The organism is Enterobacter cloacae complex sp. 2024EL-00227, from assembly GCF_043945315.1.
Lineage (GTDB): Bacteria > Pseudomonadota > Gammaproteobacteria > Enterobacterales > Enterobacteriaceae > Enterobacter > Enterobacter roggenkampii.
On record NZ_JBIMQP010000012.1, the window covers coordinates 1 to 56,281 of the forward strand.

The window sequence follows — 56,281 nt, forward strand, 5'->3', positions numbered from 1 at the left end:
GCCTGGCGGCTTTAGCGCGGTGGTCCCACCTGACCCCATGCCGAACTCAGAAGTGAAACGCCGTAGCGCCGATGGTAGTGTGGGGTCTCCCCATGTGAGAGTAGGGAACTGCCAGGCATCAAACAAGAAGAACCCCGTACCGAAAGGTGCGGGGTTTTTTGCTTTGTGCGCCAGAAAACATGCCGGATGACGGCTTCGCCTTATCCGGCCTACAAAACCTGTAGGCCCGGTAAGCGCAGCGCCACCGGGCATGGCAGACCGCACGATCCCACGGTAAAAAGAAGCAAGAATACTAAAGAAGGGATTTATAAACGCAGAAAAGCAAAAACCCAGCCATAGGCTGGGTTCTTTAAATAGTGGTGCCCGGACTCGGAATCGAACCAAGGACACGGGGATTTTCAATCCCCTGCTCTACCGACTGAGCTATCCGGGCAACGGAGCGCATTAAACCGCAATCGCGCCTTATCGTCAACATTATTTCGGGAAAAGCTGTTCAATTGCTTAACTTTGCGGCAATCTGATGGTTTACGCGTCGAATACGTCAAATTTAACAGGTTCGCTTACGTTAACGCCCCGCCCATACGGCACTGAGCAAAGCGCAGAATATCTTCCGCCAGCCGGTGCGCCGTATCCACATCGGCCTGGCTACGGTTCACCAGCATGCGGCTCAGGCAGCCCTCCAGCACCAGCTCCATCTGTTTCGCCACCATTGCCGGGTCATCCACTTCAAGACGGGTCAGCAGCTCGTGAGTGAAGTCATGCGCAGCCCGTTTTTGCTGATCCGCCAACTGATGGACAGGATGGTCGGGATCGGGATAGAACGTACAGGCCGCAATAAACAGGCAGCCCGGATAGCGATTGTTGCTGACACATTCCGTCAGGGCGGTATAGCGCGCCAGAAGCTTTTGTTCCGCAGTCAGTTCTTCATTCAGCATCAGCTGCCTGCGCCAGATATCAACCTGCTGGCTGAGATAGCGTAGAGCATCATAAACGAGCGCCTCTTTATCCGGCCAGAAGCGCTTAAGATCATCCAGGGGGTAATCGATACGGTCGGCTACCATCTCAAGCGTGGTGCTGGCGATCCCATAAATCTCAAGTAATTGCAGGGCTTGTCCCAGTACGTCTTCGCGTTGCACGGTTATCTCCTCCGCTATTCCCAACGGTGTGTTACGTTTACAGTGTTGTTTACGGTTGGCGATTGCGCAAATGCGCGCTGAATGCCGCGGCATCCATAAAGCCGGTTACACGCTGTTCTGGCTGCTCCTGGCCCTGTTGATTGAAGAACAGGATGGTTGGCAGCCCGAGCACGTTAAGCTGCTTCAGCAGAGCCTTATCCTGCGCATTATTGGCGGTTACGTTCGCCTGGAGCAGAACCGTCTCTTTCAGGGGGTTTTGTACCTGAGGATCGCTAAAGGTGTATTTTTCAAACTCTTTGCAGGCGACGCACCAGTCGGCATAGAGATCGAGCATCACCGGCTTGCCTTTCGCCTGTGCGAGCGCGCTGTTGAGCTCATCGACGTTCTTAATCTGGATGAAGTTCAAATGCGCCTGCGTCTGGCTGACCGGCGAGCCGAACGCCCAATCCTGCAGAGGACGCACGCTCACCAGCGCGGCGGCGAGCAGGAGGATTTGCACCAGGCGCATCCACGCTTTTTTGGCCCCCAGACTGACGATAAATGCCCAGGAGAAGAACGCTACGCCGAGCATCGCCCACAGGCGAGTGCCCCAGACGTCACCCGTAATGCGTTCCAGCAGAAACACCGGCAGCGCCAGAATCACAAAACCAAATGCGGTTTTCACCGTCTCCATCCACGGGCCGCTCTTCGGCAGCAGGCGGTTGCCAAAAACCGTGACCAGAATGAGCGGCAGGCCCATGCCCAGCGCATAAAGGTACAGCGTACCGCCGCCGAGCCACAGATTGCCGCTCTGGGCAATATAGAGCAGGATGGCGCTCAGCGGGGCAGTGGTGCAAGGGGAGCAAATCAGTCCGGCGATGGCCCCCATCATAAACACGCCGCCTGCCGAGCCTCCCTGCTGACGATTACTCATCAGCGTTAAGCGGGTTTGTAGAGCAGACGGTAACTGCAGCGTGAACAGGCCAAACATCGACAGTGCCAGCAGGATAAATATCGCCGACAGGCCAATCAGCACGTACGGGTGCTGAAGTGCGGCCTGGAACTGCAACCCGGCAGCGGCGACCACAAGGCCGAGTGCCGTGTAGGTCAGCGCCATACCCTGCACGTAAATAAAGGCCAGCAGCAGCGCGCGGGCGGTGGAAAGGCGCTGTTTGCCGCCCAGCACAATGCCAGAGATGAGCGGATACATCGGCAGCACGCAAGGGGTAAAGGCAATGCCGATACCGATCAGCAAGGCCCACAGCGCGGAGAACGGAAGGTCAGCGGGAGCTTCACGCTTCTCGCCCGAAGGAAGAGGGGGAACCGTGGCAGAGGCTTTCACCTCACTAAGCGGAACCATTTTTGTTTCAGGCGGATAGCAGAATCCGGCATCCGCGCACCCCTGATAGGTCACCGTCAGGGTCGCACCTTTATCCGCCTGATTCACCGTAACAGGCACGCTCAGGTGCTGGCGATAGATTTCGCTTTTGCCGTAAAACTCATCTTCATGCCACTCGCCAGAGGGCATCTGTAAAGCGCCCACGCTGGCCTGAGCAGGCGTAATGCTTACCTGCTTGCGATAGAGGTAATAGCCCTCTTTCACCTGCCAGTTAAGCGTAAGGTCATGCTGGTTTTGCTGAAAATCGAAAACAAACGCCTGGTCGGCAGGGATGAAGTTCGAACGGCCGGGCGCGTCAAACAACCCGGCAAATACTGATGTGCTGCACAGCAGCAGGATCAGCGTAAGGAAGCGTTGAGCCATGAGAGATAGTCGTTATCGCCATGAACCACTGGCAGGACCAGCAGCTCCGAGGTTTGGTAAGGATGATGAGATTTGAGGCAGTCCAGGAGTGCCTGCTGATTCGCCAGATTGGTTTTGAGCAACATCTGGACTTCGTACTCTTGCTCCAGCTTACCTTCCCAGTAGTAAAGAGAGGTCGCGCCGGGGAGGAGCGTGACGCAGGCTGCCAGTTTTTCGGCCAGCACTTTGGCGGCGAGATCCTGGGCAGAGGCTTCATCAGGGGCGGTACACAGTACGACAACGGCATCAGGCGTGTTCACAAGTCGACCTCCTCATCACGAAAGGTTTCACTATATCACGCAAGGCGGTTGGTCATTAATGAAACGGGCCGCAGAGCGGCCCGATTTTAACTATTTTTACAACCGGGAACGGTTTACAGCACCACGCCACCGATGATAAAGCCGAGGATCACGCAGAGTGAAATGGCGACCACGCCCGGGATCAGGAACGCATGGTTAAACACATACTTACCGATACGGGTTGAGCCTGTGTCGTCCATCTCAACGGCCGCCAGCAAGGTTGGGTAGGTAGGCAGCACAAACAGGGCAGAAACAGCAGCAAACGAGGCGATAGCGGTTAACGGGGTGACGCCCAGCATCAGAGCCGCAGGCATCAGCGCTTTGGTGGTCGCTGCCTGAGAGTAAAGCAGGGTAGCCGCAAAGAACAGCACGACCGCCAGCAGCCATGGGTAGTTATGCAGCAGGTCGCCTGCTACGGTCTGAATGTCGCTAATGTGCGCTTTCACGAAGGTATCACCGAGCCACGCCACACCCAGCACGCACACGCAGGCGCTCATACCGGATTTGAAAGTGCTGGCGTTCAGCACTTCGCTGGTGTCAATTTTACAGGTGATGCTAATCAGCGTTGCGATGGTCAGCATGAACACCACAATCGCTTCGTTACGCGACAGGACCGGGTTCTGGATCAGCCCCACGGTATCGCTGATGGCGGTCGCATAGAACATGACGGCAACAATACCAATCAGGAACAGCAGCACGGAGCGTTTCGCATGTGGCTTCAGTTCGAAGATCTGGCTGCCGCGCAGGCTCACTTCACCTTTTGCCAGACGCTCCTGATAAACCGGATCGTCTTTCAGTTCAGCACCGAGGAAGTTACACAGCACGGCGGTAATCATCACCGCAATCAGCGTCACCGGAATGCAGATCGCCAGCAGCGTCAGGTAGCTCACGCCCATCGGCTCCAGGATACCGGCGAAGAAGACCACCGCCGCGGAAATCGGCGAGGCGGTAATCGCGATCTGGGACGCGACGACGGCAATAGAGAGCGGACGCGACGGACGGATGCCCTGTTCTTTCGCCACTTCGGTGATCACCGGCAGCGTGGAGAAAGCGGTGTGGCCAGTACCGGCGAGAATGGTCATAAACCAGGTCACCAGCGGAGCAAGGAAGGTTATGTATTTCGGGTGGCGGCGTAGCATGCGCTCCGCCAGGCTCACCAGGTAGTCCATACCGCCTGCCACCTGCATGGCGGCAATAGCGGCAATGACTGCCATGATGATTTCGATAACGTCGAACGGGATTGCGCCGGGTTTAATCTGAAAGATAAGGGTAAGAACGAGCACTCCAAGACCGCCGGCAAAACCGATGCCGATACCCCCGAGTCGTGCTCCCAAATAAATCGCCAACAAGACGATGACGAGTTCTGCTCCAAACATAAGGACCTGCCTTGCTTATTAACAAGTTGATATTGAATTGTTGTATTTTGGTAACGCCTAAAAAGAAAAAAGGCACGTCACAAGTGACGTGCCTTAAGAAGCCTAGCCTGAACGGTTACTGTTCGCTTTCATCGGTATATCGTTTCGCTTTATAGGCCGGGTGCATCAGGTTCTGGGCTGAGAAAATATCGTCCAGCTCGGCTTCGGTCAACAGCCCGCGCTCCAGCACCACTTCACGCACGCTCTTACCGGTTTCGGCGCAAATCTTACCGACGATGTCGCCGTTATGGTGCCCGATGAACGGGTTGAGGTAGGTGACGATCCCGATGGAGTTATAGACATAACCCTCGCAGACTTCTTTATTCGCCGTGATGCCGTTGATGCATTTTTCCAGCAGGTTGTAGCAGGCGTTGGTCAGAATGTGGATAGATTCAAACATCGCCTGGCCAATGACTGGCTCCATCACGTTCAGCTGCAGCTGACCCGCTTCAGAGGCCATGGTCACGGTCGTATCGTTACCGATGACTTTGAAGCAAACCTGATTCACTACTTCTGGCACGACCGGGTTCACCTTGGCTGGCATGATGGACGAACCTGCCTGCAGTTCTGGCAGGTTGATTTCGTTCAGGCCAGCGCGCGGGCCGGAAGAGAGCAGGCGCAGGTCGTTACAAATTTTGGACAGCTTAACCGCCAGACGTTTCAGCGCGCTGTGTACCATGACGTAGGCGCCGCAGTCGGAGGTCGCTTCAATCAGGTCTTCTGCAGGCACAACCGGCAGGTTGGACACTTCAGCCAGCTTCTGTACCGCCAGCTGCTGATAGCCATCCGGGGTGTTCAGACGCGTACCGATGGCGGTAGCGCCCAGGTTCACTTCCAGCAGCAGCTCGGAGGTGCGCAGCAGATTTTTAGTCTCTTCGTTCAGCAGGACGTTAAACGCGTGGAATTCCTGGCCGAGGGTCATCGGTACCGCATCCTGCAGCTGGGTACGACCCATTTTCAGAATGTCCTGGAACTCAACCGCTTTACGCTGGAAGCCATCACCCAGTTGGTTGATCGCATCCACCAGTTTCACCACGGAGGCATACACCGCGATACGGAAGCCGGTAGGGTACGCGTCGTTGGTAGACTGGCATTTGTTGACGTGGTCGTTCGGGTTCAGGTACTGGTATTCACCTTTCTGGTGACCCATCAGCTCCAGGCCAATGTTTGCCAGTACTTCGTTGGTATTCATGTTGACGGAGGTGCCCGCGCCGCCCTGATAGACGTCAACCGGGAACTGATCCATGCATTTGCCGTTGTTCAGCACTTCATCGCAGGCTGCGATAATCGCATTTGCCGCGCTTTTAGGAATGGTTTGCAGCTCTTTGTTGGCCAGGGCTGCGGCTTTCTTCACCATCACCATGCCACGAACAAACTCAGGGATGTCGCTGATTTTGCTGTTGCTGATGTAGAAGTTTTCAATCGCTCTCAGAGTGTGGACACCGTAGTAGGCATCCGCTGGAACTTCCCTGGTACCCAACAAGTCTTCTTCGATACGAATGTTGTTTAACATGTGAACCTTCTTTTCAAGCTGCCGATGGATTGTACTAAACACACAGTATTTATGTGGTTTTGAATATTTTCTGACCGACGATTATTCCCTCAATCAGCCAGATGCTCGAGATCATATGCTGATGATAGCGAATTGCCGTAAGCTGGATCACTTATTATCGAGCCGATTCCATGATAATTATTAATCTGTGAAATGGGTCACCGCTTTAATATTTCCAAAAAAAATATCCGTGCAAACTGATTGAATTTTCGCTAACCGTCACCATCTCATACAAACGCGCGTCGCGAACACATTCAGACAGGGGCCGATGGCCTCTGCCACACAGGAGATGCCAGTGCGCTGGATACCGTTTATTGCTTTCTTTCTCTATGTTTACATTGAGATTTCCATTTTCATCCAGGTTGCCCATGTGCTGGGCGTCCTGCTGACGCTGATTCTGGTGATTTTCACCTCCATCATCGGCATGTCGCTGGTGCGTAATCAGGGTTTCAAAAATTTCCTGATAATGCAGCAAAAGATGGCCGCAGGCGAAAGCCCGGCGGAAGAGATGATCAAAAGCGTGTCGTTGATTATTGCGGGGCTGCTGCTGATTCTGCCCGGGTTCTTCACCGACTTCCTCGGCCTTCTGCTGCTTCTGCCGCCGGTGCAAAAGCACCTGACCATGAAGCTGCTGCCGCATCTGCGCTTTAGCCGTATGCCGGGCGGTGGGTTCAGCACCGGGCCAGGCGACACGTTTGAAGGGGAATATCAGCGTAAGGATGAACAGCACGACCGTCTGGATCACAAAGACGAACGGTGATTTTGTTGCCCGGTGGCGCTTCGCTTACCGGGCCTACTAAAGCGCCAGCCACAACACCGCCAGCATGACGATGGCGTACATACTTTTCCACCCCACCATTGCCAGCAACAGCAGGCACAGTAGCCCCCCGACAAGCGCCAGTGCTTTATAACGGCCTTTCAGCAGACGACAACCTGCCAGCATGCACAGCAGGTAGATCATGATGAAAATGCCATTGGCGTAGACGAGCAGCGTATCCAGATTGACCTTCAGGGCGTAAATGCACAGCGTACTCACCACGCAGCAGCCCAGTACGGCATTCAGGGCATTCAGCGGCAGCTGGCGTTTAGACAGCCGTGCGAGGTGGTTATCAGGTCTGTAAAGCGCCTGCGACCACACCAGACGGGCAAAGCTCTGGATATAAATGTTGAGGCTGGCAAAACAGGCCAGATAGCCGATAACGCAGGCGATCCACAGCGCCTTCACACCAAACAGTTCAACCACGATACCCGGCAGCGATGCCGCGGCGGCGAGATCGGCTCCGAAAGCCTTGAAGTGCAACACGAGCACGGTACACGCCCAGTACACCGTGCCTGCCAGCAGCAGGCCGATCATCAGTGCGCGGGGGAAATCACGTTCAGGCTGCTTAAATTCTGACGTCAGATGAGCAAAGGCCTCCAGACCGACAAAACACCAGAACATGACGGAGAGCGCGGCAAAAAGCTGTGAGTGGTCGACGTCTGTCACGGCCGGGAAGGGAATCTCTTTTACGGTGATATCGCCCGCCCACCAGATAGCGGCAACGAGCGCGACAATCAGCACCGCAACCAGTGTCTGCAGGTTGGCGCTGGAGCGGGCTCCGCGTGAACCCACCCACCAGACGATAGCCAGCGTACCCAGTTCGGCCAACAGCAACTGCTCGTCATGCCAGCCAAACAGCGCCTGGCCAAAGCCGGTTGCAATGTGCAGCGCCGCAGGAAGCCCAACCGGAATAACGGAGAGAAACAGCCAGCCGGTCACACGCTCCAGTCGCGGGCCAAATGCCAGCCCGACAAAATGCGCCACGCCGCCCGCGCTGGGGAAATGCCGCCCCAGGATGGCAAACACAATGGCAATCGGGAAAACCAATACAATCAGAACGGGCCACGCCCACAGACTGTTATTTCCGGCTACCAGTGCCGCCAGTGCAGGTACGGCGAACACGCCCGTCCCTAATAAGGAGGTTGAGAGCAGGCCGACGCCCTGCGCCAGCCCCAACTCCTGCTTGAGTCCACTCATTGACATCGTCCTGCCAATTCCAAAAGAGAGGCGATGGTAACACTTTCGCAAAATTTTTTTTCAACTCCCCCTTGAAGGGGTAAAAAGCTATCCCCATCTCTCAGGGCACTAGTCGGAAAACCGCATGCGGGCCGGCGTCATCCATAACTGATAATGACTTTCTCAAAGGAGAGCTATCAATGAGTATTCGTCCGTTACATGATCGTGTGATCGTCAAACGTAAAGAAGTTGAAACCAAGTCTGCTGGCGGCATCGTTCTGACCGGTTCTGCAGCAGCCAAATCAACGCGTGGCGAAATCATCGCTGTCGGTAAGGGCCGCATCCTGGAAAACGGAACTGTGCAGCCACTGGACGTTAAAGTTGGTGACATCGTAATTTTCAACGATGGCTACGGCGTGAAATCCGAGAAGATCGACAATGAAGAAGTGTTGATCATGTCCGAGAGCGACATTCTGGCAATTGTTGAAGCGTAATTTACGCACGAGAATTTGAGGAAATAAGAACATGGCAGCTAAAGACGTAAAATTCGGTAACGACGCTCGTGTAAAAATGCTCCGCGGCGTAAACGTACTGGCAGATGCAGTTAAAGTGACCCTGGGCCCGAAAGGCCGTAACGTAGTGCTGGATAAATCCTTCGGCGCGCCAACCATCACCAAAGACGGTGTTTCCGTAGCACGTGAAATCGAGCTGGAAGACAAGTTCGAAAACATGGGTGCGCAGATGGTGAAAGAAGTGGCCTCTAAAGCGAACGACGCTGCAGGCGACGGTACCACCACCGCGACCGTTCTGGCGCAGGCCATCATCACCGAAGGTCTGAAAGCCGTTGCGGCGGGCATGAACCCAATGGATCTGAAACGTGGTATCGACAAAGCTGTCGCCTCCGCTGTGGAAGAACTGAAAGCGCTGTCCGTACCGTGCTCTGACTCTAAAGCGATTGCTCAGGTTGGTACCATCTCCGCTAACTCCGACGAAACCGTGGGTAAACTGATCGCGGAAGCGATGGACAAAGTCGGTAAAGAAGGCGTAATCACCGTTGAAGACGGTACCGGTCTGGAAGACGAACTGGACGTGGTTGAAGGTATGCAGTTCGACCGCGGTTACCTGTCCCCATACTTCATCAACAAGCCAGAGACTGGCGCTGTTGAGCTGGAAAGCCCGTTCATCCTGCTGGCTGACAAAAAAATCTCCAACATCCGCGAAATGCTGCCAGTGCTGGAAGCCGTTGCGAAAGCAGGCAAACCGCTGGTTATCATCGCTGAAGATGTTGAAGGCGAAGCGCTGGCGACCCTGGTGGTTAACACCATGCGCGGCATCGTGAAAGTGGCTGCGGTTAAAGCACCTGGCTTCGGCGATCGTCGTAAAGCGATGCTGCAGGATATCGCTACCCTGACCGGCGGTACCGTCATCTCTGAAGAGATCGGTATGGAGCTGGAAAAAGCGACCCTGGAAGACCTGGGCCAGGCAAAACGCGTTGTGATCAACAAAGACACCACCACCATCATCGATGGCGTGGGTGAAGAAGCCGCTATTCAGGGCCGCGTTGGTCAGATCCGTAAGCAGATCGAAGAAGCGACTTCCGATTACGACCGTGAAAAACTGCAGGAGCGCGTAGCGAAACTGGCAGGCGGCGTTGCGGTAATCAAAGTCGGTGCTGCGACCGAAGTTGAAATGAAAGAGAAAAAAGCGCGCGTTGACGATGCCCTGCACGCGACCCGTGCTGCGGTAGAAGAAGGCGTGGTTGCGGGTGGTGGCGTTGCGCTGGTGCGCGTTGCCGCTAAACTGGCTGGCCTGACCGCTCAGAACGAAGACCAGAACGTGGGTATCAAAGTTGCGCTGCGCGCAATGGAAGCGCCTCTGCGTCAGATCGTGTCTAACGCCGGTGAAGAGCCATCTGTGGTGGCGAACAAGGTGAAAGCGGGCGAAGGTAACTACGGTTACAACGCGGCAACTGAAGAATACGGCAACATGATCGACTTCGGTATCCTGGACCCAACTAAAGTGACCCGTTCTGCTCTGCAGTACGCGGCCTCTGTTGCTGGTCTGATGATCACCACCGAGTGCATGGTGACCGACCTGCCTAAAGGCGATGCGCCTGACTTAGGTGCTGCTGGCATGGGCGGCATGGGTGGAATGGGCGGCATGATGTAATCATGTTGTTCTGAACCTCTCAGAACGAACCCCGGGCAGAAATGCCCGGGGTTTTTTATTGGGTGCTATTCGAAAGTGCCTTTGACGCACACGGCACCTTCACGCACCATCTGGCGGCCTTTGGCCCAGACCTCGCGAATCTTCAGATCGTCCGTCAGTACCAGGAAATCCGCATCGCATCCGGGCGCGAGCCGTCCCTTATGCTCCAGCCCGAGAAACGCCGCCACGTTTCGCGTAAAGGGAAGAAGCGCCTCTTCCAGCGGCAGCTGATGCCGGCTGACCAGCTGCTGCAGCGTTTCGAGCAGGGATTCGAACCCCGCCACGCCCATACCCACCAGATTGCCGCTCTCATCAAATTTCGGCTGGCTGCCGTTGCCGTCCGAACTGAGCGTAAGCCGGTTAAACGGCACCTGCGCCTCGCGGGCCATCACGATGGCGCTGGCGGCGTCAATCGGTTCACTGATGCTGGTCGTGATGTCGATAAAGCCGCCTTCGCGGGCATAGCTCAGCGCGGCAAGGAACAGCGCCCGGGCGCGGTTAACGTGGGTTGGCAGCAGTTTTACGCGGGGAACGTCGGCGTTATTCAGGATGCTAAATAGCGGCTCCAGCAGCTTTGGGCTGTTGCCGAGGTGAAACACGGAAATACCCGCTTTGGCACCCAACAGCCCGCCTACGCGTGACTGGGCAGCCATACTGGCGAGCTGGTCCTCGGCTGGCGCGGAAGAACGATGGTCAGAGATCGCGCATTTCACGCCAATGATTTTATCAATCAGCGCCACGTCTTTTTCGACACTGCCGGTGATGGTCGGCGAAGGCAGCCCGTACGCCCCCGTCAGCATCCATGCGCTGATCCCTTCATGCTCAAGCGCCCGCGTTTTTGCCAGCAGCGATTCAGGATGCCGGGTCACGCCGTCGGTGCCCAGCAGGCCAACAACCGAGGTGATGCCTGCGGCAACGAGTGCAGACAGGCGAACCTCTGGCGTGCGGGTGTGAGGGCCCGCCTCACCGCCGCCACCGATCAAATGCACATGCTGGTCAATAAACCCCGGGCAAACCACCGCCCCAGCCAGATCGCTTTCCGGGCAGTCTGGCCTCGTTGTTCCGTGGTTCGCTTTTTCGATCGCCACGATTTTTCCCGCAGCGATCAGCAGATCGCAATGTCCCTTATCCTCCGGGGCGTAGAGATGTGCGTTGCGGAAAAGGTGAGGGTTCAGCACTGAAAAATTCATTTTTATCTCCTCAGAAGAGTAGCTGCATCACCCACATTGAGAGCAGGGCATTAATGACACAAAGAGTAATAATATGCGGATAATATTTCGGGTTTACGCCGGCGGTACCCAGGCAGCGGCCGGTGTTTTGCACCGGATTGCCCATCAGATAGATGGCGGGCAGCAGGATGGTGGCATCGTGGCCGTTGAGCGTGCCGGCGGCGACCAGGCTGGCGCAGACGCCCACGCCGCCGCCCATACTCATCACCGAGGCCAAAAGAACCGTTGCCGCCGCACCCGGAAGGCCCCACAGCGCCATAATTGGCTCGCATATCTTGCCGACAATATCCAGCAGGCCGGTGACCTTGAGCGCCTGAATGATGACAAACGCCATGACGACGTTTGGCAAGAGGCTGGTGGTGGCGATGGTAAAGCCGCGCCGGGCGCCATCAATAAACATATCCATGATATTTTTACGCGGCTGGGCGATCATGTTCTTCCTCCTGAAGACGACGATTTTCCATGTGGGCGATCCACAGGCGCAGGACGTTCGCACCAACGAATTTAAACACCAGAATAACGGCCAGCGGCGTAATCACCGGGATGGTGATAACGGTGAAGAGCGCGGCACCGGAAGAAAAATAGTTGGTAATGATGGCGCTACCGCTGGTCTGGAAGGTGGCGAAAATAGCGCGCTCCTGATCCGTAATCGCGCCTTCATCGGTTAACTCTTTGGTCATCCCTGCCGCCGCATCGGTGTTTTGCAGGTTGGCTATCAGCGCCAGGGAGCAAACGCCCGGCACACCCAGCAGCGGACGTAAAATGGGGGTCATAAGCTGCTGTGCGGCACGTAACCCGCCCAGACCTTCGGTGACGGCAATGATACCGAGCGATAAAATGACCGAGGGAGCCAGCTCAAGGGCAAAGAGGAAACCGTCTTTCGCCCCCGTTCCGCCCGTTCCGCGAAACGTCAGAACGCCGTTGACCGGGCCAAAGCTGCCGTTTAAGACGGTAAAATCCAGCACGCGCCACCATTCGGTGCTTTTGGCGAAAAAGCCCGAGAAAAAAACGATGGTAAGTACAAACGCCACATAACCCACCCATGTCACTTTTTCCTCTCCTGAGGATGATGCACTCATAAAACCTCCTTTTTTAGTCGCGTACAAAAGTTGTACGTTGCATCACTAAAAACGATCGGGGGCTAAAACACGATATCCCAAAGGTTATTATCAGAATTCATTTAAGATGTCGGAGGAGTGCCTCGCGGAATCTGGCTCGCAGAAATGCGCGGGGGTTTTTCTTTTAGTCATCTTTTAGGTATAAGATTTACACACGGACAATTACTGTCCAGCTTATTGAAAACGAGGAATAACATGCGCGTAAAAGTCTGTGCAGGGATTGTAGGGGCAGCACTGCTGCTGGCGGGTTGTAGCTCCAGCAATGAGCTGTCGGCAGCGGGCCAGGGCGTTCGCTTTGTGGAAGATAAGCCTGGCAGTGAATGCCAGCTGTTAGGCACGGCAACCGGTGAACAAAGTAACTGGATGTCGGGTCAGCACGGTGAGGAAGGCGGTTCTATGCGCGGAGCGGCGAATGCCCTGCGTAATCAGGCTGCGGCAATGGGCGGCAACGTGATTTACGGCGTAAGTAGCCCAACGCAGAGTATGCTGTCCAGCTTCGTGCCGACCGCCAGCCAGATGACGGGCCAGGTCTATAAGTGCCCGAACTGATGTAATGTGCTAATGGCGCTGCGCCCAGCCCTGTAGGGCGGGTAAGCGTAGCGCCACCTGCCTTTTTAGTGCTGCCGCAGCTGCAAATCGAGCGGCGTCTTGCTCGGCTCTCCGCCAATCTCACGTGCCAGCTTCGGCACCATATAGCCTGAAACCAGCGTTAACAGTTCGCGCATAATCTGCCGGGCTTCTTCATCCGTCACCATGAAATGCGCCGCGCCCTGAACGCGATCCAGCACGTGCAGGTAATACGGCATCACGCCCGCATCAAACAGAGCATTGCTCAGATCGGCCAGCACGCGGGCGCTATCATTCACGCCACGCAGCAGCACGCTCTGGTTCAGCAGCGTCACGCCCGCTTTACGCAGTCGCGCCATCGCCGCGCGAAACGCATCGTCAATTTCGTTCGCGTGATTAATATGATTCACCAGCAGCACCTGCAGGCGGGATTGCTCCAGGCGTGCCACAAGGCCGTCGGTGATACGTGCCGGAATAACAATCGGTAAGCGGCTATGAATGCGCAGGCGCTTAATGTGCGGGATGGCTTCAAGCTGAGTCAGCAGCCAGTCCAGCTCATGATCTTTCGCCATCAACGGGTCACCGCCGGAAAATATAATCTCATCCAGCTCCGGATGGGCGGCGATATAGTCCAGCGCGACCTGCCAGTTGCGTTTATTGCCCTGGTTTTCGGCATAGGGGAAGTGCCGACGGAAGCAATAACGACAATTTACCGCACACCCGCCTTTTACCAGCAGCAGGGCGCGGTTGAGATATTTGTGCAGTAAACCCGGCACCACGCTGTTCTGCTCTTCCAGCGGATCGGTGCTGTATCCCGGCGCAGTAATAAATTCATCCTGCGAAGTAAGCGTTTGTTTTAATAGCGGATCGTCGGGATTACCTTTCTCCATCCGCGCCACAAACGCACGGGGAACGCGCAGGGCGAAAAGGCGCTTTGCCTCGCGGCCTGCAAGCAACTCTGGGTGCTGATCGAGGTCTACAAGACGCAGCAATTCATCAGGACTGGTGATTACATCGGCAAGTTGCGATAACCAATCTTCTCTGGACGGGGTGTTTAGGGTTACAATATGCGCCATTTTGTGGCTTAGCTACCAGTTAACAAATTTAGAGGGCCTTATGGCAACGTACTATAGCAACGATTTTCGTGCTGGTCTTAAAATCATGATGGACGGCGAACCGTACGCGGTTGAAGCCAGCGAATTCGTTAAACCAGGTAAAGGCCAGGCATTCGCACGCGTTAAGCTGCGCCGTCTGCTGACCGGTACCCGTGTTGAGAAAACCTTCAAGTCTACTGACTCTGCTGAAGGCGCTGATGTTGTTGATATGAACCTGACCTATCTGTACAACGATGGCGAGTTCTGGCATTTCATGAACAACTCCACTTTCGAACAGCTGTCTGCTGATGAGAAAGCGGTAGGTGACAGCGCTAAATGGCTGCTGGATCAGGCTGAGTGCATCGTGACCCTGTGGAACGGCCAGCCTATCGCAGTGACCCCACCAAACTTCGTAGAACTGGAAATCGTTGAAACCGATCCAGGTCTGAAGGGTGATACCGCAGGTACCGGCGGTAAGCCAGCCAAACTGTCTACCGGCGCAGTGGTGAAAGTGCCACTGTTCGTACAGACTGGCGAAGTGATCAAAGTGGATACCCGCTCCGGCGAATACGTATCCCGCGTGAAGTAATTTACGTATGATTGAAGGCGCAGCGCCCGCTGCGCCCGATTTTTTTGCAGGCAGGGATGATGAAACGTACCGTTAAAATTCTGCTTCTGTTAGCGCTCTCCAGTGCATTGCTTTCTGGCTGTAACACCACGCGTGGAATGGGACAAGATATCCAGGATCTGGGTCATATCATTTCTCACGCCGCCAGCTAAGTTCGTCTAATTTTCCTAAAAATGCTTCCTCTTCCGTCAACCGGCGGGATTTTGTCTATTCTTAAGTTGCTATACACAAAACAACTTTGGCTATAAAAGGAAGATATTATGGTTAAGAAGACAATTGCAGCGATCTTTTCAGTCTTGGTACTTTCTTCAGTGTTAACGGCCTGTAATACCACGCGTGGCGTCGGTCAGGATATTTCTGAAGGTGGTAGCGCAATCTCTGGTGCGGCAACAAAAGCTCAGCAGTAATGAATAAACGGTACGGGACCAGCCGGGTTTCGTACCGTCAGCTTTCTGATTCCTGCAGGGATAAGAACGGAGAAAAACGCGTATCCATATGTAATTTCATGCGGATATTGCGTTTATAGGTATAAACCGTTTTTCCGTTGATGCTCAGGTGAGCGGCAATTTTTTGATTGCTCGCGCCGTCCATCCATAACGTCAGCACCTTCTCTTCCTGTCGGGTCAGCAAAGGGGCTGCCGCCGTTGGCCTGTCAGCGCTGGCGCGCGAAATTAACGCGTCGTTGATAACCGTTGCCACCTCTTCGAGACTGGCGTTTTTCAACAGCGACGACCAGACCGGAAACTTCCCAAGCCAGTCGGTCATGCCGCTGTCCTCTCCCGACTGCAGCAAAATAAACGGTAATCGTTCACTGGCGTTAAGCAGGGAAGAGAGCTGCTGAAAATGGTGAATATCCTGCCTGAAGCCGTACAGGTCAGCGATAACCAGCGTCGGTTTCCATTGCAGAATGTGTTCTCTGGCAAGAAACAGATTATTCAGCCCGGTCACAACGTAGTGTCCCGGGAACAAACCGGAATGATTGAGCCATGCTTCAAACCCCGCGCGGGTGAAGTGACAACGGTCAATCAAAAGAATTTTGAACATATTTTATTCGCAGTCGGCTAGTGGTTTGGCTTCCTGCCATCAGAAAGCACATCATCATAGAGAAGTCGGATGAGTGCTAAAAGCCGGAACTCCGCGCCATACTGCGGCTATTTCTTGCCTTAACGTGTTCAGCAAAAAAGGATTGAAAAAAAATAGCACGCTAACCACAATAGGTGGCGTAATCTCTGCCTTACGGGACGACCCGTAAGCGTTTCTTTCACCGGGGACGGCCCCAACTTGCATTAAGTTAAGGAGCCTGACATGTCCTGGATCATTCTTTTTATTGCTGGCCTGCTCGAAGTGGTATGGGCGATTGGTCTCAAGTACACCCACGGATTTACCCGCCTGACGCCCAGCGTCATTACCGTTACCGCCATGATAGTCAGTATTGTTCTGCTATCCTGGGCGATGCGCTCTTTGCCTGTGGGAACGGCTTATGCCGTCTGGACGGGTATTGGCGCGGTGGGGGCCGCCATCACCGGCATTCTGCTGCTCGGCGAGTCAGCGAGTCTGGCGCGTATCGCCAGCCTCGCTCTGATTGTGGCCGGGATCGTTGGGCTTAAGCTCAGCACCCACTAATGGGGCTGTTTTACCCAGATAAGTTTTGATACATCAAACCCTTGCCGGGTCGCGACGTCCAGCATCTGCTGCTTCATTTCTGGTGAAATAGTTGGCGTGCGGGAGAGTATCCACAGGTAGTCGCGATCCGGCCCACAGACCAGCGCATGGCGATACGCTTTGTCGAGCGCTATCACGTTATAACCGCCATAAAACGGACCAAAGAAAGAGACCTTAAGCGCGGCCCGTCGCGGGTCGCCAGTGAAGTACGCTTTTCCCACCGACTGCTGCCACATCTCCCGATCGGGATTATAGCCCCGGTTGATCACCTGAATACCGCCATCATCCATCGGACTGTAATTCGCCGTGACCTTCTCTAGACCCTGCTCAAACCGATGGTCGAGGCGCGCGATTTCATACCATGTTCCAAGGAAGCGTTGTGCATCAAAAGGCGTGACGACGGTGACGCCAGGAGGCGGGGTAGGGGAACTGCAGGCAACCACTAAAAACGCGGCTGTCACCGCGGCGATAACAGGCAGAATGCGCATAGGAGTTTCCTTACTGTTTTTTGTTAAGTGTAGATGACAGCAGGAAAAATGCGGAAGATTGTGCGGCGAATTTCGCCGCACACCGTGGTTTTGTAGGCCGGGTAAGGCGAAGCCGCCACCCGGCAATGTTTTACTGCAGCGCGTCGAGGATACGGTATGCCGCCTCAACGCGTGCCGGGTTCGGATAGCTTTTATTCGCCAGCATCACAATGCCGAGCTGCTTTTCAGGAATAAATGCCACGTAGCTGCCAAACCCGCCCGTCGAGCCTGTTTTATGGACCCAGGAGGCTTTGACCGGCGGCGCGGGTGGATTCACTTCTGCCACGGGCAATGGTGCCAGCGCCACCTTGTTATCACTGCCTCCGACGACGGTTTTGGCATCGACCGGCCAGTTGAGCATCTCCCAGCCCAGCCCCTGATACATAGCCCCCACGCGCCAGTAGCGAGACTGCGCCAGAGCAATGCCTTGCTTGAGTGAGGGAGCCTGAAGAGAATCCGGCTTCATGTTGGCTATCAGCCAGCTCGCCATATCCTTCACGTTAGTTTTTACGCCATAGGCTTCCGCGTCCAGCATCCCTGGCGAAACGTGGACCGCTTTACCCTCACGGTATCCCCAGGCGTAATGCGCCTCTTCCGCTTTCGGGACGTTAATCCAGGTATGGTCCAGCTTGAGGGGTTTAAAGACCCGCGTCGTCATGGCCTGCTCATAGCTCATGCCGGAAGGTTTAACCGCCAGCGCACCAAAAAGACCGATGCTGGCGTTAGCGTAAAGACGCGTGGTACCCGGCTTCCACTGCGGCTGCCAGTTTTGATAAAAGCGCAGCAGAGAGGCGGTATCCGTGACCTCATCCGGCACCTGTAACGGCAGACCGCCTGCGGTATAGGTTGCCAGATCCAGCATGCGAATGCCCTGCCACTGCTTGCCCGTGAGCTCAGGCCAGTATTTTGCTACCGGATCGCCCAGCGCTATTTCACCCCGGGCAATGGCATCGCCGCCCAGTACGCCGGTGAAGGTTTTACTTATAGAGCCCAGCTCAAACAGGGTTTGCGGGGTGACGGGTTTGTTCGCCGCAACATCGGCTTTACCGAAGGTAAAGTAGTGTGGCTGACCCTGATAAATTACCGCCACCGCCATACCCGGAATGGCCTGCGCGTTCATCAGCGGCGTAACGGTACGTTCCACCACCTCAGCCAGCTGTTTTTCGGACATCGGTGCGGCGAATGCAGCGCTGGCGACGCTGAGCAGCAGGGCACAGCTTAGGGATTTTGTCATCATCGGTTATCTTCCGTAATAGCAGTTCAAGGGAGTGTCCGGGCCCGTCAGACCGCTGTAGTCTGTTGGATTTGACTGTGGCTGACAAACGGTTAAATTTAGCATTAGCTGTTAATTTTTCTAACGGATGGGACCATGACCCGCAGCTATCTTCCGCTTAATTCGCTTCGCGCCTTCGAAGCTGCCGCAAGGCACCTCAGTTTTACGCATGCCGCTATTGAACTGAATGTCACCCATTCCGCGATTAGCCAGCACGTAAAGGCGCTGGAGCAGCATCTTAACTGCCAGCTGTTCGTCCGCGTTTCGCGTGGGCTGATGTTGACCACGGAAGGCGAGAATTTGCTGCCGGTGCTGAATGACTCGTTCGACCGAATTGCCGGAATGCTGGATCGCTTTGCCAGCCAGCGCGCCCAGGAGAAGCTGAAAATTGGCGTGGTGGGTACCTTTGCTACGGGGGTGTTATTCTCGCAGCTCGCTGACTTTCGTCGCTGCTATCCGCATATCGATCTTCAGCTGTCGACGCACAACAATCGCGTCGATCCGGCGGCCGAGGGGCTTGATTACGCCATTCGTTATGGCGGCGGGGCGTGGCACGGCACGGAAGCGACGTTTCTTTGCCCTGCACCGCTTGCGCCGCTTTGCACGCCTGACATTGCAGCCGCGTTGCACACCCCTGCCGATATCCTGAAGTTTACCCTCCTGCGTTCTTACCGGCGCGACGAGTGGACCGCCTGGATGCAGGCCGCGGGAGAAAACCCGCCTTCACCGACGCACCGGGTAATGGTATTTGATTCGTCCGTGACCATGCTGGAAGCCGCGCAGGCAGGTACGGGCATCGCGATTGCCCCTGTCGATATGTTCACCCATCTGCTGAACAGTGAGCGCATTGTACAACCCTTTGCGACGCAGATTGACCTTGGCAGCTACTGGCTCACGAGGCTGCAGTCACGCGCAGAAACGCCCGCAATGCGCGAGTTTGCTCAATGGCTGGTGGGGAAGATGCAGAAATAAAAGGCCCGCCGGATGGCGGGCCAGAGGCGTCAGATAGTGATCACGGCAATCAGCGTGACCACGGTCAGGATGGTCGCCAGACCGTAGAATACCCATTTCCCGCTCGGTACATGGATTTTCAGGTCATGCATCGCATGGTGAATACGGTGCAGGCCACACCACAGCGGCAGGACGATCATCAGGAAGATGAACACGCGACCAATAAAGCTGCTCGCGAATGCCAGTACGCGTTCGTAGCTCAGCGCATCGCCCGGGAACAGCCCCAGCGGCAGCATAATGCCCACCAGCAAAATGATGACGGGGGCAATGATGGCACTCCACATGCCGCCTGCGCCAAAGAGGCCCCAGAAGACCGGCTCGTCAGAACGTTTTGGATTTGGATTGATCACAGTAGTCTCCTTACCAGAACAGTGCGACAAACAGAATGACCACAGTGACCAGAATCGTCACCGCCCAGAGCCCCTTAATCACCGGTTCTGGCCCCATTTTCTCGCCTTTTACGATGATGTTCGCCGCTTTTGGCGCCAGTTCGAACCAGGTTTTGGTATGCAGCAGCGCGGCCGCAAGCACGATCAGGTTCAGAATGACAATGATCGGGTTTTGCAGGAAACCGACAAAGCTGGCCCAGGTTTCCGGGCCATGCTTGAGGGCAAAAACGCCGTACATCAGCTCAAGGCTGAACCAGACCGCCGGTACCGCTGTGCCTTCACGCAGCATGTAGAAGCGATGAAACGGCAGGTTTTTCCACCAGGTGGACGGCACAGGCCGCACATAGGCTTTGCGTTTAGTCGTCATCATGCACTCCTTAGCGTGGTTTCAGGGTAGCGATAAGAAAGTCTTTCGAGCTTTCCACTTTACCCTGCTGAATGGCGGCGGCCGGGTCGACGTGCTTCGGACAGACTTCGGAGCAATAACCCACAAAGGTACAGGTCCAGACGCCGTTCTGGCTGTTAAGCTGCGCCATACGTTCTTTTTTACCGTGGTCGCGGCTGTCTTCGTTATAGCGGTGCGCCAGCGTAATGGCGGCCGGGCCGATGAACTCGGGGTTCAGGCCAAACTGCGGACAGGCGGCGTAGCAAAGACCGCAGTTGATGCAGCCGGAGAACTGATGGTATTTCGCCATCTGAGCTGGAGTCTGGTTGTTTGGCCCCTGATCCGGCGTGCGCGGGTTGCCAATAATGTAAGGCTTAATGGCTTCCAGGCTTTCGATAAAGTGGGTCATATCGACCACCAGATCGCGCTCGATAGGGAAGTTGCCCAGGGCTTCGACCTTGATGCCTTTGGTGTAGTCACGCAGGAAGGTCTTACAGGCCAGCTTCGGCACCTTGTTGACCATCATGCCACAGGAGCCGCAGATCGCCATGCGGCAGGACCAGCGGTAGCTCAGGTCTGGCGCCAGGTTGTCTTTGATATACCCGAGCGCGTCCAGCAGGGAGGTTTGCTCGTCGTAAGGAACTTCATAGAAAGCGCTGTGCGGTGCGGCATCCACTTCCGGGTTGTAGCGCACCACTTCAACTTTCAGTTTTTGCATCTCAGCCATTCGCCTTCTCCTTCTTCTCGGCGGCTTCTGCTTCAGCACCGTACACGCGTTTAGCCGGCGGCAGCGTGGTGATTTTCACGTCGCTGTAGTCCAGACGTGTGGTGCCATCCGCATCGCGCCAGGCGAGAGTGTGTTTCAGGAAGTTGACGTCGTCACGTTCGGTACAGCCTTCATCAAGACGCTGATGCGCCCCACGCGACTCTTTACGCGCCAGCGCAGAGTGCGCCATACATTCCGCCACGTTCAGGCCGTGGCCCAGCTCGATGGTGTAGAGCAGGTCGGTGTTGAAGACGCTGGAGGTGTCGGTGATGCGCACGCGCTTGAAGCGCTCCTGCAGTTCCGCCAGCTTATCGACGGTTTTTTGCATCAGCTCAGGGGTACGGTAGATACCGCAACCTTCTTCCATCGACAGGCCCATCTCGTCGCGGATCTTAGACCAGTTCTCGTTACCTTCCTGGTTCACCAGATCTTTCAGGCGTTTTTCAACGTCTGCGACCTGCGCATCCAGCGCGGCACCGTTAGCTTCGCCAGCGGTTGCCGCTCGTTCCATCGCGCGCTCGCCCGCCATGCGGCCAAAGACCACCAGCTCGGCCAGCGAGTTTGAGCCGAGACGGTTGGCGCCGTGCAGGCCCACGGAGGAACATTCACCGACGGCGAACAGACCCTTAATACGGGTTTCACACTGCTGGTCGGTTTCGATCCCGCCCATGGTGTAGTGCGCCGTTGGGCGGACTGGAATCGGCTCTTTCACCGGATCGACGCCGACGTAGGCTTTCGCCAGCTCGCAGATGAACGGCAGACGTTCCAGCAGCTTTTTCTCGCCCAGGTGACGCAGGTCGAGGTGAACCACGTCGCCACGCGGTGTGGAGATGGTGTTGCCTTTGCGCCACTCGTGCCAGAAGGCCTGAGAGACTTTGTCGCGCGGGCCGAGCTCCATGTACTTGTTCTTCGGCTCGCCGAGCGGGGTTTCCGGGCCCATGCCGTAATCCTGCAGGTAGCGGTAGCCGTTTTTGTTGACCAGGATACCGCCTTCACCGCGGCAGCCTTCCGTCATCAGAATGCCGGAGCCCGGCAGACCGGTTGGGTGATACTGCACGAACTCCATATCGCGCAGCGGCACGCCGTGGCTGAGCGCCATACCCATACCGTCGCCGGTGACGATGCCGCCGTTGGTGTTATAACGATAAACACGGCCCGCACCGCCCGTCGCCATCACCACCGCATTGGCGCGGATCTGGACGAGCGTGCCTTCCATCATGTTCATCGCCACCAGGCCGCGCGCGTGTCCATCATCCACCAGAATGTCGAGGACGAAATGCTCATCAAAGCGCTGGATTTGTGGGAACTGAAGGGAGGTCTGGAACAGGGTGTGCAGCATGTGGAAGCCGGTCTTATCGGCGGCGAACCAGGTACGTTCGATCTTCATGCCGCCGAAGCGACGAACGTTGACGCTGCCGTCCGGACGGCGGCTCCACGGACATCCCCACTGTTCAAGCTGGGTCATCTCCGTTGGACAATGGTGCACAAAGTAGTCAACGACATCCTGTTCGCAAAGCCAGTCGCCCCCTGCAACCGTGTCGTGGAAATGGTATTCAAAGCTGTCATGATCCTGCGCAACGGCGGCGGATCCTCCTTCTGCGGCCACCGTGTGGCTGCGCATTGGATAGACTTTTGAAATCAATGCGATTTTAGCGTTGGGATTAGCTTGCGCTGCAGCAATCGCAGCACGTAATCCAGCCCCGCCAGCGCCTATTACGGCAAGATCGGCCTGAAAAGTTTGCACGACATTCCTCCAGATTTTTGTTATTTCGCAACGCGACAAACTAAAGGTAGTTCACCCGTCCAAAAGGACGATTGCGAAAGCGTTTCCACTGCTCCTTTATGGGTAAAACAGTATAACCGTGTAGATGTCAGGGAAATTTGACGTGTTCGATTTTTTTGCTGTTCTGTCCGGCGATTTATCATTGAGATTGATGAATTGCATCACGCAATTGTTCACCTAAATGAAATGCGCTTTTTTACTGCGCAAAATTTGTCTCTGTCCCTGCTAACGAGTAGACTTCGTGCCCTTGTCTGAAATCGGAGAACAACTCATGAGCGAAACGGCCACCTGGGAGCCGAGCGCATCCATCCCTAATCTGTTAAAACGCGCTGCAATTATGACGGAGATCCGCCGTTTCTTTGCCGACCGCGGCGTCCTGGAGGTGGAAACCCCGTGCATGAGTCAGGCAACGGTAACGGATATTCATCTGGTCCCGTTTGAAACCCGTTTTGTTGGCCCCGGCCACTCTCAGGGCATGAATTTGTATCTGATGACCAGCCCGGAATACCACATGAAACGCCTGCTGGCGGCGGGATGTGGTCCGGTCTATCAGCTGTGCCGTAGCTTCCGCAACGAAGAGATGGGTCGTCACCACAACCCGGAATTCACCATGCTGGAGTGGTACCGCCCGCATTATGATATGTACCGCCTGATGAATGAGGTGGACGATCTGCTTCAGCAGGTTCTGGATTGCTCAGAAGCGGAAACGCTCTCTTATCAGCAGGCCTTCCAGCGCCATCTGGAAATCGATCCGCTGTCGGCGGACAAAACCCTGCTGCGCGAAGTGGCGGCAAAACTGGATCTGAGCAACGTGGCAGATACCGAAGAGGACCGCGACACGCTGCTGCAGCTGCTGTTCACCTTCGGCGTGGAACCGCAGATTGGCAAAGACCGTCCGACGTTTGTCTATCACTTCCCGGCAAGCCAGGCGTCACTGGCGCAGATCAGCACCGAAGACCACCGTGTGGCAGAGCGTTTTGAGGTCTATTACAAAGGCATTGAGCTGGCGAACGGCTTCCACGAATTGACCGACGCGCGCGAGCAGGCGCAACGTTTCGAGCAGGATAACCGCAAGCGCGCCGCGCGCGGCCTGCCGCAGCAGCCTATTGATGTTAATCTGCTTGAAGCATTAAAAGCAGGTCTGCCGGATTGCTCCGGCGTGGCGCTGGGTGTTGACCGTCTGGTCATGCTGGCCCTGGGCGCAGAGCAGCTTGGCGATGTGATTGCCTTTACGGTCGATCGCGCTTAAAGAATTGCCGGGTGGCGCTGTCGCTTACCCGGCCTACTCGGTCATTTGGCCCTGCCACATTAAAAACTGTCATATTATCAATATACGGGTCTTTTTCTTAATTTGCCCCTTATAGCCACAATATTAGTCTGGTCATCTGCTACCATCCGCGCAGTTTAATTCCTTTTCGGATGGTTCTATGTCCCAGTCACTCAAAAAGATGACCCTTACCGGGCTCATCCTGATGATATTTACCTCAGTCTTTGGCTTTGCCAACAGCCCATCAGCGTTCTATCTGATGGGTTACAGCGCGACGCCGTTTTATATCGTTTCGGCTCTGTTCTTCTTTATCCCGTTTGCGCTGATGATGGCGGAGATGGGCTCGGCTTACCGGAAAGAAGAGGGCGGGATCTACTCCTGGATGAACAACAGCGTCGGCCCGCGTTATGCCTTTATCGGCACGTTTATGTGGTTCTCCTCTTATGTCGTCTGGATGGTCAGCACGGCGGCCAAAGTCTGGGTGCCATTCTCCACGTTTCTTTTCGGTGCCGATAAAACGCAGGTCTGGTCTCTGGCGGGGCTGAGCTCCACGCAGGTCGTCGGGATTCTGGCGGTATGCTGGATGGTGGTGGTCACGCTGGTGGCGTCAAAAGGCATCAACAAAATTGCCCGTATCACTGCCGTTGGCGGTATTTCCGTGATGTGCCTGAACCTGGTGCTGCTGTTGGTGAGTATTGCCATTCTGTGTCTGAACGGTGGTCATTTTGCGCAGGAGGTGAACTTCGTTTCCTCGCCTAATCCAGGTTACCAGTCCGGGCTGGCCATGCTTTCCTTCGTGGTGTTTGCCATCTTCGCCTACGGCGGTATTGAAGCGGTGGGCGGGCTGGTCGACAAGACCGAGAACCCGGAAAAGAACTTTGCCAAAGGGATTATTTTTGCCGCTATCGTGATTTCCATCGGCTATTCACTGGCGATTTTCCTCTGGGGCGTCAGCACCAACTGGCAGCAGGTATTGAGTAACAACACCACCAACCTCGGGAACATTACCTACGTGCTGATGAAAAGCCTGGGGATGACGCTGGGTAACGCCATGCACCTGACGCCGGAAGCATCGGCCACCATGGGGATCTGGTTTGCGCGCATTACCGGCCTGTCGATGTTCCTTGCCTATACCGGCGCATTCTTCACGCTGATCTACTCGCCGCTGAAAGCGATCATCCAGGGTACGCCAAAAGCGCTGTGGCCGGGACGCATGACCCAGCTCAATACCGCAGGCATGCCTGCCAACGCCATGTGGATGCAGTGTCTGCTGGTGTGCGTGTTTATTCTGCTGGTGTCATTTGGCGGTGATACCGCATCGGCGTTCTATAACAAGCTGACCCTGATGGCGAACGTGTCGATGACGCTGCCGTACCTGTTTCTGACCCTGGCATTCCCGTTCTTTAAGGCAAAGCAGGATCTTGAGCGTCCGTTTGTGATCTTCAAAACCCGCGCGGCAACGCTGTTGGCCACCACGGTGGTGCTGCTGGTGGTGGCGTTTGCCAATATTTTCACCATCATTCAGCCGGTGATTGAGGCGAACGACTGGAACAGCGCGCTGTGGATGGTGGGCGGTCCGATCTTCTTCTCGCTGCTGGCGATGGGGATTTATGAGAATTACCGTCGACGCGCGACGGCGTACATCGCAGAAGTGGCGTAGCGGGAATATTCCCCTCCCGAAAGGGAGGGGAGACGCGTTATAAGCTGCCCGCCGGGCGCGTACGCGCCGCTGACGTCAGCGTTCTTCCCGTTTTACGCCCGTCCAGAGTTTCCAGACGCATCTGGAACGGTGGGAACGGCATATCAATACCGTGCTCGCGGAAGCCCGCCAGAATCAGCTGGTGGATCTCATGGCGCAGCGGCATACGGTGGCCCATTTCGGCGGCGTAGATACGCAGCTCGAAAATCTGAATCCCCTGCTGTAAATCCACAAGGAAGACTTCCGGCGCCGGGTTGTCGATGACCAGCGAGCAGCGCTCCGCGGCAGTGTAGAGGATCTGGGTGACCTCTTCGCTGTTCGCGTCCGACGGTGCCGGGACCGTCAGCACCACACGGGTAACGGAGTCTGACAGCGACCAGTTGATGAACTGCTCGGTAATAAACGCCTTGTTTGGCACGATGATCTCTTTCCGATCCCAGTCGCTGATCGTCGTCGCACGGGTGTTGATCTTCGTGATGCTGCCGGTCAGATCGCGGATCGTGACGGTATCGCCAATACGGATCGGTTTCTCGAACAGAATGATCAGGCCCGAGATGAAGTTGGCGAAGATCTCCTGTAAACCAAAACCTAATCCAACGCCGAGCGCTGCGACGAGCCACTGGAGCTTCGACCACTCAATGCCGATCATCGAGAAGCCAACCAGACCGCCAAACAGCATGATCAGATACTTGGTAATGGTCGTGATTGCATAGCCCGTACCCGGCGTTAAATCCAGATGCTGCAGCAGCGCCAGCTCCAGCAGCGCCGGGAAGTTGCGCACCAGCTGGGTGGTGATGATCAGCACCAGAATGGCAATCAGCACCGCCCCTAAGGTGATCGGCTCCAGGCTTTCAACGCCCTGCACCGTAGAGGTCACGTCCCACAGCGAGATGTTCTCCAGGAAGCCAAATGCCGAGTGGATCTCCGACCACAGGAAGATGACCGAAAGGAGGGCAATCAGCATCAGGATGGAGCGAACCAGACGCAGGGACTGGGTACTGATGGCATCCAGATCCAGCTCGACCTCATCCGCCTCCGTCGTACCTTCCGTACTGTTAACGTGGTTTGGCTCTTCCTCACCCCGCGCGCGCTGGGCGAGGATCTCCGCCCGGCGATGTTTGGCACGGTCAAACGCCAGACGGCGGCGCTGGATCAGCATCCAGCGGCGGATAACGTGATACACCACCAGCAGCAGGAACCAGATGGCCACCGAGGTTTCGAGACGTGCCAACAGCGCCTGCGACGTCGCCAGGTAACCCACCGCGGCTGCCAGCATCGCAATCAACGGTGCGCTGAGCAGCAGGTTCCAGAGCAGCCGGTTGAACATATTGTCGCCGCTGCCGGTTTTGTCCAGATAGAGCGGAATACCCGCGCGTTTCAGGCTGAGCGTGACGATGGCCAGCGCTCCGCATATCAGCATAAAGCAGAGGCGGCCCAGCGAGCCTGAAAACTCCCGGTCGTTGAGATTATCGAACATGATCAGCGCCATAATCAGCGGCACAATCAGCCCGATGCTCATCAGATAGTAACGCATGGCGCGCGCCACGCGATGACGCGGCCAGCCAAAGTGGGCGATAAACAGGCCATTGGGTCGCGCAAAGGTGGCGCAAATCATCACCACCCACAGCAGCGGCACCGTGGCGGTGACGCCATCGCCAATCGCTACCGCGAGCGGATAGGGCCAGGCTTCCCGCAGGCCATAGCCCAGCGTCATCCACAGCACCGGCAGCGGGGAGGCGACGAGAATCGACCAGAATACGGTGCGCAACGTCAGCCAGAAGTGATCCTGGGTAACCTTCCCCACTCGGGAGCTGGAACGCTCGAGGAAGCGGGTGAAATGTCTGCGCGAGTAAATGCTGAAGCCCACCAGAATTAACGCCCCCAGCAGCGGGAAAATGGTCTCTTTGCTGGTGAGCATCATCACGCTGGCCTGTCCCAGCTGGCTGAAGGTATCCAGCGAAATCAGACGGCGCAGATCCTGGACAATCTCAATTGGCCACGAGAAGGTCATCGGACGCACGTCGGACGTCCAGAAGAGATAACGGTGCGTCGCCTCGTTCACCTCTTTCAACGCATCTTCCAGCTGGCTGTTGGACACTTTTAGCTTGGTCAGCTCAAGAATCAGCGTATCCCCGCCCTGGAGCAGAGAGTTCAGCAGTTCACGCTGGGTACGCAGCTGGGCTTCCAGAATGCGGCTTTGCTCGCTGGTCAGAGGCTGTCCGTCAGCCTGACGGATCTGGCGGATTTGCGGCTGCTTATTGAGAAGATCTTCAAAATGCAGTCGCTGAACGCGCAACTGGGCCATTTCGGTATCCAGCTGCTGCGGCTTTGGCATCTCCGGCAGGCGCGCGACCTGGGCGCGTAGCGCTTCGCCCAGCAGGTTTGACGATCCGAGCCACTGGGACTGTTCGCGCAGGGTGTTGAGCGCCTGGCGAACCTGAAGGGTTTGATTAGTGGCCTGACGCTGCTGCGAGGCCACCAGATCCATACGCTGCGCCTGTTGATTCAGCGCGGCCGAAAGCTCACGGTTGACCTTAAACTGCTCGACGATGCCAGCAGGCAGGTTATCGCTATTTTCTGCCAGCAGCTCGGTACTTTCCAGCGCGCGCTCCGCTTCACGCTGGCGCTGGCTATTGAGCTGGTTGCGCAAGGCCTGAAGATAGGCGTCCAGCTGCTCGCTCTGCTTTTGAGCGAGTTCTGAGCGCATCCGCGACAGCTCCTGGCGGTTATTGGCGGAAAGCTGCGCCAGCTCGAGCTCATCGACAAGGGCCTTCAGGCGAGCTGATTCTGCCTGCAGGCCCAGATTTTGGGCCTGCGCCTGTGGCGTGTTGCCGTTTTGTGTCCCCACGCGGCGCTCAACTTCATTAAGCTGGCGGCGGGCGTCGGTTTGCTGCTGCGGAAGCTGGCTGAGGGAGTCGGCAATTTCGCGCGCTCGCTCCTGCTCCTGCTGAGCAAGGCGGCTCTTTTCCAGAAGCTGGCTGCTGACCTGCAGGATCTCCTGGTTCAACGCGTCGGAGGTCATCCCTGCCGGCACATCGCGCGGTTCGTCGCGCAAGTTATTGAGCTGCGCGCGCAGCGTCTGCGAGAGTTTGGGGAAGTTGTCGATAACCTGCTGATACTGCTGAGCGCGCTCAAGCGAGCCTTTCCGCTCCTCAAGCGCGTTCAGTGCGGACTGGAGCGACTCGACTGTCTCTGGCTGAGCGGGTTTGGCCGCTTTTGCCTGCTCCAGTTCCTGGGTTATCTGTTTGGCGTCGGGGGCTGTCGCTGCGTACGCCCCCATGCTGAGGCACCAGGCCATCAGTAGAACGATAATCGGGCGCACGTCAGCGATCCTTCTGTTGTTAGCCTTCGTCTTTTTTGTCGTCAACCAGCGGGCTGGCGTCGTGCTCGGCGTGAATCTCTTCTTGTGACAGCGGAGCAGGCTCTGCATCCGGCGTCACGAAGGTTTCGGTAGAGACCGCCAGCGGCTGGCCCAGCTTTGTCACCGACAGGCTTTCAAGCTGTTCAGCCAGCTTCACTTTGCCCGGCGCAAACAGGTTGATCACGGTGGAGCCCAGCTTAAAGCGGCCCATCTCCTGACCTTTGAGCAGGGCCACGGAACCTTCCGCTTCACCGGCAGGCCAGGTCCAGCGTTTGATCACGCCTTCGCGCGGCGGGGTGATGGTGCCTGCCCAGACGGTTTCGATGCTGCCAACGATGGTCGCACCGACCAGAATCTGGGCCATAGGGCCAAATTCAGTATCGAACAGGCAGATGACGCGCTCGTTACGGGCAAACAGGTTTGGCACGTTCTGCGCGGTCAGGTGGTTCACGGAGAACAGATCGCCCGGGACGTAAATCATTTCACGCAGGATGCCGTTACACGGCATGTGCACGCGGTGGTAGTCGCGCGGTGACAGATAGGTGGTGGCAAAGGTACCGTTGCGGAACAGATCCGCCATCAGGTAGTTACCCGCCAGCAGCGCTTCCAGGCTGTAGTTATGGCCCTTCGCCTGCAGAATTTTGTCGTCTTCGATGTTACCCAACTGGCTGATCACGCCGTCTGCCGGCATCACCAGGACGTTAGGGTCGGTGTTCACCGGGCGCACGTCGTCACGCAGCGGGCGCACGAAGAATTCGTTGAAGGTGCGGTAGCTGGCGGTATCCGGCTTCTGCGCCTCTTTCATGTCGACCTTGTAATATTTTACGAAAAGGTCGATGACCAGTTTGGTCAGCCAGCCTGCGCGTTTGCTCGCGCCCCAGCCCGCCAGGCGAGTGAGCCACAGTTTTGGCAGAATGTATTGAAGCGAAAGTTTAAATGCGTTTAACAAGGTAGCCTCCAGGCCATTGTTTTGTCGTTCCTGATCCGGCGTTAAGCCGCCGGAACCTGAAAAAAGGGGACGATTTTAGCGATGCTTAGCTTAGTTGTCAGTTATCAGAATCAGAAAAGTTTTTACGCGTTTTTACCTGATCCATGCTCTCAAGAATGCGGTGATAATTCTCGAAGCGGGTCTCCGCGATTTCGCCTTTCTCAACCGCTTCACGGATAGCGCAGCCTGGATCGTTATCGTGTTTACAGTCGCGGTACTTGCAAGCGCCTAAATAATCATGGAATTCGACAAATCCGTTAAAGATTTGTTCCGGCTCAAGGTGCCATAAACCGAACTCTCGCACGCCCGGGGAGTCGATCACGTCGCCGCCATGTGGGAAGTGATACAGGCGTGACGCGGTGGTGGTGTGCTGGCCCAGGCCCGAGACGTCAGACACATCGTTGGTGAGGATCTCTTGCTGAAGGCCAAGCAGGTTGTTCAGCAGGCTCGATTTACCTACGCCGGACTGGCCCGCAAAGATGCTGATGCGGTCGGTCAGTGCCTCTTCAAGCGGTTTCAGGCCATCTTTGGTGTAGCTGGAGACCATCAGGACGCGGTAGCCAATTTTGCGATAGATATCCATCTGCTCATTGACGAAGGCCATTCCGTCGTCGTCCAGCAGATCGATTTTGTTCAGCACGATGATCGGTTCAACCTGCAGCGTTTCGCAGGCGACGAGGTATCGGTCGATAATATTGAGCGACAGTTCGGGCAAAATCGCCGATACGATAACGATTTGGTTAATGTTGGCGGCAATCGGTTTGACCCCGTCGTAGAAATCGGGACGGGTTAACACGGACGTGCGCTCATGGACCGCTTCAACAATACCTTTTACCGTTACGCCTTCCGCCGCCTCTTTACCCGGTCGCCAGACGACGCGGTCGCCGGTCACCAGAGAACGAATGGTCCGGCGGATGTTGCAGCGGTGAATGGCACCATCGGCGGATTCCACGTCAGCGTGCATACCGAAACGGCTGATGACTACGCCTTCCGTTGGGTCGCCAAACAGGTTGTCGTCGTAATCGACCTTCTCCGCAGTGGTTTTAAGACGGCGCTGGTGATTGGCATTCACGCGGCGCTGCTGCCCTTTGGAGAGTTTATTTTTACTCAATCGCACTGGCTCCTGGTCGCCCGTAGGGGGCAAAACCTCTATGATACACTCTAATTAATACTAGTTAACCTGCTACTGCCGGTTATGCGAGAAGGGTGGAAAATAACATGAGCGCGGATGAAAACAACCTGATTTGGATCGATCTCGAAATGACCGGGCTGGATCCCGAGCGCGATCGCATTATTGAAATTGCGACCCTGGTGACGGACGCCAACCTGAATATCCTGGCGGAAGGGCCTACGATTGCGGTGCATCAGTCTGATGACCAGCTGGCGTTGATGGACGAGTGGAACGTGCGTACCCACACCGGCAGTGGCCTGGTGGAGCGCGTGAAGGCGAGCACCATGGGTGACCGTGAGGCGGAGCTGGCGACGCTTGAGTTCCTGAAACAGTGGGTTCCGGCGGGCAAATCACCTATTTGTGGGAATAGCATCGGCCAGGATCGTCGTTTCCTGTTTAAGTACATGCCGGAGCTGGAGTCTTACTTCCACTACCGCTATCTGGATGTCAGCACGCTGAAAGAGCTGGCGCGTCGCTGGAAGCCTGAAATCCTCGACGGCTTTAAAAAGCAGGGGACGCACCAGGCGATGGACGATATCCGAGAGTCCGTGGCGGAGCTTTCTTACTACCGCGAAAACTTTATTAAGCTGTGATTTTGAGATCCGGCGCCTTGCGTGGCCGGGTTTTTGTCGTTAAATTGTGCAGCTTGCCGATTAAATAAGCATTTGAACTGGATTTCGAAAAAATCGCTTTAAGGGGGGTTGCAGCTAAAAGGATTTCTCGTATAATGCGCCTCCCGTAACGACAGAGAATTACACGTTACGACAGCAACAAAAGCAGTGCAGATTTGCGGGAATAGCTCAGTTGGTAGAGCACGACCTTGCCAAGGTCGGGGTCGCGAGTTCGAGTCTCGTTTCCCGCTCCAAAATTTGAAAGTGCTTTCACAGCACAGACTGCCCAAGCGGGAATAGCTCAGTTGGTAGAGCACGACCTTGCCAAGGTCGGGGTCGCGAGTTCGAGTCTCGTTTCCCGCTCCAAAATTTGAAAGTGCTTCCACAGCACGCACCACCCAAGCGGGAATAGCTCAGTTGGTAGAGCACGACCTTGCCAAGGTCGGGGTCGCGAGTTCGAGTCTCGTTTCCCGCTCCAAATTCTTCTTCATCTCTAAAATATCCACAGCGAAAAGAATCGCTGGGGACGTTTTCTGTTTTCTCTGAAATACTCTTGTGAACAGAGTTATCCACAGAAACTGCGCTTAACCGAAACAGGGCTAAAACTTAGCAGGGTGAATAATATCTTCATAAGATACTGTATTTACTTCATAAAATTTGATTTCAAAATGTTATTGAGATCACTTGAACTCTTCTCCAGCCCTGATGGCGCTTGAGTTTGTAATTTTATTCACAGGCTGTGAATAGTTCAGGCATCCCGCGGAAGCCCTTTTTCAATCACCCTCACCAGACGCTGTTTCTTCGGTAGCTGCACCTCGACCACACAGGCATTACGTTTCTCAACTTGCTGCGCAATCGCCCATTCTATGTGTTCATCAAGAAGTGGGTGCTCACCTCTACGGCTTTCAAGCGCCCGAATATTCGCTTCATCCCACGGGGCATTCCCCAGCGCGACGGCCACATTTCGCAGCCAGCGCAGATGGCCGATACGGCGAATGGCCGAACCCTCCGTCACTTTCAGGAACCAGGCTTCGGTCCAGGCGAACAGTTCAGCGAGCGGCGGGGCATGGAGCGCCTTGCGCGGGCTGAAATCCTCTTCGTCGGTGAGCTGTGAATAGCGGTTCCACGGGCAGATGAGCTGGCAATCGTCGCAGCCGTAGATGCGGTTGCCGATAAGCGGTCGGAACTCCTCCGGAATGGCGCCTTCCAGTTCGATCGTGAGGTAGGAGATACAGCGGCGCGCATCAACGGTGTAAGGCTCAACGATGGCGCCGGTGGGGCAGATGGTCATACAGGCCACGCAGCGGCCACAGCCTTCCTCTACCGGGCCGTCTACCGGCAGCGGTAAATCAATCAGCAGTTCACCGAGGAAGAAGAACGATCCGGCGTCGCGGCTAAGAATAAGTGAGTGCTTACCTGTCCAGCCAAGCCCGGCTTTTTCGGCGATCGGACGCTCAAGAATAGGCGCGGAATCGACAAAGGGTCTAAAATTCAGCGAAACACAGTGCTGCTGAATAGTTTCCCCGAGTTTTTTTAAACGGTTACGCAGAAGCTTATGGTAATCACGACCGAGGGCGTACCGGCTAACGTAACCCAGCGAGGGGTCTTTGAGCGTGCGCGCAAAGGCCGCGTTGGCGGGCAGGTAGTTCATGCGCACGCTGATGACGCGTAATGTGCCCGGCAAAAGCTCGTGTGGACGGGCGCGCATCATGCCATGACGTGCCATCCACTCCATTTCGCCGTGGTATTGTTTGTCCAGCCAGGCCTGCAGTTTGGGCTCGCTGGCGGAGAGGTCGGTATCGGTAATGCCTACCTTCTGGAAGCCAAGCTCAGCACCCCACTGTTTGATTTTTTGCGCTAATTCATTGAGATCGAGGGGCTGTGACATGACGGACCATACGGTGAAGAAAAACCCCGCAAGTATACCACATTCCATCTGGCATGCGGATGACCTCCGGCGCGCCGAAAAAGAGGCTGCAGACAGCCTCGGGATTACCCTGTATGAACTGATGCTCCGCGCGGGTGAGGCAGCGTTTGACGTTGCCCGTAGCGCCTGGCCGCAGGCCGCCCACTGGCTGATTCTGTGCGGGCACGGCAACAATGGCGGTGACGGCTACGTCGTCGCCCGTCTCGCGGTCGCTGCGGGTATCCGCGTGACCTTGCTGGCTCTCGAAAGTGATAAACCGCTGCCGGAAGAGGCCAGCGCGGCGCGGGAGGCATGGCTGAACGCCGGCGGTGTGATTCATGCGCCTGATATCGTCTGGCCAGAGGATGTTGATCTGATTGTTGACGGGCTGCTGGGCACCGGGCTGCGCAGCGCGCCGCGCGAAAACGTTGCCGCGCTTATTGAACGCGCTAACAGACATTCCGCGCCGGTAGTCGCCCTGGATATTCCCTCTGGCCTGATTGCACAAACCGGTGCGACGCCGGGGGCGGTGATTCAGGCGGCACATACGGTGACCTTTATTGCCCTCAAGCCGGGGCTACTGACCGGCAAAGCGCGGGATGTCGTTGGCGTGTTGCACCACAGTGCGCTGGGGCTGGAGAGCTGGCTGGCCGGGCAGGAAACGCACCTCATGCGTTATGATGCGTCGCAGCTTGCAGCGTGGCTCCCGCCGCGACGACCAGCGTCACATAAGGGCGATCACGGCAGGCTGGTGATTGTGGGCGGTGACCACGGTACGGCGGGTGCGATTCGCATGACCGGTGAAGCGGCTCTGCGCAGCGGCGCCGGATTAGTGCGAGTGCTCACTCGCATTGAGAATATTGCGCCGATCGTCACGGCCCGACCGGAGCTGATGGTCCATGAGCTTACGCTCCAGACGCTGGAGGAAAGCCTCGAATGGGCGGATGTGGTGGTGATCGGTCCCGGGCTTGGGCAGCAGGCGTGGGGTAAACAGGCCCTGCAAAAGGTCGAGAATTTTCGCAAACCGATGCTGTGGGATGCCGACGCGCTTAACCTTCTGGCAATAAACCCGGATAAGCGTCACAATCGCATTCTGACGCCACACCCCGGCGAAGCCGCGCGGCTGCTTAACTGCAGCGTGGCAGAAATTGAAAGCGATCGCTTACTTTCTGCTCAGCGTCTGGTAAAACGTTACGGAGGTGTTGCCGTTTTAAAAGGGGCGGGAACCGTTGTCGCCTGTGACGAGACGCAGGGCATTATTGATGCCGGAAATGCGGGCATGGCGAGCGGCGGCATGGGCGATGTGCTTTCCGGTATTATTGGCGCATTGCTTGGACAGAAACTTCCCCTTTATGATGCAGCCTGTGCGGGCTGCGTGGCCCACGGCGTTGCGGCAGATAAACTGGCTGCGCGTTACGGTACGCGCGGTATGCTGGCCACCGATCTCTTTTGCACGCTGCGGCGTGTAGTTAACCCGGATGTGATTGACGTAGAAAATGACTAATCGAGCGATTCCTTTACCTGATGAACAAGCCACTTTAGAACTCGGCAAGCGCGTGGCGCAGGCCTGTCAGGGGGCAACCGTCATTTATCTGTATGGTGATTTAGGGGCGGGTAAAACCACCTTCAGCCGGGGTTTTTTGCAGGCGTTAGGGCATAACGGGAATGTGAAAAGCCCAACCTACACGCTGGTAGAACCGTACACCCTTGAAAATCTCATGGTGTACCACTTCGATTTATACCGCCTTGCGGATCCTGAGGAGCTGGAATTTATGGGGATCCGTGATTATTTTGCCAACGACGCCATTTGCCTGGTGGAGTGGCCGCAACAAGGTGCGGGTGTGCTGCCTGACCCGGATGTCGAAATTCACTTAGATTACCAGGCTCAAGGGCGTGAGGCACGCATCAGTGCTGTTTCCTCATCAGGCAGTTCCTTACTGGCGCGTCTGGCCGGTTAAGCGTAGGGATGACGGGATGATAAATCGCGTTAAAGGTTGGTTGTTGGCTGCCACCGTGCTGCTGTGCGCGCAGGCCGGGGCGGCAAATCTTTCAGATATTCAGGTATCGAACGGCGAAAGCCAGGCCCGGATCACGTTCAGCTTTATGGGCGATCCTGAGTATGCGTTTTCACAGCCAGACAGCCACAGCGTGGCGCTGGATATCAAACAGACAGGCGTGATCCAGGGATTACCGCTGCAGTTCAGCGGCAACAACCTGGTGAAAAGTATCCGTTCGGGTACGCCGCAGGATAGCCAGTCGTTACGCCTGGTGGTCGATCTGACCGAAAAGGGCAAAACGAAGGCGGTGAAGCAGCAAAACGGGGCGAACTATACGGTGGTCTTTACCATCAGTGCCGATGTCCCGCCGCCGCCTCCACCGCCGCCTGTCGTTGCCAAACGCGTGGAAGAACCGGTGTATACGCCGCGTCCTGCTGAACCTGCGCGTAATCCGTTTAAATCGCAGAACGATCGCATCACTGCGGCAACCAGCAGCAATACAGTGACCCGTCCGGCGGTGAGTACGCGCCGTGCTGCGACCAGCGGTGACAAAGTGATTATCGCCATTGATGCAGGTCATGGTGGACAGGACCCGGGGGCGATTGGCCCGGGTGGGACGCAAGAGAAAAATGTCACCATCGCCATTGCCCGCAAATTGCGTGCACTGCTCAACGACGACCCTACGTTCAAAGGCGTGTTGACCCGCGACGGGGATTACTTCATTTCGGTAATGGGGCGTTCGGACGTCGCGCGCAAGCAGAATGCGAACTTCCTGGTCTCCATCCACGCGGATGCTGCGCCAAACCGTAACGCGACCGGCGCCTCGGTATGGGTACTCTCGAACCGTCGCGCCAACAGCGAAATGGCCAACTGGCTGGAAGAGCATGAGAAGCAGTCTGAACTGCTAGGCGGCGCGGGCGATGTGCTGGCAAACAGCCAGTCAGACCCGTATCTCAGCCAGGCGGTGCTGGATTTACAATTCGGTCATTCTCAGCGCGTCGGGTATGATGTGGCCACTAACGTATTGAACCAGCTGCAAAGCATTGGTGTGCTGCATAAGCGTCGTCCTGAACATGCCAGCCTCGGCGTTCTGCGCTCGCCGGATATCCCGTCCATCCTTGTAGAGACGGGCTTTATCAGTAACAACGGTGAAGAGCGTCTGCTGGGAAGCGACAGCTATCAGCAGCAAATTGCTGAAGCGATTTATAACGGTCTGCGTAAATACTTTGATGCCCATCCGCTGCAGTCTGCGCCACAGAGCGGCGCTGCCCAGACGGCCAGCGCAGCGCTACCGGGTGAGATGACCGCGACCAACTAAGGAGAATTCATGCCGATTCAGGTTCTGCCGCCGCAGCTTGCGAACCAAATCGCCGCCGGTGAGGTGGTGGAACGCCCTGCGTCGGTTGTGAAGGAGCTGGTGGAAAACAGCCTCGATGCGGGCGCGACCCGCATCGATATTGATATCGAGCGCGGTGGCGCGAAGCTTATCCGCATTCGCGACAACGGCTGCGGTATTAAAAAAGAGGAGCTGGCGCTGGCGCTGGCCCGTCACGCCACCAGTAAAATTGCTTCTCTGGATGACCTGGAAGCGATTATTAGCCTCGGCTTTCGCGGTGAAGCGCTGGCCAGTATCAGCTCGGTTTCGCGCTTAACGCTGACCTCCCGTACCGCCGAACAGCAGGAAGCCTGGCAGGCTTACGCCGAAGGGCGCGATATGGATGTGACGGTCAAACCCGCGGCGCACCCTGTCGGCACGACGCTTGAAGTATTAGATCTCTTCTACAACACCCCCGCCCGACGCAAGTTCATGCGTACCGAGAAGACCGAATTCGGACACATCGACGAGATCATCCGCCGTATCGCGCTGGCGCGTTTCGATGTCACCATCAACCTCAGCCACAACGGCAAGGTGATGCGCCAGTATCGCGCAGTGGCGGAAGGTGGACAGAAAGAGCGTCGGCTGGGCGCCATTTGCGGGACCCCGTTTCTGGAACAGGCGCTGGCCATTGAGTGGCAGCACGGCGATCTGGCGCTGCGCGGCTGGGTAGCCGATCCGAACGCGAGCAGCGCTGCGTTTGCGGAGATCCAGTATTGCTACGTCAACGGCCGCATGATGCGCGACCGTCTCATCAATCACGCCATTCGCCAGGCCTGCGAAGACAAGCTCGGGGCCGATCAGCAGCCTGCTTTCGTGCTTTATCTGGACATCGACCCGCATCAGGTGGATGTGAACGTCCATCCTGCCAAGCATGAAGTGCGGTTCCACCAGTCGCGACTGGTGCATGATTTTATCTATCAGGGCGTGCTGAGCGTGCTGCAGCAGCAGGGTGAAACGCCGTTGCCGCTGGAGCACGCAGAACCTGCGCCACGCCCAATTCCTGAAAACCGTGTCGCTGCAGGCCGCAACCATTTTGCGGAGCCCGCCGTTGCGCGTGAACCGGAAGCGCCGCGCTTTTCCTCCGCAGGGGCCGCACCGCGTCCAACGGGTGCCAACTACCCGAATGCCCAGCCTGGCTATCAAAAGCAGCAGGGCGCGTTGTACCGCAAACTGCTGGAGACGCCAGTCGTAGAGCGTAAAGAACCTATTCCGGCACCTCAGCCTTCTCTGGACGGCCATAGCCAGAGTTTTGGCCGGGTGCTGACGATTATCGCGCCGGATATGGCACTGCTGGAACGTGACGGCAAATTGATGCTTCTGGCACTGCCGGTTGCCGAACGCTGGCTTAAACAGGTGCAGCTCACGCCGGGCGAAAATGCCGCCTGTGCGCAGCCGCTGTTAATTCCGGTTCGCCTGAAAATATCCCCTGATGAAACAAGGATATTGCAGCGTGCCGAAGCACAGCTGGCGCAAATGGGTATTGAAATTGTGCTCGAACCACAACATGTGACAATTCGTGCAGTGCCTTTACCCTTACGCCAACAAAATTTACAAAACTTGATTCCTGAACTGATAGGCTACCTGGCGCAGCAAACATCGTTTGATGCCGCTAACACCGCGCAGTGGATCGCCCGCCATCTGGCCAGCGAACACGCGCCGTGGAGCATGGCACAGGCCATCAGCGTGCTGGCGGAGGTTGAACGCCTCTGTCCGCATCTGGTGAAAGCGCCGCCGGGTGGGTTATTACAACCTGTTGATTTAAAAACGGCGATGAACGCCCTGAAACATGATTGACGTAAGTAAGGCGAGCCTGCCTAAGGCAATTTTTTTAATGGGCCCAACGGCCTCCGGCAAAACGGCGCTCGCCATTGAGTTGCGTAAAGTTTTGCCGGTAGAGTTGATTAGCGTCGACTCCGCCCTCATCTACCGAGGGATGGACATCGGCACGGCGAAGCCTGACGCAGAAGAACTGCGCGCGGCACCGCACCGTTTGCTGGATATCCTCGACCCGGCTCAGGTTTACTCCGCAGCGGATTTTCGCCGGGATGCCTTAGCCGAGATGGCCGAGATAACGGCGGCGGGGCGTATACCGCTGTTGGTTGGCGGAACCATGCTCTACTTCAAGGCGCTGCTGGAGGGGTTATCACCTCTGCCATCCGCAGACCCGGAAGTAAGAGCGAAAATTGAGCAGCAGGCGGCAGAGCAGGGGTGGGACGTTTTGCATCAGCAACTGGCGGAGATTGACCCGGTTGCCGCAGCGCGGATCCATCCAAATGATCCGCAAAGGCTTTCCCGGGCACTGGAAGTTTTTTTCATTTCGGGTAAAACTTTAACGGAACTGACGCAAACGTCAGGAGACGCTCTGCCGTATCAGGTGCATCAGTTCGCCATCGCCCCGGCGAGCCGTGAACTGCTCCATCAGCGAATTGAGCAGCGTTTTCATCAGATGTTAGCTTCAGATTTTGAAGCAGAAGTGCGGGCGCTATTTGCCCGTGGAGATTTGCATACGGACATGCCTTCCATTCGTTGTGTGGGATACCGCCAGATGTGGTCGTACCTTGAAGGTGAGATTTCATACGATGAAATGGTTTATCGAGGTGTTTGCGCCACGAGACAGTTAGCGAAGCGCCAGATCACCTGGTTGCGCGGTTGGGAAGGGGTTCACTGGTTAGACAGTGAAAAACCACAACAGGCGTTAAGCGACGTGATTGAGGTTGTTGGTGATATCGCTCACTGAATGTGTACAATTGAGGCGTATCGTGCGCAATTTTTCAGAATCGCAAGGTTCTAAGTACAAAACAAGCATATAAGGAAAAGATAGAATGGCTAAGGGGCAATCTTTACAAGATCCGTTCCTGAACGCATTGCGTCGGGAACGTGTTCCAGTTTCTATTTATTTGGTGAATGGTATTAAGCTGCAAGGTCAGATTGAGTCTTTCGATCAGTTCGTGATTCTGTTGAAAAACACGGTCAGTCAGATGGTCTATAAGCACGCTATTTCTACTGTTGTTCCGTCCCGTCCGGTATCTCATCACAGCAATAACGCTGGCGGCGGCACAGGTAGTAACTACCATCATGGCAGCAACGCGCAGGGTTCTTCAACGCCAGCGCAGGACAGCGACGAGACCGAATAAGGTTTCGCACTGTTATCCACACGGGGAGCCAGGGATCCTGCGTTCCCCGCTGATCTTTTTAGAGAGGTTTACGCTTGTTTGACCGTTATGATGCCGGTGAGCAGGCGGTGCTGGTACACATCTATTTTTCGCAAGACAAAGATATGGAAGACCTCCAGGAGTTTGAATCTCTGGTCTCTTCCGCCGGTGTCGAAGCAATGCAGGTGATTACCGGTAGCCGTAAAGCGCCGCACCCAAAGTATTTTGTTGGTGAAGGTAAAGCAGTCGAAATTGCGGATGCCGTAAAAGCAACCGGCGCGTCAGTCGTGTTGTTTGATCATGCGCTGTCTCCAGCCCAGGAGCGCAACCTGGAAGCTCTCTGCGAATGCCGTGTTATCGATCGCACGGGATTGATTTTAGACATTTTTGCTCAGCGTGCACGTACCCACGAAGGGAAACTGCAGGTTGAGCTGGCGCAGCTGCGTCATCTGGCAACGCGTCTGGTGCGTGGCTGGACCCACCTTGAAAGACAAAAAGGCGGGATTGGTTTGCGCGGCCCGGGTGAAACCCAGCTCGAAACCGACCGTCGTTTGCTGCGTGGCCGAATTACCCAGATCCTCTCACGTCTGGAAAGGGTCGAGAAACAGCGTGAGCAGGGGCGTCGGGCACGAACCAAAGCCGACATCCCGACGGTGTCGCTGGTGGGGTATACCAACGCCGGTAAATCCACCCTGTTTAACCAGATAACCGAGGCCCAGGTTTACGCCGCAGACCAGCTGTTTGCGACCCTGGACCCGACGCTGCGCCGTATTGACGTTGCAGACGTCGGTGAAACGGTGCTGGCGGATACCGTAGGGTTTATCCGTCACCTGCCGCATGACCTGGTGGCGGCGTTCAAGGCCACCTTGCAGGAGACGCGACAGGCGACCCTGCTGCTGCACGTGATTGATGCGGCAGACGTGCGCGTGCAGGAGAACATCGACGCGGTGAACGTGGTGCTCGAAGAGATCGACGCCCACGAAATCCCAACGCTGTTGGTGATGAACAAGATCGATATGCTGGACGATTTCGAACCGCGTATCGACAGAGATGAAGAGAACAAACCGATTCGGGTCTGGCTTTCTGCCCAGACCGGTCTTGGTGTGCCACTGCTTTTCCAGGCTTTGACAGAACGTCTTTCCGGTGAGGTAGCTCAGCACACGCTGCGACTGCCGCCACAGGAAGGCAGGCTGCGCAGCCGGTTTTATCAGCTTCAGGCGATAGAAAAAGAGTGGATGGAGGATGACGGCAGCGTGGGGATGCAGGTGCGTATGCCGATCGTTGACTGGCGTCGCCTCTGTAAACAAGAACCTGCGCTGGTCGACTATATCGTCTGATCAGAAAGGGGATGCCTGAATAATTCGCCCTTGCATAACAAATATGGAGCATATACATGGCGTGGAATCAGCCCGGTAATAACGGACAGGACCGCGACCCGTGGGGAAGCAGCAATAATCAAGGCGGCAACTCTGGGGGAAATGGCAACAAAGGTGGTCGCGAGCAGGGGCCACCGGATCTGGATGATATCTTCCGCAAGCTGAGCAAGAAGCTTGGTGGTCTTGGCGGAGGTAAAGGTTCTGGCTCAGGTGGAAATTCCACCCAGGGGCCGCGCCCGCAAATGGGTGGCCGCGTAGTCGGTATTGTTGCCGCTGCAGTGGTAATCATCTGGGCTGCTACCGGGTTCTACACCATTAAAGAAGCGGAACGCGGTGTCGTTACGCGTTTTGGCAAGTTCAGCCATCTGGTTGAGCCGGGCCTGAACTGGAAACCGACCTTCATTGACGACGTGACCGCGGTCAACGTGGAATCGGTCCGTGAACTGGCAGCGTCTGGTGTGATGCTGACGTCTGATGAAAACGTGGTGCGCGTTGAGATGAACGTGCAGTACCGCGTGACCGATCCTGAGCGTTATCTGTTTAGCGTGACCAGCGCTGATGACAGTCTGCGCCAGGCGACCGACAGCGCCCTGCGCGGGGTGATCGGTAAATACACCATGGACCGTATCCTGACCGAAGGTCGTACCGTTATCCGTAGCGATACCCAGCGTGAGCTGGAAGAGACCATTCGTCCATACAACATGGGGATTACCCTGCTGGACGTCAACTTCCAGGCCGCTCGTCCGCCGGAAGAGGTGAAAGCGGCCTTTGACGATGCGATTGCTGCACGTGAAAACGAACAGCAGTACATCCGTGAAGCAGAAGCCTACACCAACGAAGTTCAGCCACGTGCTAACGGTCAGGCGCAGCGTATTCTGGAAGAAGCGCGTGCGTATAAGACGCAGACCATCCTGGAAGCACAGGGTGAGGTCGCTCGCTTCGCGAAGATCCTGCCGGAATATAAAGCGGCGCCGGAAATTACCCGTGAGCGTCTCTATATCGAGACCATGGAAAAAGTGCTGAGCCACACCCGCAAAGTGTTGGTTAACGACAGTAAAGGCGGAAACCTGATGGTGCTGCCGCTGGATCAGATGCTGAAAGGCAGTTCTGCATCGGCAGCAAAAGACAACAGCGGTGCGAACAACCTGCTGCGTCTGCCACCTGCGTCATCCGGTAGCACAAGCGCAACAACCACGTCTTCTTCGAGCGATGGTGACATTATGGACCAACGCCGTGCTAACGCGCAGCGTAACGACTACCAGCGTCAGGGGGAATAAGGATGCGTAAGTCAGTTATTGCGATCATCGTCATCGTACTGGTCGTGCTTTATACCTCGATCTTTGTGGTGAAAGAGGGCGAGCGTGGGATCAAGTTCCAGTTCAGCAGCGTCGTGCGTGATGGCGACAAACGCCCGGTGATCTACGAGCCGGGTCTGCACTTCAAGGTGCCGTTCATTCAGTCAGTGAAAACGCTTGATGCGCGTATCCAGACCATGGATAACCAGGCCGACCGTTTCGTGACTAAAGAGAAGAAAGACCTGATCGTTGATTCCTATATCAAATGGCGCATCAGCGATTTCAGCCGTTACTTCCTGGCAACGGGCGGCGGTGACGTTTCTCAGGCAGAAGTGCTGCTGAAACGTAAGTTCTCTGACCGTCTGCGTTCTGAGATTGGTCGTCTGGATGTGAAAGACATCGTGACCGACTCCCGTGGCCGTCTGACCCTGGAAGTTCGCGATGCGCTGAACTCCGGCACAGCGGGCACGGAAGATGAAGTTTCAACGCCGGCAGCAGATGATGCGATTGCCAAAGCGGCTGAACGCGTTCAGGCTGAAACCAACGGTAAAGTGCCGGTGATCAACCCGAACAGTATGGCTGCGCTGGGTATTGAAGTGGTGGACGTGCGTATCAAGCAGATCAACCTGCCGGTGGAAGTGTCCGAGGCGATTTACAACCGTATGCGCGCCGAGCGTGAAGCGGTCGCCCGTCGTCACCGTTCACAGGGCCAGGAAGAGGCGGAGAAGCTGCGCGCTGCTGCGGACTACGAAGTGGCCAAAACGCTGGCGGAATCTGAGCGTCAGGGCCGCATTCTGCGCGGTGAAGGTGATGCCGAAGCGGCGAAGCTGTTTGCCGATGCCTTCAGTCAGGATCCTGACTTCTATGCCTTTATCCGTAGCCTGCGTGCTTACGAGAATAGCTTCCAGAGCAACCAGGATGTGATGGTGCTCAGCCCGGACAGCGATTTCTTCCGTTATATGAAGACGCCGACTAACGCAACGCGATAAACTCAGGCTCGTTTGAGTATTCAAACCACCGCTCCCCACGGAGCGGTGGTTTTCTTTTATAAGGAACAAAAATGAATTCAACGATCTGGCTCGCGCTAGCCCTGGTCCTGGTGCTGGAAGGTCTGGGACCGATGCTCTATCCACGCGCCTGGCGTCGAATGATCGTCACCATGAGCCAACTGCCGGATAATATTTTACGTCGTTTTGGCGGCGGTCTTGTGGTTGCGGGCATCGTGATCTACTACATGTTGAGGAAAACGATTGGCTGATCAAAAAGTGGTCGGATTTGGGATATTCTGAGGTCAAAAAGTGCTGTATATCTGAAAAAGCGATGGTAGAATCCATTTTTAAGCAAACGGTGATTTTGAAAAAAATGGGTAACAACGTCGTCGTACTGGGCACCCAATGGGGTGACGAAGGTAAAGGGAAGATTGTTGATCTTCTGACTGAACGGGCTAAATATGTTGTGCGCTACCAGGGCGGTCACAACGCAGGCCATACTCTCGTAATCAACGGTGAAAAAACCGTCCTCCATCTTATTCCATCAGGCATTCTTCGCGAAAACGTCACCAGCATCATCGGTAACGGCGTTGTGCTGTCTCCAGCTGCGCTGATGAAAGAGATGAAAGGTCTGGAAGACCGTGGTATCCCTGTTCGTGAGCGTCTGCTGCTCTCCGAAGCCTGCCCGCTGATCCTGGATTATCACGTGGCGCTGGACGTTGCGCGTGAAAAAGCGCGTGGTGCGAAAGCGATCGGCACCACCGGTCGTGGTATCGGCCCGGCTTACGAAGATAAAGTTGCACGTCGCGGTCTGCGCGTGGGTGACCTCTTCGACAAAGCAACCTTCGCTGAAAAACTGAAAGAAGTGATGGAATATCACAACTTCCAGCTGGTGAACTTCTACAAAGCTGACGCTGTTGACTACCAGAAAGTGCTGGATGACGTCATGGCGATTGCAGACATTCTGACCGGTATGGTTGTTGATGTGTCCGATCTGCTGGACCAGGCGCGCAAGCGTGGCGATTTCGTCATGTTCGAAGGTGCGCAGGGTACGCTGCTGGACATCGACCACGGTACCTATCCGTACGTAACCTCTTCCAACACCACCGCGGGTGGCGTGGCGACCGGCTCTGGCCTGGGTCCACGTTATGTGGATTACGTTCTGGGCATCATCAAAGCGTACTCCACTCGCGTGGGTGCAGGTCCATTCCCGACCGAACTGTTTGATGAAACCGGCGAGTTCCTGTGCAAGCAGGGTAACGAGTTTGGCGCGACCACCGGTCGTCGTCGTCGTACCGGCTGGCTGGATGCGGTTGCCGTGCGTCGTGCAGTGCAGATCAACTCCCTGTCTGGCTTCTGCCTGACCAAGCTGGACGTACTGGACGGCCTGAAAGAAGTGAAAATCTGCGTAGGCTACCGTATGCCTGATGGCCGCGAAGTGACCACCACGCCGCTGGCTGCTGACGACTGGGAAGGCATTGAGCCAATCTACGAAACCATGCCGGGCTGGTCTGAGACCACTTTCGGTGTGAAAGAGCGTAGCGGCCTGCCGCAGGCGGCGCTGGATTACATCAAGCGTATTGAAGAACTGACCGAAGTGCCGATCGATATTATTTCTACCGGCCCGGATCGTACTGAAACGATGATCCTGCGCGACCCGTTCGACGCATAATCTTCGTGACTGCTGGCCTGCGGGGAGACCCGTAGGCCGGATAAGCGTAGCGCCATCCGGCGACCGCTCCTGGATCTCCGCTTTTTCGCCCCGTCTGTCAAATAAATTAGCCGCTAACTATCTGGCTGGTTTATCATCATTAATGAATATCTCTGCGGTTTGTCCGCGATTTCCCTTTTTCCTGAGGTTGATGTGCAGTTAACAAGTTTCACCGATTACGGCTTACGCGCGCTGATCTACATGGCGTCGTTACCCGATGGGAAAATGACCAGTATCTCTGAAGTCACTGAGGTCTACGGCGTATCCCGTAATCATATGGTCAAAATAATCAATCAACTTAGTCGTGCCGGATACGTTGCTGCCATCCGCGGGAAGAATGGTGGGATCCGTCTCGGTAAACCGGCACAGAGTATTCGTGTTGGCGATGTGGTACGTGAACTGGAGCCGCTGTCTCTGGTGAACTGCAGCAGCGAGTTCTGCCACATCACGCCCGCTTGCCGCCTGAAAAAGGCGCTTTCTAAGGCCGTGCAAAGTTTTCTCAAGGAGCTGGATAACTACACGCTGGCCGATTTGGTTGAAGAGAATCAACCGCTTTATAAATTATTGCTGGTGGAATGAAGAAAATTTCCACCGGAGCTGACAACGGAGGAACCGACATGTCACACGATCCTTTCCAGGAACGCGAAGCCGAAAAATACGCGAATCCTATCCCCAGCCGCGAGTTCATCATTGAACACTTAACAAAACGCGAAAAACCCGCCAATCGTGAAGAACTTGCTGTTGAATTAAACATTGAAGGTGAAGAGCAAATTGAAGCCCTTCGCCGCCGCCTGCGCGCGATGGAGCGTGACGGGCAGCTGGTCTTTACCCGCCGCCAGTGCTACGCGCTGCCAGAACGCCTCGATCTGCTGAAAGGGACCGTCATTGGTCACCGCGATGGCTTCGGCTTCCTGCGCGTGGAAGGCCGTAAAGACGATCTGTATCTCTCATCTGAACAGATGAAAATGTGCATCCACGGTGACCAAATTCTGGCGCAGCCGCTGGGCGCTGACCGTAAAGGTCGCCGAGAAGCGCGCGTCGTGCGCGTCCTGGTGCCAAAAACCAGCCAGATTGTTGGCCGCTACTTTACCGACGCGGGCGTGGGCTTCGTGGTGCCGGACGACAGCCGTCTGAGCTTCGACATTCTGATCCCACCTGAAGAGGTGATGGGCGCCCGCATGGGCTTTGTGGTGGTGGTGGAACTCACCCAGCGCCCAACCCGTCGCACCAAAGCGGTAGGTAAAATCGTCGAAGTGCTTGGCGATAATATGGGCACCGGCATGGCCGTTGATATGGCGCTGCGCACCCACGAAATTCCATACATCTGGCCGAAAGCGGTTGAAGAGCAGATCGAAAGCCTGCGTGAAGAAGTGCCGGAAGAATCCAAAGTGGGCCGCGTGGATCTCCGCTCCCTGCCGCTGGTTACGATCGACGGTGAAGACGCCCGTGACTTCGATGACGCCGTCTACTGCGAGAAAAAACGCGGCGGCGGCTGGCGTCTGTGGGTAGCGATTGCAGACGTAAGCTACTATGTTCGTCCGCATACCCCGCTGGATAACGAAGCGCGCAGCCGTGGTACTTCGGTCTACTTCCCGTCGCAGGTTGTACCGATGCTGCCGGAAGTGCTGTCTAACGGCCTGTGTTCCCTGAACCCGCAGGTTGACCGCCTCTGTATGGTTTGCGAGATGACCATCTCCAACAAAGGGCGCTTAACCGGCTACAAGTTCTACGAAGCGGTGATGAGCTCGCATGCGCGTCTGACCTACACCAAGGTCTGGCATATGCTGCAGGGTGACCAGGATCTGCGCGAACAGTACGCGCCGCTGGTCAAACACATCGAAGAGCTGCATAACCTCTACAAAACGCTGGATCAGGCGCGCGAAGAGCGCGGCGGGATCTCCTTTGAGAGCGAAGAGGCGAAATTTATCTTCAACGCCGAGCGCCGCATTGAGCGCATCGAGCAGACTCAGCGTAACGATGCGCACAAGCTGATTGAAGAGTGTATGATCCTGGCGAACATCTCGGCGGCACGCTTCGTTGAGAAAGCCAAAGAGCCTGCGCTGTTTCGTATTCACGATAAACCGTCGACGGAAGCCATCACCGCGTTCCGCTCCGTACTGGCCGAGCTCGGTCTGGAGCTGCCGGGCGGCAATAAGCCAGAGCCGCGCGATTACGCCGAGCTGCTGGAATCCATTAGCGATCGTCCTGATGCAGAAATGCTGCAGACAATGCTGCTGCGCTCGATGAAGCAGGCGATTTACGATCCGGAAAACCGCGGTCACTTTGGCCTGGCGCTGCAGTCTTACGCCCACTTTACGTCGCCGATCCGTCGTTACCCTGACCTTTCGCTGCACCGTGCGATCAAGTATCTGCTGGCGCAGGAGCAGGGCCATAAAGGGAACACCACCGAAACCGGTGGCTACCACTATTCGATGGAAGAGATGCTGCAGCTGGGTCAGCACTGCTCCATGACCGAACGCCGTGCCGATGAGGCCACCCGCGACGTGGCGGACTGGCTGAAGTGTGACTTTATGCTGGACCAGGTGGGTAACGTCTTCAAAGGCGTGATTGCCAGCGTGACCGGCTTTGGCTTCTTCGTACGTCTGGACGAGCTGTTTATCGACGGTCTGGTGCATGTCTCCAGCCTGGATAACGACTACTATCGCTTCGACCAGGTCGGCCAGCGTCTGATCGGCGAATCTGGCGGCCAGACCTATCGTCTGGGCGACCGTGTGGAAGTGAAGGTTGAGGCCGTGAATATGGACGACCGTAAAATCGACTTCAGCCTGATCTCCAGCGAGCGCGCGCCGCGTAACGTCGGTAAAACCGAGCGCGAAAGAGCGAAAAAAGGCGGAAACGGCAAAACGAGCGGCAAGCGCCGTCAGGCCGGTAAGAAGGTGAACTTCGAGCCGGACAGCGCGTTCCGCGGTGAGAAGAAGCAGAAGCCGAAGGCGGCAAAGAAAGAAGCCCGTGCCGCGAAGAAACCTTCCGCGAAGACACAGAAAATAGCGGCCGCCACCAAAGCGAAGCGCGCGGCTAAGAAAAAGCAGGCGGAGTAAATTCTCCCCTCACCCTGACCCTCTCCCCAACCGGGAGAGGGGAAATACTTATTACGAGAACCATCAATGAGTGAAATGATTTACGGCATCCACGCGGTGCAGGCCCTTCTCGAGCGCGCACCGGAGCGTTTTCAGGAAGTGTTTATTCTGAAAGGGCGTGAAGACAAACGTCTGATGCCGCTTATCCACGCCCTGGAAGCGCAGGGCGTGGTGATCCAGCTGGCTAACCGCCAGTTCCTGGATGAAAAAAGTGACGGGGCGGTGCACCAGGGCATTATTGCCCGCGTGAAGCCGGGCCGTCAGTATCAGGAAAACGATCTGCCGGATCTGATCGCCGAGCTCGAGAATCCGTTCTTCCTGATCCTCGATGGCGTTACCGATCCGCACAACCTCGGCGCGTGTCTGCGCAGCGCGGATGCGGCGGGCGTGCATGCGGTGATCGTGCCGAAAGATCGCTCCGCGCAGCTGAACGCGACGGCGAAGAAAGTGGCCTGCGGCGCGGCGGAAAACGTTCCGCTGATCCGCGTGACCAACCTGGCGCGCACCATGCGTATGCTGCAGGAAGAGAACATCTGGATCGTCGGTACTGCCGGTGAAGCGGATCATACCCTGTATCAGAGCAAAATGACCGGCCGTCTGGCGCTGGTGATGGGGGCGGAAGGTGAAGGTATGCGTCGCCTGACGCGCGAGCACTGCGACGAGCTGATCAGCATCCCGATGGCGGGCAGCGTGTCCTCCCTGAACGTGTCTGTTGCGACGGGCATCTGCCTGTTTGAAGCGGTGCGTCAGCGCGGGTAGCCTGTTATGCCGGGTGGCGGCTTCGCCTTACCCGGCCTACAAAGGCACGGTACCGTAGGCCCGGTAAGCGTAGCGCCACCGGGCATTAACCTCATTCCTCCAGTGACCGCAGATGGTCATCCTTCCTCAGCGTCATCAGCGCGAAAATACTCATTACTGCCGTCGCCATCACGTAGTACGCCGGAATATCCAGATTGCCCGTCTGCTTAATCAGCCCGGTTATGATTAACCCTGCGCATCCCGAGAAAATCGCGTTCGATAACGAATAGGCCAGCCCCAGCCCCGTATAGCGCACGCGGGTCGGGAACATCTCAGAGAGCATCGCCGGGCCCGGCCCCGCCAGCATGCCCACCAGACCGCCCGCAATCAATACTACTATCGCTTTCACCGCCAGCGTGCTGGACTCCGCCTGCAGAAGTTTCAGCAGCGGCAGGGCGAGGATCAGCAGCAGCGCGGTGGCGATAATCATCACCGTGCGACGCCCGATCCGATCGCTCAGGATCCCCGACGGAATGATCGTCAGCGCAAACCCAACGTTCGAAATCACTGCGATCAACAGCGCCTGATTAAACCCGGTGTGCAGCGCCGACTGCAGATAGGTCGGCATAATGACCAGGTAGGTGTACCCCGCCGCAGACCAGACCATCACGCGGCCAATCCCCATCACGATGGCCCGGAGCGTGGCGGCAATGTCCGCCTGAGCGACGGCCGGTTTGTCCTGCTGCTGCACAAAGCTGGGTGTCTCCTCCATGCTGACGCGAAGCCACAGCGCAACAGCGCCCATGGGCAGCGCCAGGAAGAAAGGAATGCGCCAGCCCCAGTCGTGCAGGGCTTCAGGCGTGAGGAGTGCGGAGAGCAGCGCCACGATGCCGGCGCCCGCTAACAGCCCCAGCGCCACGGTAAAGGACTGCCAGGCACCATAGAGCCCGCGCTTGCCTCGCGGGGCGAACTCCGTCATCAGCGAGACTGCACCGCCGTACTCGCCGCCCGCGAACAGCCCCTGCAGGATCCGAAGCAGCGTAACGATCAGCGGTGCGGCAATCCCGATGCTGGCGTAGACCGGCACAATGCCGATGGCGGCGGTGGCCAGCGTCATCAGCACCAGCACAATAATAAGCGTCGGCTTACGGCCAATTCGGTCACCGATGCGGCCAAACACCACCGCGCCCAGCGGACGGAAGAAGAAGGCGATGGCAAATGAGGCGTAGGTGAGGATCAGGCTGGTAAGCCCCGCTTCCCCTTCAAGCTGAAAGAAGTTCTTCGCAATGACGGTCGCCAGAAAACCGTAGACCGCAAACTCATACCACTCGATAAAGTTACCAATGGAGCCGGCAATTAATGCTCGCTTGTGCGCATCCGGTTGCATAACTTTCCTCACTGAAAGGGGGAGAGAATAAATTATTCAACAAAAGCGAAGTCATGAAATAGTTTATTCTTATGTTCTGTGAGCTATTTCACGAATGATATCAGCGGGATCGTGAACGTGTGACTCCCCTCCCATGCAGCGTGTGCGCGGTCTGTCCATACTTATCGTCATTGCCACTGAAGGAGGGAGACAGTATGCACTGGCAGACTCATACCGTTTTCAATCAACCTGCACCACTCTCTAACAGCAACCTTTTCCTCTCGGACTGCGCGCTGCGTGACGCAGTCTCGCGTGAGGGTGCCGAGTGGGATATCGAACTGCTCGCCAGCATCGGGCAGCAGTTAGGCACCGCAGAGTCGCTGGAGCTGGGCAGGCTGGCGAACGTGAATCCGCCGGAGTTGCTTCGCTATGACGCCACCGGAGAGCGACTGGATGACGTTCGCTTTCACCCGGCATGGCACCTGCTGATGCAGGGGCTGTGTGCCAATCGGGTACATAACCTGGCATGGGAAGAGGAGGCGCGTAAGGGGGCGTTTGTCGCCCGGGCCGCACGCTTTGTGCTTCATGCTCAGGTTGAGGCAGGCACGCTTTGTCCCGTCACCATGACGTTTGCCGCGACACCGCTCCTGCAGCAGGCGCTCCCTAAACTATTTCACGACTGGCTGACGCCGCTGCTCAGCGATCGCTACGATCCTCATCTGGCGCCTGGCGCGCAAAAACGTGGCCTGCTGATCGGTATGGGGATGACGGAAAAACAGGGCGGCTCGGACGTGCTGAGCAACACCACCAAAGCGGAAAAATGCAGCGACGGCAGCTACCGGCTGGTGGGCCATAAATGGTTTTTCTCCGTCCCGCAAAGCGATGCGCATCTGGTGCTGGCACAGGCGAAGGGCGGGTTGTCCTGCTTTTTTGTGCCGCGCTTTTTACCTGACGGACAGCGCAACGCCGTCCGGCTGGAGCGCCTTAAGGACAAGCTCGGGAACCGCTCCAACGCCAGCAGCGAGGTAGAGTTTCTTGATGCCTCCGGCTGGCTGCTGGGGGAAGAGGGCGAAGGGGTACGGCAGATCCTCAAAATGGGCGGCCTGACGCGCTTTGACTGCGCGCTGGGCAGCCACGGACTGATGCGTCGTGCGCTGTCCGTGGCGCTATACCACGCGCATCAGCGTCAGACCTTCGGCAAAAATCTTATCGATCAGCCGCTCATGCGTGAGGTGTTAAGTCGGATGGCGCTGGTGCTGGAGGGGCAAACGGCGCTGCTGTTTCGCCTGGCCCGGGCGTGGGATAAACGCGCGGATCCCCAGGAAGCGGCATGGGCGCGGCTGTTTACCCCGGCCGCGAAATTTAGCGTGTGCAAAGCGGGCATCCCGTTTGTGGCGGAAGCGATGGAGGTGCTGGGCGGAGTCGGGTACTGCGAGGAGAGCGAACTTCCCCGCCTGTATCGCGAGATGCCGGTGAACAGCATCTGGGAAGGGTCCGGCAATATCATGTGCCTGGACGTGCTGCGCGTGCTGGCGAAGCAGCCGGGTATTCACGATCTGCTTGCCGATGAGTTTGCACAGGTAAAAGGGCAGGACAGACACTTCGACCGCAGCTGGCGACAGCTTCAGCAAAAACTGCGTAAACCGCAGGAGGCGCAGGGGCGGGAAATTGCGCAGCAGCTTTTCCTGCTGGGGGCCGGAAGCGAAATGCTGCGGCACGCATCGCCCCCGGTGGCGCAGGCGTGGTGCCGCATGATGCTGGATACCCGTGGCGGTACGCTGATGAGCGAGCAGGTGCAAAATGACCTGCTGCTGCGTGCGACGGGCAGAGTCGGTTAGTCTTTTAGCTGGAACAGACTCACCAGTTGAGCCAGATGTGACCCCTTCTCGCGCAGCGTTTGAGCGGTTTGTTCGCTGCGTGAGATACGATCCGCATTAATATGCGACGCTTCGCCAATGTGGGTCATGGCGAGATTCACCTGGCCAATCCCTGCGGACTGCTCGCGTGAGGCATGGTTAATCTCGGTGACCAGCTGGCTGATGTTATCGATATGAATGATGATGTCATCCATCGCCAGGCGCGTCTGTTCAGACAGCGCATGGCCTTCGCTCACTTTCCTGAGCGTATCGCCAATCAGCTGTTCAATCTCCTTCACCGCGTTGGCGCTGCGTCCGGCCAGGGCGCGAACTTCCTGCGCAACCACCGCAAACCCTTTCCCATGCTCACCCGCGCGGGCCGCTTCCACTGCCGCATTCAGCGCCAGGATATTGGTCTGGAAAGCGATGGACTCAATCACACGCGTGATGTCTTCGATGCGTTTTGACGCCTCGCGAATGTCGTCCATGGTCGACACGGCGTGGGTGACCGTCTCACCGCCCTGATGGACCGCGAGGGAGGTTTCACCCACCAGCTGCTGCGTTTGCTCCATGTTGGCGGCATTTTGCTGTACGGTGGCGGCCAACTGCTCCATGCTGGCGGAGGTCTCTTCCACGCTGCTGGCCTGCTTGTTGATCTGCTCAGAAATCTCGCCGGTATCGGAAGCCAGCGCGTTAGTGCCCAAATGGATCTCGCCTGCGGCCTCGCGAACCTGCAGAACAATTTTTTGCAGGCCGCCGCCGATGCCGTTAATGGCGTCGATCAGCTGGCCGACCTCGTCCTGACGCGTCACGGGCAGGCTGGAACGGAGATCCCCTGCAGCATATTGCCGGGCAAGATGGATCACATTGCTCAGCGGTCGGGTCAGCACACGGCGAATAAGGACCACGAACAGACCAGCAAACAGGATAGATAAGACCACGCCGGCCAGCAGGAAGCGATCGCGCATGGCGTTAACGCTTGAGAGCAGCACCGATTTATCCACTTCGCCCACGATAGTCCAGTTCCAGCCTGGCAGCGGGGTATACGCCATTTTAAGCGTACGGCCGTCGTCGCTTACGCGTTCCAGGGTGCCGGGCTTGTCACCCAGAAGCTGCTGCTGCGTCGCGTCGTCCCACTTCGGCAACTGCCCCTCTTCACCGGCATGGAACAGATATTGCCCGCGCGTTTTGCCGTTGCTGCGATCCAGCACAAAGAAGTGACCGCTCTCGCCCAGGCGGCGGGTGAGGATTTTCTCGCGCATGACGTTCCAGGAGTGCGTAATGTCCACGCCAACAAAGACGATCGCAATGACCTGTCCTTCGGCGTTTTTAACCGGCTGATACTGGGTGATATAGCGTTTGCCAAACAGCAGCGCCAGTCCGCGGTAGACTTCCCCTCTGTTGACGGCGGCAAAGGCCGGGCTGGCGGTATCCAGCACGGTGCCCATCGCCCGCTCGCCATTCTCTTTGCGCAGGGAGGTGGCTACGCGAACAAAGTCATTACCGCTGCGTACAAACAGCGTCGAAATGGCTCCCGTACGGTTCAGGAACTCGTCAGACAGGGTGTTGTTTTGATGCAGTCCGGTGTCACCGCCTTTCAGAAGCGGGACGCTGAGTCCGTTAATCGTCTGAGCCTGGGAAGTATCAATATTCAGTGGCTGCGGTAAAAAGGTGGTAAACAGCCGGGTATAACTCTCAACCTCTTCACTCAGGCTGGTGTTAAACATCTGCACCATGTCGACCATGCCGGTGGACTGATTGTGCAGGTCTTCTACCGCAAGGGCTTCAAGCTGCTGGCTGGCTTTTTGACTGAGCAGAAAAGTGAAAAGCAGAAACAGCGTGGCGACACTGACGCCCGTCAGCAGCGACAGCTTCGCCCCCAGGCCTGCACGGCGAAAAACGTTGATCATAAATTGCTCATCATTGAATAGGTATGGTTCTTCAACGGCAGAGCGGAGATTACGTTTACTGAATTGATGTAACAAAATGTTATTTTGTTGTTATTGATTGGTTTTTAATAAGATAAAAAATTTGCAAAAGCGAAAAGCCACTAAAAATAAGTGGCTTTTATCAGGAGGGAGTTTACACGTAGAGAATGGCCTGTACCCGCCAGTGGTCGATATGGTTATCTTCCTGCATCTGGATGATGCGATACCAGGAAGCACCCTGCTCATCGGCCTTTAATGCCACGACGCGTTCAACGTCTTGCGGGCTCCCCGAGATATTATTCACGGAGATCTGGCCAATTTCATTCAGGCCAGTTACACAGTCAGCACTGGCGAATTCTGCTGACTGCGCGGTGGTGCTCACCAGGCCTGCGGAGAGCAACAGAGAGGTCAAAGCAAGAGTTCGTTTCATCGTCAGCTCCATTTCACATATTTCCGGTATCCGCCGGGCAATCCTTCGCGAATAAACTCCCATCCCTTGTCGCTGGCATGGAGTTTATTGTGGACAGGAAAATGTCTATGGACGCAAAGCAGTGTAAATGTCGTTCAAAGGTAAACCATTATTTTCGGTACAAAATGGCCTGTGAATACCACTGCCCCGTTATGATGGTTTCGTCGATCATGATAATGACGTAATAATCTGCTTTGGCGGCGACGGCTTGTGCCTTTATTGCCTCTTCTGCGTCATCCGGCGAACCGCGAACCAGCGCGGAGACGGTGCCCATTCGTTGTAATCCTTCCGTCTGATTACGACGAATCTCCTGCGGATGATCGGCAACCGGGGGAGCGGGTTGCGGTGTTCCCTGCAGTGCGCTACAGCCGCTAAGCAGAAACACCAGCAATAAAGCAGCAAACCTGTGCATAACCATATCTCGTTTCCTGATAGCCATAGTGTAGTTGTCTGTGAATTTAGTTTTGGGGGAATGTTCCCGAAGTGTTAGCTGGGACGTAATTTTCGAATGAAAATAGCCTGAAACCGTAATCCAGTTCTCAACATTATGAATCATCCATTCGTGCAGGGTCGACAATGATTGAAATTGAAATACGCCATCTCGGCGACCATGAAATTTTACACGCTATGCCAGCGGGTAAACGTGATAAACCGCTGCCTGTTGTGGTTTTTTATCATGGATTTACCTCATCGAAGCTGGTTTACAGTTACTTTGCGGTCGCGCTGGCGCAGGCAGGTTTTCGCGTGGTGATGCCGGATGCGCCTGACCACGGCGCACGATTTATGGGTAATGAGCAGGCGCGCCTTGGGCAGTTCTGGCACATACTGCACGGGAGTCTGACCGAGTTTGCCGGATTGCGCGATGCGCTTTACGAGGCAGGGCTGGTGGCCGAGCATCGTCTGGCCGTGGCCGGGGCGTCGATGGGCGGTATGTCAGCCCTGGGGATCATGACGCACCATCCAGAAGTGAAGTCGGTCGCCTGTCTGATGGGCTCGGGTTATTTTACCTCGCTGGCGAAGACCCTTTTTCCCCCTCAGGATTTAGCGGAAATCACTGCGAGGCTGGAAGAGTGGGAAGTAACCCGGGCATTGCCGCGCCTCGCAGAT

53 protein-coding genes, 4 tRNA genes and 1 rRNA gene (1 of these 58 cut by a window edge) are annotated in these 56,281 nt (G+C 56.3%); 32 read left to right on the forward strand and 26 right to left on the reverse strand.

Annotation, left to right across the window (positions count from 1 at the left end; all coding sequences use genetic code 11):
• Position 1: 1 nt before the first annotated feature.
• A 5S ribosomal RNA gene (gene rrf / locus ACHH0Z_RS18900) occupies positions 2-117 on the forward strand.
• Positions 118-357: 240 nt separating this feature from the next.
• Here the strand turns inward: rrf and ACHH0Z_RS18905 are convergent.
• The 6 genes from ACHH0Z_RS18905 to aspA all read right to left on the reverse strand — a co-directional run bounded on the left by ACHH0Z_RS18905 (position 358) and on the right by aspA (position 6,143).
• Positions 358-433 (reverse strand) — tRNA-Phe (locus ACHH0Z_RS18905).
• A 127-nt stretch (positions 434-560) separates the two neighbouring features.
• Positions 561-1,136: a transcriptional regulator gene (locus tag ACHH0Z_RS18910; protein WP_021240733.1), complete on the reverse strand. Its 576-nt coding sequence runs from the start codon at positions 1,134-1,136 to the stop codon at positions 561-563.
• A 49-nt stretch (positions 1,137-1,185) separates the two neighbouring features.
• Positions 1,186-2,877: a protein-disulfide reductase DsbD gene (locus ACHH0Z_RS18915; protein ID WP_045409571.1), complete on the reverse strand. Its 1,692-nt coding sequence runs from the start codon at positions 2,875-2,877 to the stop codon at positions 1,186-1,188.
• A complete protein-coding gene (gene cutA / locus ACHH0Z_RS18920) occupies positions 2,853-3,176 on the reverse strand; it encodes a divalent cation tolerance protein CutA (RefSeq protein ID WP_045409570.1) in 324 nt (107 codons plus the stop codon). The genes ACHH0Z_RS18915 and cutA overlap by 25 nt, the downstream gene beginning before the upstream one ends.
• Positions 3,177-3,289: 113 nt before the next feature.
• The gene (locus ACHH0Z_RS18925) at positions 3,290-4,591 is read right to left on the reverse strand and encodes an anaerobic C4-dicarboxylate transporter (RefSeq protein WP_045409568.1); all 1,302 of its coding nucleotides are present in this window, start codon (positions 4,589-4,591) and stop codon (positions 3,290-3,292) included.
• A 115-nt stretch (positions 4,592-4,706) separates the two neighbouring features.
• Positions 4,707-6,143 (reverse strand): aspartate ammonia-lyase, encoded by a 1,437-nt coding sequence (gene aspA, locus ACHH0Z_RS18930; RefSeq protein ID WP_003855923.1) that lies wholly within the window; start codon positions 6,141-6,143, stop codon positions 4,707-4,709.
• Between the two features lie 334 nt (positions 6,144-6,477).
• Here aspA and ACHH0Z_RS18935 point away from each other — a divergent pair, with 334 nt between their 5' ends.
• Positions 6,478-6,942, forward strand: a complete 465-nt coding sequence (locus ACHH0Z_RS18935) for an FxsA family protein (RefSeq protein ID WP_045409566.1) — start codon at positions 6,478-6,480, stop codon at positions 6,940-6,942.
• Between the two features lie 36 nt (positions 6,943-6,978).
• Here the strand turns inward: ACHH0Z_RS18935 and yjeH are convergent, their stop codons facing one another.
• Positions 6,979-8,199, reverse strand: a complete 1,221-nt coding sequence (gene yjeH, locus ACHH0Z_RS18940; protein WP_045409564.1) for an L-methionine/branched-chain amino acid transporter — start codon at positions 8,197-8,199, stop codon at positions 6,979-6,981.
• A gap of 179 nt (positions 8,200-8,378) precedes the next feature.
• Here yjeH and ACHH0Z_RS18945 point away from each other — a divergent pair, with 179 nt between their 5' ends.
• Positions 8,379-8,672, forward strand: a complete 294-nt coding sequence (locus ACHH0Z_RS18945) for a co-chaperone GroES (protein WP_003855929.1) — start codon at positions 8,379-8,381, stop codon at positions 8,670-8,672.
• Between the two features lie 31 nt (positions 8,673-8,703).
• Entirely contained in the window at positions 8,704-10,347 is a 1,644-nt protein-coding gene (gene groL / locus ACHH0Z_RS18950; RefSeq protein ID WP_008502946.1) for a chaperonin GroEL, read from the forward strand.
• A gap of 65 nt (positions 10,348-10,412) precedes the next feature.
• Here the strand turns inward: groL and iadA are convergent, their stop codons facing one another.
• From iadA to ACHH0Z_RS18965, 3 genes are read right to left on the reverse strand one after another with little or no spacing between them, the layout of a single operon-like run.
• Entirely contained in the window at positions 10,413-11,576 is a 1,164-nt protein-coding gene (gene iadA / locus ACHH0Z_RS18955) for a beta-aspartyl-peptidase (protein ID WP_395149559.1), read from the reverse strand.
• Between the two features lie 10 nt (positions 11,577-11,586).
• Entirely contained in the window at positions 11,587-12,048 is a 462-nt protein-coding gene (locus ACHH0Z_RS18960) for a YjiG family protein (protein WP_023293466.1), read from the reverse strand.
• The gene (locus ACHH0Z_RS18965) at positions 12,029-12,694 is read right to left on the reverse strand and encodes a nucleoside recognition domain-containing protein (protein WP_045409561.1); all 666 of its coding nucleotides are present in this window, start codon (positions 12,692-12,694) and stop codon (positions 12,029-12,031) included. Before ACHH0Z_RS18965 ends, ACHH0Z_RS18960 begins: the two co-directional genes overlap by 20 nt.
• A 234-nt stretch (positions 12,695-12,928) precedes the next feature.
• Between ACHH0Z_RS18965 and ACHH0Z_RS18970 the strand changes: the two genes are divergently transcribed.
• Entirely contained in the window at positions 12,929-13,282 is a 354-nt protein-coding gene (locus tag ACHH0Z_RS18970; protein WP_008502942.1) for a DUF4156 domain-containing protein, read from the forward strand.
• A gap of 65 nt (positions 13,283-13,347) precedes the next feature.
• Here ACHH0Z_RS18970 and epmB read toward each other — a convergent pair whose 3' ends face one another.
• Positions 13,348-14,376 (reverse strand): EF-P beta-lysylation protein EpmB, encoded by a 1,029-nt coding sequence (epmB, locus tag ACHH0Z_RS18975; protein WP_045409559.1) that lies wholly within the window; start codon positions 14,374-14,376, stop codon positions 13,348-13,350.
• A gap of 40 nt (positions 14,377-14,416) precedes the next feature.
• On the opposite strand from epmB, the gene efp reads away from it, so the two are divergent.
• From efp to ecnB, 3 genes are all read left to right on the forward strand, one after another.
• Positions 14,417-14,983, forward strand: coding sequence for an elongation factor P (efp, locus tag ACHH0Z_RS18980; protein WP_008502940.1), 567 nt, complete (start codon positions 14,417-14,419; stop codon positions 14,981-14,983).
• 59 nt (positions 14,984-15,042) lie between these two features.
• On the forward strand, positions 15,043-15,174 hold the full coding sequence (locus tag ACHH0Z_RS18985; protein ID WP_024907352.1) for an entericidin A/B family lipoprotein: 132 nt from the start codon (positions 15,043-15,045) through the stop codon (positions 15,172-15,174).
• Positions 15,175-15,282: 108 nt separating this feature from the next.
• On the forward strand, positions 15,283-15,429 hold the full coding sequence (gene ecnB / locus ACHH0Z_RS18990; RefSeq protein WP_003025482.1) for a lipoprotein toxin entericidin B: 147 nt from the start codon (positions 15,283-15,285) through the stop codon (positions 15,427-15,429).
• Between the two features lie 37 nt (positions 15,430-15,466).
• Here ecnB and ACHH0Z_RS18995 read toward each other — a convergent pair whose 3' ends face one another.
• Positions 15,467-16,066 carry a LuxR C-terminal-related transcriptional regulator gene (locus ACHH0Z_RS18995; RefSeq protein ID WP_021240725.1) on the reverse strand — a complete coding sequence of 200 codons (600 nt, stop codon included), beginning with the start codon at positions 16,064-16,066 and terminating at the stop codon, positions 15,467-15,469.
• Between the two features lie 261 nt (positions 16,067-16,327).
• Here ACHH0Z_RS18995 and sugE point away from each other — a divergent pair, with 261 nt between their 5' ends.
• Positions 16,328-16,645, forward strand: a complete 318-nt coding sequence (gene sugE, locus ACHH0Z_RS19000; protein ID WP_008502938.1) for a quaternary ammonium compound efflux SMR transporter SugE — start codon at positions 16,328-16,330, stop codon at positions 16,643-16,645.
• Here the strand turns inward: sugE and ACHH0Z_RS19005 are convergent.
• The gene (locus ACHH0Z_RS19005) at positions 16,642-17,172 is read right to left on the reverse strand and encodes a lipocalin family protein (RefSeq protein ID WP_021240724.1); all 531 of its coding nucleotides are present in this window, start codon (positions 17,170-17,172) and stop codon (positions 16,642-16,644) included. The two genes, sugE and ACHH0Z_RS19005, sit on opposite strands and share 4 nt — an antisense overlap.
• A 130-nt stretch (positions 17,173-17,302) precedes the next feature.
• A complete protein-coding gene (locus ACHH0Z_RS19010) occupies positions 17,303-18,448 on the reverse strand; it encodes a cephalosporin-hydrolyzing class C beta-lactamase MIR-7 (protein WP_045409557.1) in 1,146 nt (381 codons plus the stop codon).
• A 132-nt stretch (positions 18,449-18,580) separates the two neighbouring features.
• Here ACHH0Z_RS19010 and ampR point away from each other — a divergent pair, with 132 nt between their 5' ends.
• Positions 18,581-19,456: a LysR family transcriptional regulator AmpR gene (gene ampR / locus ACHH0Z_RS19015; protein WP_023293463.1), complete on the forward strand. Its 876-nt coding sequence runs from the start codon at positions 18,581-18,583 to the stop codon at positions 19,454-19,456.
• Positions 19,457-19,485: 29 nt separating this feature from the next.
• On the opposite strand, the gene frdD is transcribed toward ampR, so the two are convergent.
• The 4 genes from frdD to frdA are packed head-to-tail and all read right to left on the reverse strand — an operon-like array spanning position 19,486 to position 22,779.
• Entirely contained in the window at positions 19,486-19,845 is a 360-nt protein-coding gene (gene frdD / locus ACHH0Z_RS19020) for a fumarate reductase subunit FrdD (RefSeq protein ID WP_008502934.1), read from the reverse strand.
• A 10-nt stretch (positions 19,846-19,855) separates the two neighbouring features.
• A complete protein-coding gene (gene frdC, locus ACHH0Z_RS19025) occupies positions 19,856-20,251 on the reverse strand; it encodes a fumarate reductase subunit FrdC (RefSeq protein WP_045409554.1) in 396 nt (131 codons plus the stop codon).
• A 10-nt stretch (positions 20,252-20,261) separates the two neighbouring features.
• Positions 20,262-20,996 (reverse strand): succinate dehydrogenase/fumarate reductase iron-sulfur subunit, encoded by a 735-nt coding sequence (locus tag ACHH0Z_RS19030; protein ID WP_021240721.1) that lies wholly within the window; start codon positions 20,994-20,996, stop codon positions 20,262-20,264.
• Complete coding sequence (gene frdA / locus ACHH0Z_RS19035; RefSeq protein ID WP_008502932.1) at positions 20,989-22,779, reverse strand: fumarate reductase (quinol) flavoprotein subunit; 1,791 nt, start codon at positions 22,777-22,779, stop codon at positions 20,989-20,991. Before frdA ends, ACHH0Z_RS19030 begins: the two co-directional genes overlap by 8 nt.
• A gap of 310 nt (positions 22,780-23,089) precedes the next feature.
• On the opposite strand from frdA, the gene epmA reads away from it, so the two are divergent.
• Both epmA and yjeM read left to right on the forward strand, forming a co-directional pair.
• Positions 23,090-24,067, forward strand: coding sequence for an elongation factor P--(R)-beta-lysine ligase (epmA, locus tag ACHH0Z_RS19040; RefSeq protein WP_008502931.1), 978 nt, complete (start codon positions 23,090-23,092; stop codon positions 24,065-24,067).
• Between the two features lie 178 nt (positions 24,068-24,245).
• On the forward strand, positions 24,246-25,745 hold the full coding sequence (gene yjeM / locus ACHH0Z_RS19045) for a glutamate/gamma-aminobutyrate family transporter YjeM (RefSeq protein WP_021240720.1): 1,500 nt from the start codon (positions 24,246-24,248) through the stop codon (positions 25,743-25,745).
• A 37-nt stretch (positions 25,746-25,782) separates the two neighbouring features.
• Here the strand turns inward: yjeM and mscM are convergent, their stop codons facing one another.
• From mscM to rsgA, 3 genes are all read right to left on the reverse strand, one after another.
• Positions 25,783-29,106 carry a miniconductance mechanosensitive channel MscM gene (gene mscM / locus ACHH0Z_RS19050; protein ID WP_045409551.1) on the reverse strand — a complete coding sequence of 1,108 codons (3,324 nt, stop codon included), beginning with the start codon at positions 29,104-29,106 and terminating at the stop codon, positions 25,783-25,785.
• A 19-nt stretch (positions 29,107-29,125) separates the two neighbouring features.
• Positions 29,126-30,094, reverse strand: a complete 969-nt coding sequence (gene asd / locus ACHH0Z_RS19055; protein WP_025911888.1) for an archaetidylserine decarboxylase — start codon at positions 30,092-30,094, stop codon at positions 29,126-29,128.
• A gap of 97 nt (positions 30,095-30,191) precedes the next feature.
• Complete coding sequence (rsgA, locus tag ACHH0Z_RS19060; protein ID WP_008502927.1) at positions 30,192-31,244, reverse strand: small ribosomal subunit biogenesis GTPase RsgA; 1,053 nt, start codon at positions 31,242-31,244, stop codon at positions 30,192-30,194.
• Positions 31,245-31,351: 107 nt separating this feature from the next.
• Between rsgA and orn the strand changes: the two genes are divergently transcribed.
• From orn to ACHH0Z_RS19080, 4 genes are all read left to right on the forward strand, one after another.
• The gene (gene orn, locus ACHH0Z_RS19065; protein ID WP_008502926.1) at positions 31,352-31,897 is read left to right on the forward strand and encodes an oligoribonuclease; all 546 of its coding nucleotides are present in this window, start codon (positions 31,352-31,354) and stop codon (positions 31,895-31,897) included.
• Between the two features lie 196 nt (positions 31,898-32,093).
• Positions 32,094-32,169, forward strand: a tRNA-Gly gene (locus tag ACHH0Z_RS19070).
• 36 nt (positions 32,170-32,205) lie between these two features.
• A tRNA-Gly gene (locus ACHH0Z_RS19075) sits at positions 32,206-32,281 on the forward strand.
• Between the two features lie 36 nt (positions 32,282-32,317).
• Positions 32,318-32,393, forward strand: a tRNA-Gly gene (locus ACHH0Z_RS19080).
• A gap of 270 nt (positions 32,394-32,663) precedes the next feature.
• Here ACHH0Z_RS19080 and queG read toward each other — a convergent pair.
• Positions 32,664-33,803: a tRNA epoxyqueuosine(34) reductase QueG gene (gene queG / locus ACHH0Z_RS19085; protein WP_023345299.1), complete on the reverse strand. Its 1,140-nt coding sequence runs from the start codon at positions 33,801-33,803 to the stop codon at positions 32,664-32,666.
• Here queG and nnr point away from each other — a divergent pair.
• From nnr to rlmB, 14 genes are all read left to right on the forward strand, one after another.
• Positions 33,802-35,325, forward strand: coding sequence for a bifunctional ADP-dependent NAD(P)H-hydrate dehydratase/NAD(P)H-hydrate epimerase (gene nnr / locus ACHH0Z_RS19090; RefSeq protein ID WP_045408114.1), 1,524 nt, complete (start codon positions 33,802-33,804; stop codon positions 35,323-35,325). The two genes, queG and nnr, sit on opposite strands and share 2 nt — an antisense overlap.
• Positions 35,318-35,779: a tRNA (adenosine(37)-N6)-threonylcarbamoyltransferase complex ATPase subunit type 1 TsaE gene (gene tsaE, locus ACHH0Z_RS19095; RefSeq protein ID WP_013095283.1), complete on the forward strand. Its 462-nt coding sequence runs from the start codon at positions 35,318-35,320 to the stop codon at positions 35,777-35,779. The genes nnr and tsaE overlap by 8 nt, the downstream gene beginning before the upstream one ends.
• A 16-nt stretch (positions 35,780-35,795) precedes the next feature.
• Entirely contained in the window at positions 35,796-37,136 is a 1,341-nt protein-coding gene (gene amiB, locus ACHH0Z_RS19100) for an N-acetylmuramoyl-L-alanine amidase AmiB (RefSeq protein ID WP_045408116.1), read from the forward strand.
• A 9-nt stretch (positions 37,137-37,145) separates the two neighbouring features.
• Positions 37,146-38,990, forward strand: a complete 1,845-nt coding sequence (mutL, locus tag ACHH0Z_RS19105) for a DNA mismatch repair endonuclease MutL (RefSeq protein ID WP_045408124.1) — start codon at positions 37,146-37,148, stop codon at positions 38,988-38,990.
• Entirely contained in the window at positions 38,983-39,933 is a 951-nt protein-coding gene (gene miaA / locus ACHH0Z_RS19110; RefSeq protein ID WP_045408126.1) for a tRNA (adenosine(37)-N6)-dimethylallyltransferase MiaA, read from the forward strand. Before mutL ends, miaA begins: the two co-directional genes overlap by 8 nt.
• A gap of 85 nt (positions 39,934-40,018) precedes the next feature.
• Positions 40,019-40,330 carry an RNA chaperone Hfq gene (hfq, locus tag ACHH0Z_RS19115; RefSeq protein WP_008502919.1) on the forward strand — a complete coding sequence of 104 codons (312 nt, stop codon included), beginning with the start codon at positions 40,019-40,021 and terminating at the stop codon, positions 40,328-40,330.
• Between the two features lie 74 nt (positions 40,331-40,404).
• Positions 40,405-41,685 (forward strand): ribosome rescue GTPase HflX, encoded by a 1,281-nt coding sequence (gene hflX / locus ACHH0Z_RS19120; RefSeq protein ID WP_008502918.1) that lies wholly within the window; start codon positions 40,405-40,407, stop codon positions 41,683-41,685.
• A 56-nt stretch (positions 41,686-41,741) separates the two neighbouring features.
• On the forward strand, positions 41,742-43,001 hold the full coding sequence (hflK, locus tag ACHH0Z_RS19125) for an FtsH protease activity modulator HflK (protein ID WP_032675814.1): 1,260 nt from the start codon (positions 41,742-41,744) through the stop codon (positions 42,999-43,001).
• 2 nt (positions 43,002-43,003) lie between these two features.
• On the forward strand, positions 43,004-44,008 hold the full coding sequence (gene hflC / locus ACHH0Z_RS19130) for a protease modulator HflC (RefSeq protein WP_008502916.1): 1,005 nt from the start codon (positions 43,004-43,006) through the stop codon (positions 44,006-44,008).
• A gap of 71 nt (positions 44,009-44,079) precedes the next feature.
• On the forward strand, positions 44,080-44,277 hold the full coding sequence (locus ACHH0Z_RS19135) for a DUF2065 domain-containing protein (RefSeq protein ID WP_045408129.1): 198 nt from the start codon (positions 44,080-44,082) through the stop codon (positions 44,275-44,277).
• A 104-nt stretch (positions 44,278-44,381) separates the two neighbouring features.
• The gene (locus tag ACHH0Z_RS19140; protein WP_006178975.1) at positions 44,382-45,680 is read left to right on the forward strand and encodes an adenylosuccinate synthase; all 1,299 of its coding nucleotides are present in this window, start codon (positions 44,382-44,384) and stop codon (positions 45,678-45,680) included.
• Positions 45,681-45,872: 192 nt separating this feature from the next.
• Positions 45,873-46,298: a nitric oxide-sensing transcriptional repressor NsrR gene (gene nsrR, locus ACHH0Z_RS19145; RefSeq protein ID WP_008502913.1), complete on the forward strand. Its 426-nt coding sequence runs from the start codon at positions 45,873-45,875 to the stop codon at positions 46,296-46,298.
• A 38-nt stretch (positions 46,299-46,336) separates the two neighbouring features.
• Complete coding sequence (gene rnr / locus ACHH0Z_RS19150; RefSeq protein ID WP_008502912.1) at positions 46,337-48,778, forward strand: ribonuclease R; 2,442 nt, start codon at positions 46,337-46,339, stop codon at positions 48,776-48,778.
• A gap of 66 nt (positions 48,779-48,844) precedes the next feature.
• Positions 48,845-49,576 (forward strand): 23S rRNA (guanosine(2251)-2'-O)-methyltransferase RlmB, encoded by a 732-nt coding sequence (rlmB, locus tag ACHH0Z_RS19155; RefSeq protein WP_023293451.1) that lies wholly within the window; start codon positions 48,845-48,847, stop codon positions 49,574-49,576.
• A 91-nt stretch (positions 49,577-49,667) separates the two neighbouring features.
• Here rlmB and ACHH0Z_RS19160 read toward each other — a convergent pair whose 3' ends face one another.
• On the reverse strand, positions 49,668-50,942 hold the full coding sequence (locus ACHH0Z_RS19160; protein ID WP_008502910.1) for an MFS transporter: 1,275 nt from the start codon (positions 50,940-50,942) through the stop codon (positions 49,668-49,670).
• Positions 50,943-51,136: 194 nt separating this feature from the next.
• Between ACHH0Z_RS19160 and ACHH0Z_RS19165 the strand changes: the two genes are divergently transcribed.
• Positions 51,137-52,759 carry an isovaleryl-CoA dehydrogenase gene (locus tag ACHH0Z_RS19165; protein ID WP_032675816.1) on the forward strand — a complete coding sequence of 541 codons (1,623 nt, stop codon included), beginning with the start codon at positions 51,137-51,139 and terminating at the stop codon, positions 52,757-52,759.
• Here ACHH0Z_RS19165 and ACHH0Z_RS19170 read toward each other — a convergent pair.
• The 3 genes from ACHH0Z_RS19170 to bsmA form a co-directional block, all read right to left on the reverse strand.
• Positions 52,756-54,687 (reverse strand): methyl-accepting chemotaxis protein, encoded by a 1,932-nt coding sequence (locus ACHH0Z_RS19170; RefSeq protein WP_023326553.1) that lies wholly within the window; start codon positions 54,685-54,687, stop codon positions 52,756-52,758. The two genes, ACHH0Z_RS19165 and ACHH0Z_RS19170, sit on opposite strands and share 4 nt — an antisense overlap.
• Positions 54,688-54,859: 172 nt before the next feature.
• A complete protein-coding gene (gene yjfN, locus ACHH0Z_RS19175; RefSeq protein ID WP_021240708.1) occupies positions 54,860-55,147 on the reverse strand; it encodes a DUF1471 family protease activator YjfN in 288 nt (95 codons plus the stop codon).
• A 136-nt stretch (positions 55,148-55,283) separates the two neighbouring features.
• On the reverse strand, positions 55,284-55,613 hold the full coding sequence (bsmA, locus tag ACHH0Z_RS19180; protein WP_023616161.1) for a biofilm peroxide resistance protein BsmA: 330 nt from the start codon (positions 55,611-55,613) through the stop codon (positions 55,284-55,286).
• Between the two features lie 137 nt (positions 55,614-55,750).
• Here bsmA and yjfP point away from each other — a divergent pair, with 137 nt between their 5' ends.
• On the forward strand, positions 55,751-56,281 hold the 5' portion of the coding sequence (yjfP, locus tag ACHH0Z_RS19185) for an esterase (protein WP_045408133.1). The gene runs 192 nt beyond the window's last position; 531 of the gene's 723 nt are visible here — the first part of the coding sequence; it begins with the start codon at positions 55,751-55,753; the stop codon falls past the right edge of the window.

Bases quoted from the DNA above. Each gene is read 5' to 3' on its own strand.
- ACHH0Z_RS18915 (WP_045409571.1), bottom strand. From the start codon at position 2,877: ATGGCTCAACGCTTCCTTACGCTGATCCTGCTGCTGTGCAGCACATCA.
- ACHH0Z_RS18925 (WP_045409568.1), bottom strand. From the start codon at position 4,591: ATGTTTGGAGCAGAACTCGTCATCGTCTTGTTGGCGATTTATTTGGGA.
- aspA (WP_003855923.1), bottom strand. From the start codon at position 6,143: ATGTTAAACAACATTCGTATCGAAGAAGACTTGTTGGGTACCAGGGAA.
- yjeH (WP_045409564.1), bottom strand. From the start codon at position 8,199: ATGAGTGGACTCAAGCAGGAGTTGGGGCTGGCGCAGGGCGTCGGCCTG.
- ACHH0Z_RS18945 (WP_003855929.1), top strand. From the start codon at position 8,379: ATGAGTATTCGTCCGTTACATGATCGTGTGATCGTCAAACGTAAAGAA.
- groL (WP_008502946.1), top strand. From the start codon at position 8,704: ATGGCAGCTAAAGACGTAAAATTCGGTAACGACGCTCGTGTAAAAATG.
- iadA (WP_395149559.1), bottom strand. From the start codon at position 11,576: ATGAATTTTTCAGTGCTGAACCCTCACCTTTTCCGCAACGCACATCTC.
- ACHH0Z_RS18960 (WP_023293466.1), bottom strand. From the start codon at position 12,048: ATGATCGCCCAGCCGCGTAAAAATATCATGGATATGTTTATTGATGGC.
- ACHH0Z_RS18965 (WP_045409561.1), bottom strand. From the start codon at position 12,694: ATGAGTGCATCATCCTCAGGAGAGGAAAAAGTGACATGGGTGGGTTAT.
- ACHH0Z_RS18970 (WP_008502942.1), top strand. From the start codon at position 12,929: ATGCGCGTAAAAGTCTGTGCAGGGATTGTAGGGGCAGCACTGCTGCTG.
- epmB (WP_045409559.1), bottom strand. From the start codon at position 14,376: ATGGCGCATATTGTAACCCTAAACACCCCGTCCAGAGAAGATTGGTTA.
- efp (WP_008502940.1), top strand. From the start codon at position 14,417: ATGGCAACGTACTATAGCAACGATTTTCGTGCTGGTCTTAAAATCATG.
- ACHH0Z_RS18985 (WP_024907352.1), top strand. From the start codon at position 15,043: ATGAAACGTACCGTTAAAATTCTGCTTCTGTTAGCGCTCTCCAGTGCA.
- ecnB (WP_003025482.1), top strand. From the start codon at position 15,283: ATGGTTAAGAAGACAATTGCAGCGATCTTTTCAGTCTTGGTACTTTCT.
- ACHH0Z_RS18995 (WP_021240725.1), bottom strand. From the start codon at position 16,066: ATGTTCAAAATTCTTTTGATTGACCGTTGTCACTTCACCCGCGCGGGG.
- sugE (WP_008502938.1), top strand. From the start codon at position 16,328: ATGTCCTGGATCATTCTTTTTATTGCTGGCCTGCTCGAAGTGGTATGG.
- ACHH0Z_RS19005 (WP_021240724.1), bottom strand. From the start codon at position 17,172: ATGCGCATTCTGCCTGTTATCGCCGCGGTGACAGCCGCGTTTTTAGTG.
- ACHH0Z_RS19010 (WP_045409557.1), bottom strand. From the start codon at position 18,448: ATGATGACAAAATCCCTAAGCTGTGCCCTGCTGCTCAGCGTCGCCAGC.
- ampR (WP_023293463.1), top strand. From the start codon at position 18,581: ATGACCCGCAGCTATCTTCCGCTTAATTCGCTTCGCGCCTTCGAAGCT.
- frdC (WP_045409554.1), bottom strand. From the start codon at position 20,251: ATGACGACTAAACGCAAAGCCTATGTGCGGCCTGTGCCGTCCACCTGG.
- ACHH0Z_RS19030 (WP_021240721.1), bottom strand. From the start codon at position 20,996: ATGGCTGAGATGCAAAAACTGAAAGTTGAAGTGGTGCGCTACAACCCG.
- epmA (WP_008502931.1), top strand. From the start codon at position 23,090: ATGAGCGAAACGGCCACCTGGGAGCCGAGCGCATCCATCCCTAATCTG.
- yjeM (WP_021240720.1), top strand. From the start codon at position 24,246: ATGTCCCAGTCACTCAAAAAGATGACCCTTACCGGGCTCATCCTGATG.
- orn (WP_008502926.1), top strand. From the start codon at position 31,352: ATGAGCGCGGATGAAAACAACCTGATTTGGATCGATCTCGAAATGACC.
- nnr (WP_045408114.1), top strand. From the start codon at position 33,802: ATGACGGACCATACGGTGAAGAAAAACCCCGCAAGTATACCACATTCC.
- queG (WP_023345299.1), bottom strand. From the start codon at position 33,803: ATGTCACAGCCCCTCGATCTCAATGAATTAGCGCAAAAAATCAAACAG.
- tsaE (WP_013095283.1), top strand. From the start codon at position 35,318: ATGACTAATCGAGCGATTCCTTTACCTGATGAACAAGCCACTTTAGAA.
- amiB (WP_045408116.1), top strand. From the start codon at position 35,796: ATGATAAATCGCGTTAAAGGTTGGTTGTTGGCTGCCACCGTGCTGCTG.
- mutL (WP_045408124.1), top strand. From the start codon at position 37,146: ATGCCGATTCAGGTTCTGCCGCCGCAGCTTGCGAACCAAATCGCCGCC.
- miaA (WP_045408126.1), top strand. From the start codon at position 38,983: ATGATTGACGTAAGTAAGGCGAGCCTGCCTAAGGCAATTTTTTTAATG.
- hfq (WP_008502919.1), top strand. From the start codon at position 40,019: ATGGCTAAGGGGCAATCTTTACAAGATCCGTTCCTGAACGCATTGCGT.
- hflK (WP_032675814.1), top strand. From the start codon at position 41,742: ATGGCGTGGAATCAGCCCGGTAATAACGGACAGGACCGCGACCCGTGG.
- hflC (WP_008502916.1), top strand. From the start codon at position 43,004: ATGCGTAAGTCAGTTATTGCGATCATCGTCATCGTACTGGTCGTGCTT.
- ACHH0Z_RS19135 (WP_045408129.1), top strand. From the start codon at position 44,080: ATGAATTCAACGATCTGGCTCGCGCTAGCCCTGGTCCTGGTGCTGGAA.
- ACHH0Z_RS19140 (WP_006178975.1), top strand. From the start codon at position 44,382: ATGGGTAACAACGTCGTCGTACTGGGCACCCAATGGGGTGACGAAGGT.
- rnr (WP_008502912.1), top strand. From the start codon at position 46,337: ATGTCACACGATCCTTTCCAGGAACGCGAAGCCGAAAAATACGCGAAT.
- rlmB (WP_023293451.1), top strand. From the start codon at position 48,845: ATGAGTGAAATGATTTACGGCATCCACGCGGTGCAGGCCCTTCTCGAG.
- ACHH0Z_RS19160 (WP_008502910.1), bottom strand. From the start codon at position 50,942: ATGCAACCGGATGCGCACAAGCGAGCATTAATTGCCGGCTCCATTGGT.
- ACHH0Z_RS19165 (WP_032675816.1), top strand. From the start codon at position 51,137: ATGCACTGGCAGACTCATACCGTTTTCAATCAACCTGCACCACTCTCT.
- ACHH0Z_RS19170 (WP_023326553.1), bottom strand. From the start codon at position 54,687: ATGATCAACGTTTTTCGCCGTGCAGGCCTGGGGGCGAAGCTGTCGCTG.
- yjfN (WP_021240708.1), bottom strand. From the start codon at position 55,147: ATGGAGCTGACGATGAAACGAACTCTTGCTTTGACCTCTCTGTTGCTC.
- bsmA (WP_023616161.1), bottom strand. From the start codon at position 55,613: ATGGCTATCAGGAAACGAGATATGGTTATGCACAGGTTTGCTGCTTTA.